Origin of the sequence: Hymenobacter psychrotolerans DSM 18569 (assembly GCF_900142395.1) — a bacterium.
Classification (GTDB): domain Bacteria; phylum Bacteroidota; class Bacteroidia; order Cytophagales; family Hymenobacteraceae; genus Hymenobacter; species Hymenobacter psychrotolerans.
Map to the genome: position 1 here is coordinate 1 of NZ_FRAS01000005.1, position 57,671 is coordinate 57,671.

Genomic DNA, 57,671 nt, shown 5'->3' on the forward strand with positions numbered 1-57,671 from the left:
CCCATTTCCGCCGGCAGCATCTCCCACGGAATACCGCTGCGCAACACGAACAGAATGCCCGTTAACGCGGCCCGGTCCTCCACACGCGACCGCCCTCCCTTGGGACGCGGGGGAACTGGCGGAAGAAGCGGCTCCACCATGTCCCATAGCTCATCCGATACCAGTTGCTTTGCCATACCACCAGCATACGAAAACCGGTTTTGTTAGGTGCTCTAAGCTGCCGCCGCCAGTTTGCGCTGCTTCTTTTTAGCCTTTTTCAGCCGGTTCAGCCACATAATAGTACCCGTGATGGGGAACGTGACGCCCAGCAGGCACACCACCAGGCTCACGATTTTGGACGGCCAGCCGAAGATGGAGCCGGTATGCACCGGCTTGAACAGGCCCCGCACACGCTGGCCTAGGTTGCGCTGCTCGTAGGTCTGCGACTTGAGTACGCTACCCGAATATTGGTCGAGGTATACTTCGTCGGTGGCATTCTCATATACGGCATCGGGGCGCAGCGTGGCTACCCGGATGCTGCTGGTAGCGTCTTTGGGGAGCTGCAGCGTGTAATAGACAGCCTGCGGAGCCAGCGTCCGGGCCTGGGCCAGCACCGCATCCGCCGACAAACCCGCAGCAGGAGCGGCCGTTGCTGAGCCTTCCGCTGCCGGAGCAGCTTCAGGGGCCACAGCTTCGGATGCGGCCACAGTAGCCAAGCTGGCCGGCACCACCGATACGGGAGGCTCGGGGCGCTCCATAGGCGAGTTAGTAACGGCGTAGATGCCTTTGTTGAACCACTCAAACGACCAGGCTAAGCCCGTGAAGCCGAAGACGAACAGCAGCAAAGCCGAGTAGAAGCCCAGCACGATGTGCAGGTCGTGGTTGAGCCGTTTCCAGCCGCCGCTCCACTTCACCTGCAGCCGCTGCTTCACGGCCTTGCGCGACGCCGGCCACCACAGCACAATGCCCGTACCGATAATAAACAGGAACATCACCGTGCTGATGCCCACCACCAGCTTGCCGATGGGGCCGCCCACCATGCCGCGGTGCAGCGCCATCATCGTGAAGAAAAACGTTTCGCGGTAGTTCAGCTCGCCCGTAACGGCTGCCGTGTAGGGGTTCACGAACACAACCGGGCCGCGGCCGCCTTCGCCACCACCCTGGCCGCCCTTGCCACCTTTCTCTCCTTTGCCTTCGCCCTTTTCACCCCGGCCATTTTCGCCGCCTTGCTCACCCTGGCGGCCTTCGGCAGTGCGGCCGGCCCCTTCCGGACGGGCTTCAGCACGACCTTCCCGGGCGCCTTCCCCCTTTCCCTCGCTCTTCTTTTCGCCGCTGGGCGCACCCGCCAGGCTGATTTCCACGGTGCGGGCCGGGTCGGCATAGACTTTTACGCTGGCAATAGCCGCTTTGGGCTTGTAGGCGCGCACCGCCTCCGTCAGCTGGGCCAGCGGCAGGCGCGGCGCCGCGGCCGGCGTTACGTAGTAGCGCTCCGGATGCCAGGCCTGCTCCAGCTCCTTCTCGAAGACCAGAACGCCGCCCGTGAAGCACACCACGGCAATAATGAGCCCTGAAACGAGGCTGAGGTAAAGGTGAATGTTGCGAAAAAAAACTTTCATGAGGGGTAGTATGACGCAGTCAGGCAGCTGCCAAAGCTCAAAAATAACAGACAAAACCAGGTGAAGCGGCGGCTTAGCCGAAAACCCGGACGGACTCCAGTTGCAGCTGGTTTTCGTCCGGGTTTCTCTTCACTCAAACACGCTTGCGGGGCAGCGCCGGGCCCTATAGTTTGTAGCTCACCGTAGCCGAGAAATTGCGCGGCGCAATGGGGTTCACACTGTTGTCGTCGTGCAGGTTGTAGCTCAGCTCATCCAGGATGTTGGCCAGCTTCACCCGCACTCCTACGCGGTTGTAGGTGTAGCCCAGCGAGGCGTCAAACTGCACGTAGTTCGGTACTTCTATGAGGCGGTACGTGTCGTTGGCTACGTTTACGCGGGTGCTGCGGCCCGCCACCCGGTCGCCTACGTAGTAGGTGGTCACGCCGGCATTCAGGCCGCGCAGGAACGTGTCGCCGAAGGCGCTGCCGAAGTTGTAGAACAAACTCAGGTTGGCGGTGTGGGCCGGGTTGTAGCGCAGGCGGCTACCGTTGATGTAGGTGTTGGTTTTGGTGTAGGACGTGTGGTTGTAGCTATAGCCCGTAATGAGGCTCCAGCCCATCATCGGCTTGCTCTGCACGTCTACTTCCACGCCTTTGCTGGTTACTTCGCCCGCCAGCTCCTGCGCCGAAGGACGGCTCTCGTTGAAGTTGGGAGCACCGGGCTGGATGGTCTGCGCCTGGTCGCTGTTCACAATCTGGTAGGCCGTCACGTTAGCCGACAGCGCCCCGTTGAACAGGTCGTTTTTGATGCCTGCTTCGTACTGCTGAATGATGGAAGGGCGCAGCGTGTTGCCATCGGTGTCGATGCCGCTGTTGGGCGAGAAGGAGTTTGAGTAAGACGCAAACACCGACGACGTTTTAATGGGCTGATATACGACGCCCAGGCGCGGCGAGAAGGCATTGTCGTAGCGGCGCGTCTCGACGTAGGTGTTGGCAATCTTGTTGTTGATGTTGGCGATGGTGTTGTAGTTGAACACGTCGCTGGGCGTTTCCTGGTAGCTCCAGCGCACGCCGGCCAGCACCTTCACTTTCTCACTCACGCTCATCAGGTCCTGCACGTAGAAGCCGGCCCGGCGCGTGTTGCCCTTCGTCAGGGAGTTGCGCACCAGCTGGTCGAAGCTGCTCAGGCGCTCAGCGGGCTGCGCCAGCTCCTTGTTGCGGTCCAGAATGTTGATGGCGTCATACACCGTCACAGCCGTGCCGGGCCGCAGCGCCGACTCCGGCGTGGTGAAGGCCACCGAGTTGGTCTGGTACTGGTCGGCATCGGCTCCCACCAGCAGCGTGTGGCCCAGGAAGCCCGTGTTGAACGTGCCCGTCAGGTCCAGCTGCGCGAGGTAGTAGTTCTCAGAAGTCTGGGAGCGTTGCAGGCCGCGGTTCCAGTTGCCGTAGGTGGCGCCGGGCGTGCTGACGATGTTGGTAGGCCGTGAGGCGCTGCGCAGTTCGTTGTCGTAGCGCTGGAAGCCCGCCACGCCGCGCAGGCTCCAGGTGTTGTTGAGGCGCGTGGTGAGCGTAGCGGTGGCGCTGGTTTGCGTGGTGGCGTTGTTGGCGCCGGCCAGGTTCAAAAAGCGCGTGCGCGAGGCCGGAATCTCATAGTTGATGGCCCCGATGCCGTAGTCCGGCGTGCGGTTGTCGCGCAGGTAGTCGCCTTCCAGCACCAGCGTGGTTTTGGGGCTGAGCTCGAAAAGCAGCGACGGATTGACGTACACCCGGTCCGACTTTACTACGTCGCGGAAGCTGTTGCCCTGCTCGTAGGTGCCATTCAGGCGAAACGCCGCCTTTTTGCTGTCCCCGATGGCACCATACACGTCCACCGTTGGCTTCCAGAAACCGAAGCTGCCCACGCGCAGGCCCACCGAGCCACCGCGCTCAAACTGCGGCTTCTTGGTCACGAGGTTCAGCACGCCGCCGGCCGCCACGTTGCCGTAGAGGATAGCCGCGCTGCCTTTCAGCACTTCCATGCGCTCCAGTGAGCTGGCTTCCGGCATGATGCCGTTGTTGAAGCGGACCCCGTTTTTGAAGGTGTTGTTGGAGCCGTACGCAAAGCCGCGGCTGCCCAGCTCTTCCTGCGTGCCGCCGGTGGTGCTGGTCACGTACAGGCCGCTCACGTTCACTAGCGCATCGGAGAGGCGCAGCACCTGCTGCTGCTCCAGCACTTCGCGCTCCACCGTCACGGCGCTTTGTGGCAGATCGAGCGTAGGCACGGGCAGCTTGCCCACCGTCATGGCGCGCTGGTTCAGCGACTTCTGGCCCGTTACGGTTACTTCCGTCAGCGCCTGGCTGCTAACCGCCAGCGCGAAGGCCGGCAGCGTAATGGTTTCGCCACCCGTTACCGTCACGGCTACTTCCTGCGTAGCGTAGCCGATGCTGCTCACTACCAGTTGGTAGGAGCCTGCCTGGGCTGCCAGCCGGAAATTGCCGTTTTCCTGGGTGCTGGCGCCATACGAAGTGCCTTTCAGCGCTACCGTAACGCCTTCCACTGCCTGTCCTTCTGTGTTGGTAACCCGGCCGGCAATCCAGCCGCGGCGGGCTGCATCATCCGCTCCGTGTGCAGGCACTGCCAGTCGTAGTTCTCCGGCGGTAGCGGCTAAGGAAGCGTGAGAAAAACCAGCGAGGGGCAAGGATAGCAGCAGCAGCAGAGGAAGAGGACGGGACATGGACGAAGCGCCAGAGCTTGTTTAGAATCGTTTAATATAATGCAAAGCACGCACCTATTTAGATAGATTCAAAACAGTTGGTTAGAAAAATTCTATATAAAGGCGCAGTTGGTTGGTTTACAGGTACTAGGAACGGGTATGCAAGCAGAAAGCCCGGCAGTGCCGGGCTTTCTGTAGAGAGCTAGTAAGCGAGAAGGAGGCGCCGCTAGAGGCTTGCTGCCAGCGCCGCCGACATTTTCTGTGGCACCTGGAACGCATCGGCCAGCAACTCATAGGAGCGCAGCCGGTCATCAAAATCATGCGTGATAGTCACGGCTACCACTTCGTCGACGTCGTAGCTGGCGGCCAGCTCTGTCAGCTCGGCTTTCACTTTGTCGGGCGTGCCGCTCACGATGCGCTGGTGGTGGTAGGCAAGGCGGTGCAGCAGGTCGGCCGATAGGGCAGAGGTATTCACTTTCTCCACCGCATCAATCGGCGAGTAGTTGCCGGTTTCCAGCTTCAGCATCTGCAGCGCCAGGTTATCGGCGAGGGCCTGCGCGTGGCTGGCCGTATCGGCGCACACCACAAACACCGCCACATTGGCCTGGGCGGCGGCCAGCTCCGGCGACGGCTGGAACCGCTCCTTATATAGCTGCACCATTTTGGGGCCGCTGGTGGGGTTGATGAAGTGCGCAAACGAGAAGGCCGCGCCTACGTGAGCCGCAAACAGGCCGCTTTGCCCGCTGCTGCTCAGCAGCCACATTTCCGGCGTGGTATCCGTAAACGGGGCCGCCTTCACCTGGGCATGAATGGTATCCGCCACCACTTCGTCGCGCAGGTACGCGCGCAGATCCATCAGCTGGTCGGCGAAGTCCTGGTCGCTGAAGGTGTTGTGCGGATTCAGCGCGTGCGCCGTGATACGGTCGGTACCGGGGGCGCGCCCGATGCCTAAGTCGATACGGCCGGGATAGAGCGTTTCGAGCAGGCGGAAGTTCTCGGCCACTTTCAGCGCCGAGTAGTGCGGCAGCATCACGCCGCCCGAGCCCAGGCGGATACGCGAGGTTTCGGCGCCGAGGCGGGCCAGCAGCACTTCCGGGGCCGAGCCGGCCAGCGTATTGGTGTTGTGGTGCTCCGAGACCCAGAAGCGGGTGAAGCCGAGCCGGTCGGTGAGGCGGGCCAGCTCAATGGTATGCTGCAGGGCTTCACGCGGCGTGCGCCCCACCGGTACTGGCGACTGGTCGAGCACGCTCAGGTGCAGGCTATTTTCTAAGGACATGACAGGAGGTTATAGACGGAAGAAAGGCCACGGCGGCGTTGTGGCGCGTGGCAGCTGCTATAACAGAGGCATGCGCCAAGTAGTTTGCCGAAGGACCTATATCCGCCGGCTAGGCCTCCGCGGGCGGCACCGCGCCCGGGCCGTTGGTTTTGCGCAGCGGCAGCTCCGGCACAAATAGCGTTATCACCAGCCCGCCCAGCACCAGCACAATATTCACCAGGTATACCCGCGAAATAGCTTTGGAAAAAGCCGCTTTGGAAGCCGGGGAGGCTGGCGCGGCCGTAGTAGCCGGTAGTGCCGGCCCTTCAGTTACTACCACCGGCGCGGGTGCGGCCGCACTGGCGGGCAGGCTTTGGGCCAGCGTGAGCGTGAGGATGGCCCCCAGCACCGAGGCCGTAATGGCGCCGCCAATCTGCCGGAAAAACTGGCTGGCCGAGGTGGCCTGGCCCAGCAGGTGCGGCTCGATGGCGTTCTGAATGGCCAGCGTGTACAGCGGCATGGTAGGGCCCAGCCCGATGCCGCACAGCAGCAGATACGCCAGCACCTGCCCGTAGCTAACGGTGGCGGGCATAGTCGCCAGCAACGACAGGCCGCCCAGCAGCACCACGATACCGCCCAGCATCCAGCGCTTATAGTGCCCGAAGCGCGACACCATCTGCCCGGCCAGCAGTGAACCGGCCACCACGCCCATCGACAGCGGAATCAGGCTCACGCCGGCTTTGGTGGCCGATACGCCCAGCACATTCACCATAAACAGCGGCTCGAAGATGATGATGCCCAGAAACGCGCCGCCCAGCAAAAATAGCGCCCCGTTGGCCGTGCGGAACACGTGGTTGCGAAACAGCCCGAAGTCCAGAATCGGATTCTCATGGCGCAGGCTGCGCACTACAAACAGCACCAGCGCAGCAACTGACACCGCCAGCAACCCCAGCGTGACCGGCGAGGTCCAGCCGTATTCAGCCTTGTTGAGCTGCAGCCCGATAACCAGCGGCACCAGTCCCACGAGCAGCAGCAGCCCCGACACATAATCGATGGGGCGGGGCTTGCCGGCGGGCCGCAGGGCCGGCATCTGCGTCACGATAAACCAGAGCGCCAGCAAGCCCAGCGGCAGGTTCACGTAGAACACCAGCCGCCAGCCCGCCACGCCCGGTATCCAGCCCGAGCCATTATCGGTCAGGAAACCGCCCAGAAACGGCCCCAGCACCGACGACGTGCCGAAAACCGCGCCCGTAAAGCCCTGGTAGCGGCCCCGCTCGGCGGGCGGAAACAGGTCGGCAATGACGATGAAAGCCATGGCAAACAGCCCCGCGCCGCCCAGCCCCTGAATGGCGCGGAATATCACCAGCTGGTTCATCCCGTCGCCGAGCAGCGGCAGCGGCCCAAACTCCCCGGCCAGGCCGCATAGCATGGAGCCCACCAGAAAAATACTGACGGCCCCGATTTCAATCTTGCGGCGCGAGTAGGTGTCGGCCAGCTTCCCATAGATGGGCACCAGCGCCGTGCTGGCCACCAGATAGGCCGTGGCCACCCACGTAAAACGGTCCAGCCCGTTCAAATCGGCCACGATACGGGGCAGCGCGGTGCTGACAATGGTTTGGTCGAGGGAGCCCAGGAACATGGCCAGCAGCACGCCGGCAAACGTGAGCATTTTCTGCCGCTGGGTGAGGTTTTCGGTCATAGAACCGGCTTTACGGCCAGCCGGGGCGGCGGTTGCTGCCGCCGGCCGGCTAGAAGGCGGGCCGTGTAGGGTTCCTGGCGGCGGCTCCTGTACCTTCGCGGCCTCATGATTTCTGCTGTTACTCTCGGCCTGCTGTGCCTGTTTGCCTTTCTGGCTGGTTTTATTGATGCCATAGTAGGCGGTGGCGGCCTGATTCAGCTGCCCGCCATGCTGATTTTGCTGAAAGGCACGCCGGTACCCACCATTTTCGGCACCGGCAAAGTGTCGTCGCTGATGGGCACGGCGGCGGCCCTGCGCAGCTACGCAGGCAAGGTGCCCATCCGGTGGCAGGCCGTGGGCGTGGCGGCCGGGGTAGCCGGCGTGTTTTCGTTTCTGGGGGCGCGCGTAGTGAGCCAGCTGCCGCAGGAGCTGCTGCCGCAACTGGTGCTGGGCCTGCTGGTGGTTATTGCCATCTACACCTTCTGGCGCAAAGATTTTGGCTCCATCCATGCCCCGCGACTGCCGGCCAGCCGGGAGCCACTGTACGGCGCATTGGTAGGCATGGTCATCGGGTTCTACGACGGGTTTTTCGGCCCCGGTACCGGCTCATTCCTGCTGTTCGCCTTCGTGGGCCTGTTCGGCTACGACTTTATAACTTCCTCAGCTTCAGCCAAACTGGTAAACGTGGCCACCAACCTGGCGGCACTGGCCTACTTCGCCTACACCGGCCAGATTCTGTGGGCCGTGGCCCTGCCGATGGCCGCCTGCAACATCATCGGCTCCGTGCTGGGCGCCAAGCTGGCCCTGCGCCACGGCACCGGCTTCGTGCGGGTGCTGTTTCTGGTGGTTGTCAGCGGCTTTATCGTGAAGCTAAGTATGCAGGTATTCGACGTGAGCTGGTGTGAGGTATAAAGGAGTGCCTAAGTGCCATCCTGGACCTGCAAAGGCCCTTTTCACGCTTGAGCGGGACATATCGACGGCTCATTCTGCCGTCAGAAGGCCCGGCACTGGGTTCAGGATAACAGCCGCAAATTCGGCCGCTTATTCACTCACTCACTACTCCTCGTAGCGGCTGCCGAGGCCGGGCGCGGCGTTGCCCTGGGCGGCCTGGCCGCTGGGCACCCCCATCTTCTCTTCGCGCTTGCGCTGGTACTTGTCGAACTGCGCGGGCGTCAGCACGTCTTTCAGCGCGCCCAGCCGCGACTGGCCGATGTCGTCCACGACGGAGGCCATCTTGCGCACGTCCTGGCGGTAGGTGAGGCGGGACGTTTCCACGCCCCGCACACTAATCAGATTGATCTGGCGCACTTTCTCTACCTGCTGCGGATTCAGCGCCAGTGCTTTCTGCATGTTGTCGGTGAGGGCCTTGGCGCGGGTTTCCACCTGAGCCTGCGCCTCCTCCGACAGCTCAACCGGTGCCGGCCGGGTGGCCGGGCGCGGCGTAGCGGCCGTGGTTTTGGATTTGCTGGCCGGCGCTCCGGTGGCTGGCTTGGTTTTCGTCTTGACGGTGGTCGTGGTGGTCTGGGCCAGGAGCAGGCTGGGGGCGCTCAGGAGCAGAAGCGTGGCGAAAAAGGTCGTTTTCATGGGCGTAAAAAGAAAAACCGGGCAGCGAAGTAGCGCTGGGTGGGCCGCTACGACTCTGTAAATATGATGCCAATTCGGGGATTCCGCCTGCCTAACGCCCGGCGGCGCATTTTGGTGCAGCGCCGGCCGCCCCAGGCAGAAGTATGGGCTATGCCCGGCAGCGGCTGTAACCTTTCCGCGCCCTTTCCATACAAGCCTGATATGAAGCAAGCAACCCGAAACAGCTGGCTGGCCGCGGCCGGGGCCGGCGCATTACTGGCCGCCGCCACGCTCTGGAGCAACCGCCGCGGCACGTATAACCTGCACGGCCGCGTCGTGCTTATCACGGGCGGCTCGCGCGGGCTGGGCCTGATTCTGGCCCGGCAGGCCGTGGCCGAAGGCGCGAAAGTCGCCATCTGTGCCCGCGACGCCGACGAGCTGGAGCGCGCCCGCCAGGAGCTCAGCCAGGACGGAGCCGAAGTGCTGACCCTGGTTCGGGACCTCACCAACGCCGACGACGTGCAAACCATGGTGGCCGAGGTGCAGCAGCAATTGGGTGCCATCGACGTGCTCATCAACAACGCCGGCATCATCACGGCGGGCCCTCTCGACAACATTGAGCTGCGCGACTACCACGACTCGATGGACACGCACTTTTGGGCGCCGCTACACGCCATGCAGGCCGTGCTGCCGGCCATGCGCCGCCGCGGCGAAGGGCGCATCGTCAATATTGCTTCGGTGGGGGGCAAGGTGGCCGTGCCGCACCTGGCGCCTTACTGCGCCAGCAAATTTGCGCTGGTGGGCCTCTCCGAAAGCTTCCGGTCCGAACTGCTGGAGCACGGCATTCAGGTCACGACGGTGTGCCCTGGCCTGATGCGCACGGGCAGCGCCCGCCATGCCATCGTGAAAGGCCAGCACAAAAAGGAGTATGCGGCCTTCATCATTGCCGACTCCTTGCCGATGCTTTCGATGGATGCCGATGCCGCCGGCCGCCAGATCTGGAATGCCTGCCGGCGCGGCGACGCCGAAGTAATTCTGAGCGTGCCGGCCAAGGCGCTATCGGCTTTTCACGGCTTGTTTCCGGGCACCACGGCCGATATCCTGAGCTGGGTGAACCGCAGCCTGCCCAACCCCGGTGGCCCGCTCGGCGACGAACGGCGCCGGGGGGCCGAAAGCGAATCGGAGCTCAGCAGGTCCTGGCTGACTACTCTCACGCGCAAAGCCGAAGTCCGGAACAACGAGCGGTAGCGCCGTGGCAACGCAGTACCGCTACTTACTGAACACAAAAACGCCCGACCTGCAGTGCAGGCCGGGCGTTTTGCTGATTGAACGGTGGTATAAAGCAAGGAGTACGGGCAGCGGAACAGCTACTTAGTGCGCGTAAACCGACTTGATGATGGTGGTTTTGCCTTCCGCATCGGTGTTGGTGCGGGTGAGCGTCAGCGACGAGGCGCTTACGTCGGCTATGTCATACTGCGTGGTGGTACCGGCATTGGTAACGCTGAGCTGGCTGCCATCGGTGCTGAAAGCCCAGACTCCTTCCGATTCCTGCGGCGTTTCCTCGGTGCGCTTGGCAGCGCCTTCATCCTGCACGAATTTACCGGCAGCCTGGAATTTCGACAGATTGTCGCGCTCATCCGCCTTGAGCATCACCAGCAGATTGGTTTCCGTCTGGCCCGAAGAGGCCGTCATGCTGGTCAGTTTCCAGTCGCCGGAGGTCAGCAGGCTGGTTTTCTCTTCAACGGTCAGGCGGCTGACAGCGGGGACTGCGGCTGCCTGGTCCGGGGTATTCACATTATCCAACTCTTTCTCACAGGAAGCCAGGCTCAGAACGGTGGCGGCGAGGCTCAGGAACAGGGTTACTTTCTTCATGAAATGGTTTTTGGGTGATTTTTGAGTTACTTCTTCAATACGCCTTTCTGCGGCTGGCTTTTAAGGGCCGTTTCTTCTTCACAATGCGTCCAACTTCACTTCTCAACGCCTCACCCAGGTGGGCTGCGTTAGTGCAAATCTAACTAACTGTTTATCAAGTTGGTTGCGTGTGTATAGGAAAAGGTAAATTTTTAACAATTTATACCGGAGAAATACAGTATCTACATGATTTTCTTTGTGTTGTGACTATTTTTTGCGGTAAAATGAAAAAAGCCCATTCAGCAAGGCTAAACGGGCTTTTTCATTTATAGAATAGGACTATTGGTGCCGCTAAGGCGCCGGCTGGCAGCGCGGACATACATAAGTAGCTCTGGCACCTACATAGCTTTTTTCTACTTTGGTTTTTGTATGAACCGGGCAGAAAATATGATTATCCGTGCCCGGAGTGGCCGAAGTATCCCATCCGCGCGCATGAATCAGGAAAGAGGCGGGAAAGCGGCTATAGGTAGCTTCGTGCCGGATGGCGGTATTAAGTACCAGCTGAACAGCCGTGTGCAGCGCCTCAAACTCTGAGTCGGTCAGGGTATCGGCGCGCCGCTCCGGATGCACCCTGGCCTGAAACAGCACTTCGTCTACAATCCAATTTCCCAGCCCCGCAGTAATGCTCTGGTCCAGCAGCAGCGGCTTGATCAGGGACTTGCGGTGGCCGAGGGCTGCCTGCAACTGCTGCGCCGTAATATCCAGCGCATCGGGGCCCAGCTTTTTGTCTTTCTGATACCGCGCCACACTATCCACAAGCCGGATACGGCCGAACTTGCGCGGATCAATGAAAGCCACGCGCAGGCCATCGGCGAGGTGCAGCGCTACGCGGGTGAAGCGGGGCGCGTCGGGCTCGTCGCGGTAGGCCCCTACGTCGCCGGTCATCCCGAAGTGCAGGGCCAGCAGCTGCCCGCTGTCCAGCTTCAGAAAGCAGTTTTTGCCGAGCCGATGGGTGGCCGTCACAGAGTGCCCATTCAGGGCGTTGCGCAATGTGTCTTCATCGGTAGCCAGCACGTGGGCGTCCTTCACTTCCAGAGCCACAATGGTTTGGCCAACTAGCAGGTCGTCCAGAAAACGACGGTAGGTTTCAACTTCGGGTAATTCGGGCATCAGAACAGAAAAGTCAGGAACAAGGATGAAAGGGGACGTGTACCGGCCAGGGCATTTCGGCAGGCCGCCAGCACCCCAAGCCTACTGCAACAGGAGCCGCACGGATCAGGTTACCTGGAGCACAAGAATATGTGCTGCCAGAACCTGCCGCTTGCTGTAGCGAGGGCCGCACAGCAAAAAGCCGGCCCCCTGAGGAGCCGGCTTGCTTTACATGGGGCCAGTCAGAAGGTCTACGACGGGTCGGAGAGCATAGCTACCTGCTGGCCGTTCTTATCGAAAACCGCACCTGCCGCACTCACGAACAGGCGGCGCTGCTGGCCATCCACCAGCACGTATGGGAAGGCGGCCGAGTCGGAGCGGGTGAGGCGGCCCACCACCTGCGCCGTGCGCTGCTGCTGGTCGAGGCGCACGATGTTGAGGTGGCTGGTCAGGTAGTAGAGCTCGTCCGGGTTGCTACGGAACGTGATGCGCCCAATCATGTTGGCGGGCTGGCTCACGCGGTTGGTGGTTGCCACCACGGGAGCCGGGGCCGGGCGGTTGTAAATCACGGCCGGAGCAGCCGAGGGCGCCGTGTTGCGGCTGCTGGCCACAATCTGCTGGCTGGCGCGCTGCCAGCCCTCATTTATGGCCTTGAGGCGCGTGCTGCGGCCGGGGTGCGTGGGCGAGGCCTGCTCATCCGAAACCACCGCCATACCGGCCTGGGCCTGCGAAAGGCTGGCGCCCATCTTGCGCAGTACAAAGCCCGAGAATTCGTCGGCTTCCAGCTCGTCGGCGGGGTTGGAGCCGCCCTGGCGCAGGGTGTGGCCGTTGAGATGGTGACCCATTTCGTGCGCCAGGATGCTGATGCCCGCCCAGTCGGTACGGCCAGCCTGATTCACGGCTGACACAAATTTAGGGTTATACAGCAGGTAGCGTTTGCCGCTGTAGACTACGGCGGCGGCGTTCTGCACCTGCGAAGTAGCCAGCAGCTCGAAGCGGGGCTTGAGGCCGACTACATCGGTGATTTCACGAAGTACGTCGCGCTGGGCAGTAGCGGACTGAGCGCCGGCCGGGCCGGCAAGCAAGAGCCACCCTGCCAGCAGCGAGCCGGCAAAGCGACGAAGAAGGCGGGGGTAGAGCGTCATTGAAAAGTCCTTTTGAGGCGAAACTAACAGGAAGGAGAATGTCAGGAATCGTGCCGAACTGGCTACTAACGAAACGATATCCAAACGATTTTCGTGCGTTTAAGTCCATTTTCCAGAAGGATGATTCCGGGCGCCGTAAAGTTGCAGGCCTCTCCCAACTGTCTTGCGCTCAGGACAGCTACAGCGTCTGGTTTGCTGTGCTGCAATGCGGTTTCGCTGGGTTGAAAGCCGCTCAGCAGCAGGCGCTACGCCGGCAGTGGCTGCGGAGCAATCTGAGCCTGAGGCCGCTCCCCAATCTGCTGGCGCCACATGGCGTAGTAGAGGCCGCGCTGGGCCAGCAGCTCCTCGTGGCGGCCGGCTTCGGCCACGTGGCCGCGCTCCAGCACGAAGATGCGGTCGGCGTGAAGGATGGTGCTGAGCCGGTGCGCAATCAGGATGGTGATGTGCTGGCGCGAGCCGGACAGATCCCGCACCGTCTGGCTGATTTCTTCCTCCGTCAGCGAGTCCAGGGCCGAGGTGGCTTCGTCGAAGACGAGCAGAGTGGGGTGGCGCAGCAGGGCCCGCGCAATGCTGAGGCGCTGCTTTTCGCCCCCTGATACCTTCACGCCGCCCTCGCCAATCACCGTATCGAGGCCGAGTGGGGCGCGGGCCAGCAGCGTATCGGCGGCGGCTTGGTGCAGGGCGCGCAGGCACTGGGCGTCGGTGGCCTGGGGCGCCACGAACAGCAGGTTTTCGCGGATGGTGCCGGCAAAAAGCTGGGTGTCCTGGGTCACGAAGCCGATTTGCTCGCGCAGCGTGTCGAGGTCCAGGTCGGTGCCGGGAATGCCGTTGTAGAGGATGCGGCCGGCCGCCGGCGGATACAGGCCCACCAGCAGCTTCACGAGCGTGGTTTTGCCCGAGCCCGAAGGACCGACAAAGGCAATGGTTTCGCCGAGCCTGGTCTGGAACGAAATGCCCGCGAGGGCCGGGGCATTGGCCGTTAGGTGCTGGAAGTGCACGTCATCGAAGGCCAGCGTTTCAATCTTCTCAATTACCTGCGGATGGGCGGGTTTCACTTCCTTGGGCGTATCAAGAATCTGCTGGAAATTGGCCAGCGAGGCTTCCGTTTCGCGGTAGATGTTGATGATGGTGCCCATTTCCTGCAGCGGCCCGAAAATGGCAAACGAGTAGATAAAGAACGAGAAGAACTCGCCCACCGTGATAATCTGCTGCACCACCAGAAACAGCAGCATCAGCAGAATTACGTTGCGCATCAGGTTCACGAAGGTGCCCTGCACGAAGGACAAGGAGCGCAGGTAGCGTACTTTCTTCAGCTCCAGCTTCAGGATTTTTTCGGTGGTGGCGTTCAGGCGCAGGGTTTCCTGCTGGGCCAGCCCGAGGCTCTTAATCAGTTCGATATTGCGCAGGCTTTCGGTGGTGGAGCCGGCCAGGGCCGTGGTTTCGGCCACGATGGTCTTCTGAATCACCTTGATGCGGCGGCTCAGAAACAAGCTCAGGGAGCCCAAAATAGGGATGGTGAGAAAGTACACCGCCGCAATGGGCCAGTACACGCTGATGGCGTACCAGACCACGAAAATGATGCCCACCAGCGAGATGAACAGGATGTTGACAAAGCTCTGAATCAGCTTTTCTACGTCGGTGCGCACCTTCTGCAGCTTGCCCAGGGTTTCGCCGGAGCGCTGGTCCTCAAACACCTGATAGGGCAGCTCCAGCGAGTGGCGCAGGCCATCGGAATAGAGCTGCGCCCCGAGCCGCTGCGTGATGACGTTGACGTAGTAGTCCTGGAAGTTTTTGGCGATGCGCGACACCATGGCCACGCCCATGGCCTGCAGAATCAGCAGGCCCGCGCCCCCAGTCAGAAACGTCCAGAATCCGTCATGAAACACCGTTTCGCCGGCTTTCACCACGTGCCGGTCGATGATCTGGCGGAAGATATACGGGTCGAGTAAGGAAAAGACCTGATTGATGGCGGCCAGCAGCAAGGCCAGTCCCAGCAGGCCCCAATAGTGGCGCAGGTAGCTGTACAGTAACTTCATGATAGAGGAGAGGTTCGTACAGAAAGCGCTGAGCGGGCCGTAAAGTTTTCACCGCTGAGCCCGCCGAAACGTACCGATGCCGAGCAACACCTGCCGGAAGCGCCCCGCTACGCAGTGCCGCTGTGGTAGTGCGCCGTGTGCGTCGCCCGCCCGTCAGTTGGCCGGCGCCTGGTTCCAATGCTGCACAATCTGCGGCACGCTGCCTTCAATCCAGTCTGCAAGGTCGCGCACTTTGGCGGCGGCTTGCTGGCCCAGGGGCGTCAGGCTGTACTCTACGTGCGGGGGCACCACCTCATAGGCCACGCGGCGCACGAGGCCGTCGGCTTCCAGCCACTGTAGGGTTTGGGCCAGCATCCGCTCACTCACGCCCCCAATCAGGCGGCGCAACTCACTGAAGCGGCGGGTTTCGCCGGCCAGCACCAGCAGTACCAGCACGCCCCAGCGGCTCGTAATGTGCTTCATGACGGTGCGCGATGGGCAGGCTGCCGACAGCAAATCACCGCGCCGCAGCTTTTCTGAGAGAGTTTCTGCGTCCGGTGCAGAAGATACTTTCACTTTTTTCATACTTACCTTTTTGTACGTACTTACTTTATGTAAGTATACCACATACTTTTGTGCCGTTCCTCATTTAACACCTGAAATCATGAAAATTGCCATTACCGGAGCCACCGGCCAGCTAGGCCGCCTGGTTATCGAAAAACTGAAAGCCCGGACTTCCGCCGACCAACTAGTGGCCCTAGTACGCAACCCTGCCAAAGCCGCCGACCTGGGCGTGGAAGTTCGGGAAGCTGATTACAACCAACCGGCTACGCTCAGCGCGGCGCTGGCCGGAGTGGAAAAGCTGCTGCTGATTTCTTCCAGTGAAGTAGGGCAGCGCGCCACGCAGCACCACAATGTATTGGAGGCCGCCAGGCAGGCAGGAGTCCGGCACATCATCTATACCAGCGTGCTGCACGCCGATACGTCGCCGCTAAGTCTGGCGGAGGAGCACCGCGCCACCGAGGCGGAGTTGAAGGCGTCGGGTGTGGCGTACACGTTGCTGCGCAACGGCTGGTATACTGAGAACTATACAGGCTCGGTGCCCGGCGCCGTAGCAGGCGGCGCCTTCATCGGCAGCGCCCGAAATGGCAGAATATCATCCGCTACCCGGTCCGATTTTGCCGATGCCGCCGTCACGGTGCTTACTACCCCGGGCCACGAAGGCAAGGCCTACGAGCTGGCGGGCGACGATTCGTACACCTTGTCTGAGCTGGCCGCTGAAATTTCACGCCAGACCGGCAAAAACATTCCCTACCGCGACTTGCCCGTGGCCGACTACGCCGCTGCGCTGGCTGGTTTCGGGATTCCCGAAGGCTTCGCGCACAGCCTGGCCAGTTTGGATGCCGATGCCGCCGGGGGGGCACTTTATGACGACAGCCGCCAGCTCTCCCGGCTGATTGGCCGGCCCACTACGCCTCTGTCCGAGGCGGTGGCGGCGGCGCTCCGCTAACGCAGACACTTCCTGCGCAGCCACGGGAGGCTGCTACGAGGCCCGCTGTCAACGTCTGAAGTTGGCAGCGGGCTTTGTGTTTACGGGCTGAGTGCGAGGCTAAAGCCTGTGCGCGGGCGTCGGCAATCTGGTTAAGCTGTGGCTTCGCCGGCGGTGCTGGCTACCAGGCGCGTGCTGCCGGGCACCATAACGGGCGGCGCGGCGGTATGGCTGTAGCTCTGGGCCAGCAGATGCGACACTGCCGGCGGCTCCGGGCCCTGGTGCAGCTGCCGGATCTGTAGTTTCAGCTCTTCTTCCTCGCGGCTCACGCCCCGCTCGTGCTGCTGCGCATGCTCGCCCCACGACTCGGTCATGAAATACTCCAGCATTTTGGTGGGGTCAGCCAAGTCGGCGTAGAGGCCCCAGCCAATGGCGCCTTCGCGCCGCCGGATGTGGGCCAGCTTTTCCATGAGATAAGTAAAGGCCGGCCGGTTTTCGGGGGCAATGCGGTAGGTTGTCGTGATAATGACCGGGCCCTCGTCGGAGGCCGGCTCTTCGGCCAGCACGGGCTCCAGGCGCGGCCGGGCCGGCGTGAAATCCAGCGCTTCAGGCGACGTATACAGCGAAAACCGCAGCACCAGCAGCGTGCTCAGGCCCAGCCAGCCGGCGGCCCCGGTGAGAGCCAGCGGCAGGCCCCAGCGGGTAGCCACCGAACCCCATACCACGCTGCCCAGCGCCATGCCGCCCTGTATAGTAAGCAGGTAGAGGCTGATAGTACGGGCCTGCACCCAACGGGGCACCACCGTCTGCACGCCTACGCTGAACGAGTTGAGCACCAGCATCCAGGCCAGGCCCACCAGTACCAGCAAAGCCATCAGTAGCGGCTTGCTCCCCGAATAGGCCAGGCCCAGCAGCCCGATGGCAAAGGCGCTGGTGGCCAGTGTTACGCGCCAGTCGATGGAAAGGCGGCGGTTGAGGCGCGGCAGCACCACGGCCCCCAGCACCGCCCCGGCCCCCATGCACGAAAGCAGTATAGAGTAGAAGGAGGTCGGCAGCTGCAGATGGCGAACCACCACGGCCGGCATCAGGGCAAACAAGGCGCTGGCCCCGAACGTGAAGCACACGCCCCGCACCAGAATATGCTGCACCGGCGGCGCAAACCGCGCGTAGCGGATACCGCCCCGGATGGCCGCCAGTACCCGCTCACCGGCCAGCGTGGCGGTAGCCTGCGGCTCGCGCTTCCAGCTGTATACCATATAGATGGTGGCCAGGAACGATATGCCGTTGAGCAGAAACGCCGCGCCCGCCGAAAAATACCCGATGACGAGGCCGCCCAGCGCCGGCCCGAAGGCGCGCGCCAGATTGAAGCTGACGCTGTTGAGCGCAATAGCCTGGGGTAGCTCGGCGCGCGGCACCACTTCCGGCGTCACGGTTTGCCACACGGGGTTGTTGAGGGCGCCGCCCAGGCCCAGCAGAAACGTGAGTGTGAGCAGCAGCCACGGCGTATTGAACCCCAACAAAGTAACGCTGGCCAGTACCAGCGCCGTCACGGCCATCCAGGTTTGGGTGGCCAGCAGCATGCGGCGGCGGTCTACCAGGTCGGCGAGGGCGCCGGCGGGCAGGCTCAGCAGAAACACGGGCAGCGCCGAGGCCGTCTGCAGCAGTGCCACCAGGACTGATGAGGTAGTCAGCTCCGTCATCAGCCCCACCGCGCCCACGTTCTGCATCCAGGTACCAATGTTCGATACGAACGAGGCAATCCAGAGCATCCGGAAAATAGGAATGCGCAACGGCGCAAACGCGGAGGTGGGGGCAGCAGGAAGCGGGGTAGTGGGGGTGGGCATAAGCAGACAGCGTGATACCTCTACGTACGCAGCGGCTGCCTGCCAGGTCGTGAAAACGCATGTAGCGGCCGTGCTGCAGGCCGCAGCAGGCGCACAAAAAAGCCCCGAAGAAATTCTCCGGGGCTTTTTTGTGCACAGCAGTGTCCGAAATGCTGTGCTGGTTTGTAGCTGATTATGGCGCGTACTAAGCCATAGGAGTGGGGCGGCGGCTCTGGCCCCCTTTGCGGCCGGCCTGGCGGGCCTCCTCCGAGGTCCAGCGGTGGCCGCGGCCACTTTCGTGGGAGGCTTTGCCACCTTCGCTGGCAATGCGGCGCTGGGTTTCGGGGTCCATGGAGGCGAAGCCGCGGCGGCTGGTCGGACGAGCAGGAGTGTTAGCGGCAGCCGTGCCGCGCGATGATTGAGAAGTAGCCATCAGAAAAAAGAAAAAGTGGAAAGGAATCAAAGAATAGAAGTGGGCCAGGTCATGCCGTGCCCACCCGGTTACTTGTGGAGCCCAGCGCCGCCGGCCACAGCTGAAACAGCTGGTCGAGGTGGAGCAGGCGCAGGGCGCGTTCCAGCACGGGGCCTACATGGTAGAGGAGTACATCGGCGCCGGCGGCACGGGTCAGCAGCAGCTGCGACACCAGAAAGCTGACGCCCCGCGTGCGCAGGCAGCCCAGCCGCTGGCAGTCGATGAGCAGGCAGGGCCGCCCGTTGTCGTCGGTAGCCGCGCTGCTTAGGCGGCGGGCCAGCTGCACTGGGTCTGTCAGGTTCACATCTACCGTGTAGATGCGGCCCGCCTGATCAGGAAGAGAATTGGAAGGGTACATGGCTAGAGAAACGAGTGTCAGAAGTGGGGTAGTATGGCCACTGATGTGGTCTTGTCTGGCGTAACTCCTTCAAAGCTAGTGCACAATGTTAAGGTCCAGCTCCGTGTTAGTACCTGTTTTTTGCCTCCGTATAAGTACTGAGTGCCGCTCTATATTCCGCCTGCCGGAGCACCGTAGCTCACGCGGGCTTGCGGCAGCTGGTCGGGGATGAACTGGATGGGGCCGAACAGCCAGCTGGCCCCGCCTGGCCGCAGCCGTTGCAGCGAAAAGTGCCCGCACAGATAGGTCCCGCGCAGCGTCAGGCGCAGGCGGTTGAGGCAGGCTGCTACCGGCAGCGTGGAAGTAGGCAGAGTGCCGGTGCCGGCATCCAGCAGCGTGTCGGGCAACGCTACTGCCGCCGATGCCTCGGTCATGAGCAGGGTAGTGCGCGAGTTGATGGTGCGGCGCGACTCATAGGGCAGCACCCAGTGCGCGAGCGGCACACTGCCTGCGGGGGCAGCGACTCAAAGAGGGCCAGGTGCTGGTAGGCCCCGGCTCCGGCCGATTGGCGAAGCTCGAAACGAATCGTTGGCATACGAGAAAGGTGAAAATGGAAAGGGCAGGCTCTGGTGAAGTAGCGGAGCAACAGCCGTATCACATGGTGCTTCGCCGCTTTGGCAGCTGCACCCCGCTTGGCGGCAGGGTGCGGCAGAATGCGTGGCCAATGGGGCAGCAGGTGTCCTGACAAGGCAGGCGCTTGGCTGCAGCTGGCTGCCCGTGTGCTACGGGCGGGTTCCCATCGGCCGGCCCCGTAACCGGGCAGCCAACTCCCTCCTTAAACGTATTGCCCAGCCCCTACAGACGAGGTATAACTACTGAAAAGCTCGGCGAGAAGCACTGATTTACTCGTCCGTATATTTCGGCAACCCGACGAAAAAATGCCTCCAAAGCCTGTGAAAAGCTGGCCCGCATCCATGCCCTCCTGAGTGGATGAACGATGGCGGCCCGCTGCAACAGGCGTGAGTAGCGGCTAGTGGCCCAGCATGCACAGTCATTGAGGCAGTGAAGGCCAGGATTGCACCTGCGCGCCCCAGCTAGACAACTGTTGCGGCATTTTACTGCTCCGCGTTAGGGCGGATAGCAAAGCGCCACACCACAACGGGCAACCGGCCAGCGGGCTGGTTGCCCGTTGTGGCTCGTGCCCGGTACGAGTCTGCTCTTCGGCGGCCTGTGGCACTGGCTCCGCTCACGCCCGCCAGCACGGCGTGCTGCCGGGGGGCAGGTTGCGGAGGTGGCACGCAGCTGAGCCATAACATCGGCCGGGGGCGCGCGTAAGCCGGAGCTTATGTACTATAGTTCGGGTTTTCACGAAGCAGTAGCCAGCCAACAGCCATGAGTACTTTCCCTTCTGCCTCTTCCCGGGATGTAGCGCAGCTGCGGCTGCAGGAATGGCGGGCCCGGGCCGAGGAGCGCCACCGGCTGGTGGCGCAGACGATCGGGGAGAAAAGCCCGGAGGAAGTGCTGCGCCTGGTGCAGGACCTGCAGGTGCGCCAGATGGAGCTGGAAATGCAGTATGAGCAGCTGCTGCTGGCCCAGCAGGAAGCCGAAACCCTGCGGACCCAGTACGTAGACCTGTACGAGTTTGCCCCGGTAGGCTACTGCACACTCCTGCCCGACGGCACCATCACGCAGCTAAACCTGCACTGCAGCCAGCTGCTGGGCAGCCCGCGCCAGCAGCTGCTGGGGCGGCGGTTCGGGGTGTTTGTGCCGTTGCAGGAGCGTCACCGCTTCGCCGATTTTCTGGCGCAGGCGTTCCAAACGGGCACGCAGGAAACCTGTGAGCTGACTATGAACCGCAGTGACGGCAGCTGCTTCTATGCGCAGTTTATTGCGCTGGCCATCGCCGGCTCCACCGGCCAGCCCGCTACCCACTGCCGCCTGGCCCTGCTGGATACCACCACGCGCCACCATGCCGTAGCGGGCCTGGCGGCCAGCGAAGCCCGCTTCCGCACCCTGTTTGAGCAAAGCGCTGATGCCGCGCTGCTGGTCCGCAACCACCACATTCTGGACTGCAACGAGGCGGCCATGCGGATGATAGGAGCCCGGGAAAAATCTGAGCTGTTAAACAAGCCCCTGAACTTTAAGGTACCCGACAGGCAGACCAACGGCCGCAGCAGCCTGCTCCTGATTCAGGAGCATGAGGCTGCCGTGCAGGCCAAGGGAGCACACCGGTTCGAGTGGTTTCGCTACAACCTGCAGGGGGAGCCTATGTGGCTTGAAATCACGCTCACTAACATTGCCGTGGGCGGCGAGCAGCTGATTCATGCCGTGTGGCGCGACATTACCGCGCAACGGGCCGCCCGCGAGCAGCTGCGGGCCGAAAAGGAATTCTCGGAAAGCCTGCTCGCCAACAGTATCGACTGCATTGTGGCCCTGGACCGGCAGGGCTGCGTGACGGCCTGGAACCGCCAAGCCGAGCACTACTCCGGCCTGGCCGAAACAGCGGTGCTCGGCAAAAGCATCTACACCGTTTTTCCGCACCTCGACACGGCGCAGGTGCATGCCGTGTTGCAGCGCGTACTGGCCGGGGAACAAATCCTGAAGAGCAGCCCGAGCTTCGTGGATCTGCCGGGCCAGTTCGATGCGCATCTGGTGCCCTTGCGCAACACCGACAACCAGCAGGTAACCGGGGTGCTGGCCATTATCCGCGACATGACCGAGCGCACCCGCCTGCTCGAAGAAGCCACCCGCCTCAAACTCAGCCAGCAGCAGGAAGTGTTATCGGCCATTCTCAACACCCAGGAAGCGGAGCGCAAGCGTATCGCGGAGGCGCTGCACAACGGGCTGGGGCAGGTGCTCTATGCCACCAAGCTGCACCTGGAGCGGGCCGCCGCCACGGCCAAGCGTGACAAGGGCCTGTCTCTGCTCGATGAAGCCATCAAGATGACGCGCAGCATCTCCTTCGAGCTGACTCCCGGTATTCTGGAAGATTTTGGGCTCGAATATGCCCTGAAAGAGTTGGTGCGCCGCATTCCGCGCTCCAGCATAAAAATGCACCTGCACGTGGCTGGCCTGCGGGAGTCGCTGCCAGCGCTGCTGGAGCTGGCCGTGTACCGGATGGTGCAGGAGCTGCTCAACAACATCATCAAGCATTCGGAGGCGCAGGAAGCCTTTGTGCATGTGGTGCGCGAGGGAGAGGTTCTCGCCATTTCGGCCGAGGACAACGGCCAGGGCTTCGACCTGCTCAGCAAGGAAAAAGCCGGTATCGGCATCGGGCTGCCCGGCATCCGCAACCGGGTGGGGCTGCTGGGCGGTAAGCTCACCATCGACTCGCGCCCCGGCCAGGGCACCATCGTAAGCGTAGAGCTGCCGGTGAAGTAGGTTATGAGGTGAAAGGTGAAAAGTGAAAGGTGATGAGGTGATGAGGTGAAAGGTAAAAAGAACGTCATTCCGAGCGAAGCCGAAGAATCTCGCGTGCTGAGGTTGTGGTAGTAATCCAACATCAGTACGCGAGATTCCTCGGCAAGCTCGGAATGACGAGCCGGCTTTTACTTGTGGCGTATCACTTCATCACCCCATCACTTCATCACAACCGAATACCGATGCCGGGGCCGAACAGGAAGAACAAGGACTTTTTGTTCATGAGGTAGCCGCCGCCGAGGTAGAGCGGGAAGGTGAGCTTGGCGTCGGAGCGGGTGGGATACACCGAGCCCAGCACCACAATGCCCAGGTCGCGCTTGATATCGGGGTTTTCGCTCAGGTTGAAGGCGTTCAGCGCCACGAAGCCCGCCCCAATCTTGTAGGGCCGCAGCTTGTTGATTTTGGTGGGGTGGTAGAAGCTGAACTGCGCCAGCGTGGCCAGCGAAATACCCCCAAACGAGGTGAAGCTCGACTCGCCTTTGTATTTGGTGAGCAAACCGCCCGGAAAGCTGATATCGATATCGAACTTCACGCGGCGCTGCAGCACCAGCTCCAGCTTCTGCGTAAAGCCGGCCTCCTGATACTGCGCCTGGTTGTGCCGCACCGTAATGATAATCGTGCTCCAGTCGTCGAGGGCGTAGGTTTTGCGGGCGGAGAGCAGGTTGTTGAGGCTGATATTGCCCACCTGGCACTGCTTGTCCTGATAGAAAGCCGCCCGCACCGAGTTTTCGCCGGGGCACACCACAATATTGTCCACGGTGCGCATCTCAATCAGCTCGCCCTTGGCATTCTGGGTCCGGATATCGAAAATCAGGTACTGCTTGCCGTAGAGCTGCTTGTCGGAGTCGATGCCGGCGGTATTGAAGCTGAACACCACGTCGCTCACTGTCCGGTCGTAGAGCACCGGGCCGTTCAGGCGCGTCACGGGCCGCGGCGACTCCCCGAACGTCACGTTCACGAAGTCGAGCGGGCGCGGCCGCTGAAACTCCCGCACCGCCAGACTCTGGCCCGTGGGCACCCCGGCATTGAAGATGGTGATGCGCCGCTTGTCGATGGTGACGGGCACCTGCACGCGGTACACTACGGCCGCATCGGTCCGGATGCTGGAGTCGGAGGGAATCACCTGCACGTCCTCGAAGTGGAAGCGCGCCCGGGCCAGCGACTCGCCCTCCAGCCGCACATCCAAGGTTTCGCCGGGATTCACGTTGGGGCTGCTGGTCCAGTCGCCGCCGCGGTGCCGCACGCTCACGGCGTTGACGGTGGTTTTGGGCGAGATGTTGAAGTTGGTGATGTACTTGGCCTGGTCGTTCTCCTTGATGTAGAGGTAGCTGTCGGTCTGGCGGTGCGTGTTGTAGACGCGCAGCCAGCACAGCACCCGGTCGTTGGTCAGGTACTGGCGCGTAAACACTTCCGCAATCAGGGCGCCGCCGGCTTCTTCCTGCTCTTCCACCCGGTACGTGCGCTTCAGGTCGAAGGTGCGGCCGTTGTCGAGAATCAGCTCCACACCCCTGCGCCGCGACACCTCATCCAGCGTAATTTCCTTCTTATCGACGCTCAGAAAGCGCAGCCGCGAGGCCTTCACCGTGAATTCCTGCCGGATGGGCGGCAGCGCGTAGCTGATGCGGCGGTTGTTGTCGGTGAGGAACGGCCGCTCGGTCTGGGGCTGCACCGTGAGCAGTCGGTTGCCCAGTGCATTAGGCAGCACATGCAGCCGCAGCCCGCCCTTTTCCTGCGTAATGCGGTAGTCGATGTCGCGGCCCTTGGTCCAGTCGGCGCTGGTGCGGATGTTTTTGGGGTTGTTGCTACTCAGCTCAAACACCTTTTCCTCGCCCACAAACAGCTCCGTGTCGGCGGGGCGCAGCTCCAGGGTGGTGCGCGTCACGGGCAGCAGGTTCACGGTCTGCGTGAGGGCCGCGCCCCCGGCCGAGTCGTTGGCCTGCGTGAAGGTGAGGCGCAGAAACCGCGCCGCCGTCAGCTCCTTGAACTTGATTTTGGCGCGGTAGAACTGCCCGCCCGGCGCGGGCGTCAGCGAGTCGAGCAGCAGGAAGTCGGCGGAGCGTACGAGGCGCAGCGGCCGGCCCGTCCGCCCGTTTCCGGGGTACACTTCCAGCTCGGCGGTTTCGTCTTCCTGGCTGTAGTAGAAATACAGGTTGGGCTCGTTCTGCACCAGCACCGTGTGGCGGCTCAGCTGGTAGCGCATCGTGTCGGTGCGCAGCACCAGCTCACGCAGCAGCGGCCCCTGGCTGCTGTACGACTGAGCCGTGGCGGTAAGTGAAGTCAGCAGAAGCAAGCCCAGCACCACGAGCAGGCTGGGCATGGGCAGGCGAAATCCCGGGTGAAGGCGCACGGGGCAGGCAACGTCAGAAGATGAAACGGCAGAAACCGGCCGCAGCCACAGTTTCCCTAAGCACGCAAAGGTAGGGCGCGCGGCACGGAACCGGGTAAGAAAACTGGTATTTCTGCGGCTGCAAGGCCTGCCGGGCGCGGCAAGCGGCGGCACTCGCTGCTACGTGGCCAGCAGCTCGGCGCACTGGCCGGCAATTTCCAGCTCCTCGTTGGTGGGCACCACCAGCACCTTCACGCGGCTGCCCGCCCGGCTGATTTCGCGGAGGCCGGGCCGACGCTGCTGGTTCTCTGCCTCATCCAGCTCCAGGCCCAGAAACGCCAGGCCCTGGCAGGCTTTCTGGCGCACCAGCGCGTCGTTTTCGCCCACGCCGGCCGTGAAAACCACCGCATCGAGTCCCCCCAGCACGGCCGCATAGGCTCCGATGTATTTGCGGATGCGGTAGGCGTAGAGGTCGTAGGCCAGGCGGGCGCGGGCGTCGCCCTGCTCCAGGGCCTTCGTGATGTCGCGCATATCACTAAGGCCGGTGAGGCCCAGCATGCCGCTTTCCTTGTTGACGAGGTTGCTGATCTGCTCCGTGCTGTAGCCGAGCTGGCCCATCAGGTGAAGCACAACGGACGGGTCCAGGTCGCCGGTGCGGGTGCCCATCACCAGCCCACTCAGCGGCCCGAAGCCCATGCTGGTATCGAGGCAGCGGCCCGCGTGCACGGCGGCGGCGCTGCAGCCGTTGCCCAGGTGCAGAGTAATGAGGCGCGCTTCGGGCCGGCCCAGGTAGGCGGCCGCCTGCCGGGCCACGTACTGGTGGCTGGTGCCATGGAAGCCGTAGACACGCACCCGGTCTTCGGTATACAGCCGCTCGGGCAGGGCGTAGCGGAAGGCAGGCTCGGGCAGCGTCTGGTGGAAGGCCGTGTCGAAAACGGCTACCTGCCGGGCCTGCGGGAAGATGCGCTCCGCCACTTCTATGCCCAGCAGGTTGGCCGGATTGTGCAGCGGCGCCAGGGCAAACAGCCGCCGGATTTCGGCTTTTACTTCGGCGTTTATTTCGGTGGTTGCCGCAAAGGTTTCGCCGCCGTGCACCACGCGGTGCCCCACCACCTCCACCTCGCCCGGGTCGCGCAGCACACCTTGTTCGGCATCGGTCAGCAGGGCCACTACTTCGCGCAGGCCGGCTTCGTGGTCGGGGAGGGCGAGGGTGCGGCGGGTTTCCCGCGGCGCTTCCGCCGCAAACACCTTATGGGTGATGGTGGCGTTGGGGTAGCCGATGCGCTCTACCAGCCCGCTGCACAGCGGCTGCCGGGCCGGCCACCGAAACAGCTGGTACTTGATGGAAGAACTGCCGGAGTTAACAACGAATATGTTCATACCTGCGCCTGCTGGCCTGGAAAAGCCGATGATGGGGTTTCTCGCTGCGGGGGCTGTGCCCTAGGCTTTGCTCGGCAGCATGTTCTTGACCAGGTGCACTACTTTCTCAATCAGGAAGCCCAGAATAAGCCCAAAAATTCCGCAGGCAACGGCCTTCGCCAGCCAGGCCAGGGCGGGCACACTGGCCAGCGCCAGCTCCAAATCGTGCAGCAGGTGGGCCGTGAACGGAATGCCGTGCGCAATAATTTCGGCACCGACCCACAGCATGGCGGCGGTGCCCACGTAGCTCAGAATGTTGAGGAAGTGAGGCATAAACTTCACGATGCCGCGCCCGAATTTCTGGGTAGCCGGACCGTACTTGTCTTTGGCCAGGTGCATGCCAATGTCATCGGCCTTCACAATCAGGCCCACAAAGCCGTACACGGCCACCGTAATAAACACGGCTACGGCCAGCATCACCAGAATCTGGTTTACTATCGGCTGGCCGGTCACCTGACTGTAAGCAATGGCCATGATTTCGGCCGACAGGATGATGTCGGTTCTGACAGCCCCGGCTACGCGCTGCTGCTCCAGCTCCTCGGGTGTAATGGACTGTATTTCCGCGCTTTCAGCTTGCACCTCGGGGTGCTTGCTGAACATGGAGTGCACCTTTTCATACCCTTCAAAGCACAGATAGGCGCCGCCCAGCATTAGAATCGGGGTGATGGCCCACGGCGCGAAATACCCCAGAATCAGGGCCGCCGGACTCAGGATGAGAATCTTGTTGAACAGGGACTTTTTGGCAATCTGGTAGATGATGGACAACTCGCGGGAGGGGTCCAGGCCCACCACGTATTTGGGCGTAACCGCCGTGTCGTCTATCACAATGCCCGACACTTTGCCGGTGGTTTTGGCTACCTGCGCCGGCACGTCGTCCAGGCTGGCCGCGCTGACTTTAACCAAAGCCGAAACGTCATCTAATAAAGCAAAAAGTCCTGATGGCATAGGGTGGGGTGGCTGCTCTGTGTAGTGGTCGGGAAATGGGAAAGGCTTCTCGCTAAATGAGGCCGCAAGCTACAGGAAAGTGCGCCCGCGAGCAGCATTGGCCGGAAGTGGTCGTTTCGGGTGCGGCCCGGCGCTATCCTTGCTGGCTTTGGATGGCCGTGATAATGACGGTGTTGAACACGTCATCCACGGTGCAGCCGCGGCTCAGGTCGTTGACGGGCTTGTTGAGGCCCTGCAGCACCGGCCCGATGGCGAGGGCCCCGGTTTCGCGCTGCACGGCTTTGTAGGTGTTGTTGCCGGTATTGAGGTCGGGGAAAATAAAAACGCTGGCCTGGCCCGCTACTTCCGAGTCAGGCAGCTTCTGGCGGCCCACCAGCGGGTCTACGGCCGCATCATACTGAATCGGGCCTTCCACTTTCAGGTCGGGCCGCAGCTGGCGCACCCGCTCGGTGGCTTGGCGCACCTTTTCCACGTCGGCGCCCGCCCCGGAGGTGCCCGACGAGTAGGACAGCATAGCCACGCGCGGCTCAATGCCGAACGCCTGGCTGGTATCTGCCGAGGAAATGGCTATTTCGGCCAGCTGCTCGGCGGTGGGGTTGGGGTTCACGGCGCAGTCGCCGAACACGGCCACCCGGTCGGGCAGGCACATGAAAAACACCGACGACACCACCGACACGCCGGGCTTGGTTTTGATGAACTGCAGGGCCGGCCGGATGGTGTGCTGGGTGGTGTGCACCGCCCCGGACACCATGCCGTCGGCGTGGCCCTGGTGCACCATCATCGAGCCGAAGTACGACACGTCGCGTAGCAGGTCGCGGGCCATGTCGTGGTTGACGCCCTTGTCTTTGCGCAGCTCATAAAAGGCCTCCACGTAGGCGTCGTAGTGTTCCGAGGCTACCGGATCGATGATGCGCAGGTGGGCAGCCGGCAGGTTGATGCCCAGACGCTTGGCGGCGGCCGCCACGTCGTCGGGGTTGCCCAGGATGGTCAGATCCACAATGTCCTGGTGGAGCAGCAGCGCGGCGGCGCGCAGAATCCGGTCGTCGTTGCCTTCGGGCAGCACAATGTGCCGGCGGGTCTGCCGGGCCCACTGCAGCAGCCGGTACTGAAACATGTGCGGCGTAAGGCCTTCGGGCTGGAAGCTGACCAGCTTTTCCTGCAGCGCCGCCACGTCCACGTAGCGGGTGAAGGTGCTGATAGCCAGCTGGATTTTCTTCGGATTGCCGGGCGTGATGCGCGACCTGATGGCGCCCACGCGGGTGGTGGTTTCAAATGTGCCCGTAGGTACGGCCAGAATAGGCACCACGCCCGGCAGGCCGGCCAGCAGGCGCAGCACGGGCGCTTCGGGCTCCGAACCAGCCGTGAGCACAATGCCCGCCACCCGCGGAAACGTCGCCGACTGATTGGCCTGGAGCGCGCATACGATAATGTCGCCCCGGTCGCCGGGCGTTACAATGAGGACGTTGTCTTTGAGGTAGTTCAGGAAGTTGGGTACCTGCATGGCCCCAATGACGTAGTTATCGACCTGGTTGCTGAGGGCTTCTTCGCCGAACAGCAGCTTGCCACCCAGCTCATCCTGGATTTCCTGCATGGTGGGGTGCAGCAGGTTGGGGTCTTCGGGCACCACGGCCAGCAGCACCTCGGCGGGGAGCTGGGCGCGCAGCAATTCCTGCACGTCGTCGGCCTGGGCGGGCGCTACCCGGTTGGCCACTACCAGCAGCACCGGCACCTCGCGGGCCTCGAAGCTGCGCAGCAGCGTAAGAACCGCGCTGATAAGCTGGGCTGTGCTCTTGCCCTCGCCCGACACGACCAGCAGCACCGGCACGCCCAGGTTCTTGGCCACCGACACATTGGCATCAAACTCCACCGCCGTGCCCGGCCCTACAAAGTCGGTGCCTTCCACCACCGTAAAGTCGTGGGCTTCTTCCAGCGCCTTGAACTTCTGGATGATGACGTCAATCATTTCGCCCTGCCTGCCGGCTTCCAGCAGCCGCAGCGCCTCGGGCCGGGTGTAGGCGTAGGTATCGGCCGGGGCCAGCGGCAGCCCGAAGTGCCGGACCACCGTGTCGAGGTGCGGGTCGGGCTGCTGCTGCGGGTCGGCGGCAATGATGGGCTTGAAGTAGGCGACTTTCCGGGCCTGCCCCAGCAGCAGGTTCACCAGGCCCAGCGAGACTAACGACTTGCCGCTGTAGGGCTCGGCGGTGGCGATGAATACGGCTTTGGTCATGGCCGAAGGTACGTAGGCCTCCGTTGCTACGTTGGCCAGCGCCACCCAACCGGGCCGCAGCAGCCGGCCTGCTTCGGCCCGGTTTTCTGGTTTTTAGCAAGGCTGTGTGCTTAAAGTCAGGGCGTTGTGTGTGTGTGGCAATAGGCCATAAAACGCAAAAAAGCCCACCCGGCAACCGGGTGGGCTTTTCTGGTAGGAGGCAGCGGTTAGTTGCCCAGCTTGGCCTTCAGGTTGGTGTCCAGCGCTTCCAGGAACTCCTCGGTGTAGAGGTAGTCGCGGCCGTGCTCCACTTTGTTGCCGTGGATGCAAACGGCCAGGTCCTTGGTCATTTTGCCGCTTTCCACGGTTTCAATGCACACCTGCTCCAGCTTGTGGCAGAAGTCAATCAGCTCCTGGTTGCCGTCGAGCTTGCCACGGAACTCCAGCCCGCGCGTCCAGGCGAAGATGCTGGCAATGGGGTTAGTGGAGGTCGGCTTGCCTTTCTGATGGTCGCGGTAGTGGCGCGTTACGGTGCCGTGGGCCGCTTCGGCTTCCATGGTGCCGCCGTCGGGCGTTACCAGCGTGGAAGTCATCAGACCCAGCGAGCCGAAGCCCTGGGCCACGGTGTCGCTCTGCACGTCGCCGTCGTAGTTTTTGCAGGCCCACACGAAGTTGCCGTTCCATTTCAGCGCCGAGGCCACCATGTCGTCGATCAGACGGTGCTCGTAGGTGATGCCGGCCGCCTGGAACTTGGCCAGGTAGTCCTGCTCGTAAATCTCCTGGAAGATGTCCTTGAAGCGGCCATCGTACTTTTTCAGGATGGTGTTTTTGGTGCTCAGGTACAGCGGCCAGCCTTTCATCAGGGCCTGGTTGAAACAGGCATGCGCAAACCCGCGAATCGACTCGTCGGTGTTGTACATGGCCAGCGCTACCCCGTCGCTCTTGAAGTTGTAGACCTCAAACGACTGCTCTTCGCCGCCGTCTTCGGGCGTGAAGGTGATGGTGAGCTTGCCTTTGCCTTTGGTCACGAAGTCGGTGGCGCGGTACTGGTCGCCGAAGGCGTGGCGGCCGATGCAGATCGGGGCCGTCCAGTTCGGTACGAGACGCGGCACGTTGCTCATCACGATAGGCTCGCGGAATACGGTGCCGTCCAGAATGTTGCGGATAGTGCCGTTCGGCGACTTCCACATCTGCTTCAGGTTGAACTCTTTCACGCGCTCCTCGTCGGGCGTGATGGTGGCGCACTTGATGCCCACGCCGTACTGCTTGATGGCGTTGGCGGCATCAATGGTTACCTGGTCGTTGGTTTCGTCGCGGTACTCGATGCCCAGGTCGTAGTACTTGATATCCAGCTCCAGATAGGGCGTAATCAGCTTGTCCTTGATGAATTTCCAGATGATGCGCGTCATTTCGTCGCCATCGAGTTCTACTACCGGGTTTGCTACTTTAATCTTGGTCATTGCTTCCGAGACAGGTGGTAAATGGGTCAAGCGCAGTGGCTGCGTGCCCCAATATTACGAGTTCCGGCGCGTCTTGCCTGAAAGAAGGCGGCAGTTGGCCGCGAAAAGAAGCTACGGCGGAGCTGGAATTCTGCCCGAAACAAAGCAGCTTCCCGCTGAAGCAGAAGCCATTCCGCCCGCATGTGCTCGTGCTTTCGATTGCCGGCGGCAGTTTTGCAGCGGTTGCCAGCCTGCCCGGTGCGGGGCAAGGCACCGCGGCTCCCGGCCGGCTCGGGCACTGGCAGATTCAATGAGTATTTACTGCTGCTTCCTGGGGCAGAGCCGGAAAACAAAACACCCGCTCTGAGCTGAATCAGAGCGGGTGCTGTTGTAGTCCGTAGGGGAATCGAACCCCTGTTGGTAGAATGAAAATCTACTGTCCTAACCCCTAGACGAACGGACCATGATAAACGGCGTTTTCCGTTTTGGTGATGCAAAGATAAGCCGCTAAAAAGTTACCCTGCAAGTCCCAGGCAATGATTTAGTGGTTTTTTTGCCGATGCTGGTCCCACCACACGTAGCCCCCGAACAGCAGCAGGCTGCCGCCCGTCACCCATAGCAGGCCGGTTTTCAGGCGGTTGCTTTCCTCGCCCAGGTAGGCCAGCAGCGCAATCAGGGGCACGACGCCGGCCACGGTGGCCGCCATAAATTTCCAGTAGCCCATGCGCGCCACCCCAGCCACAAAGCTGATGGCGTCGTCGGAGAGGGCCGGGGAGAGGCGCGCAATAACCACGGCCCACACGCCGTAGCGCTCCACGATGCCGAGCACTTTCTGCTCGGTTTTCTTGCCCAGCAGGCGCTCCACAAACGAATCGTCCAGGAGCCGGCCCAGGCCATAGCCCACCGACGACGCCAGCACGATGCCGCCCAGCGCCAGCAATGAGCCCCACCACGGCCCATAGGCCAGAATAGCCACCAGAATCAGGGCCACCACGTTCACCACGAACAAGAACATCTGCACCACCATCAGCAGCACCAGCACCACCGGGCCCCAGTTGCCGAACTGCGCCATCCAGGCCGAAATGCGGGCCTGCTCGCCGCTTTTCAGGGCCGTAAAGGCCTCCTGCACCTGCTGCTGAAACGCGGGCCAGAGGAAATAAGCGGCTACCAGCGCCGCCACAAACGTGAGCGACAGGTACAGCGGCAGGCGAGAAGAACGGCGGGGCGAAGCGGTGGCAGTAGCGGGCATAGGGGGTGGTAAAGGAACAGCGAGGCGCCCGGGGCGCCTCCTTCCTACGAAGCCCGGCCGGTGAAGGCTGCGGCAACCCCGGCCGCGCTGTTGGGGTACTAGGGGAGGGCCGGCGGATTTCTGCCCGCTCCTTCATCATTCTTCCTCCCTCGCATGATCAAGCATACCTACGACATGGGCCTGATTGGCAACTGCGCCTATCTGGCCCTTATTCGCAAGGATACCTCCGTGGCCTGGCTCTGCTGGCCCCGCTTCGACAGCAGCTTCGTATTCGGCGACCTGCTCGATGAGCAGAAGGGCGGCGAGTTCAGCATCCGGCCCGCCGCGCCCACGCCCTTTCACAGCCACCAGTACTACCAGCAGAACACCAACGTGCTCTGCACCGAAATCGAGAACGAGGACGGCCGCTACCGCGTCACGGACTTTGCGCCGCGCTTCCCGCAGTATGAGCGCTACTACAAGCCCCTGATGCTGATCCGGAAGCTGGAACCGCTGGCCGGCACGCCGCGCGTGCGGGTGGCCTGCAACCCTGTGGGTGACTACGGCCAGACCCGCCTGAGCCGCCGCCGCAGCTCCAACCACATTGCCTACCTCGGCCTCGATGAGGAAATCCGCCTCACCACCGACATCCCGCTGACCTACGTGCTGGAAGGCGAAGACTTCGTGCTCAACGAAACCAAATACCTCGTGCTCACCTACGGCGCCCCCCTGGAAGCGGCCCTGGCCAGCACCGCCGAACGGTTTCTGCTCGGTACCGTAGACTACTGGCGCCAGTGGGTGAAGAGCACCAGCATCAGCAACTTCCATCAGGAGGCCGTTATCCGGTCGGCGCTGGCCCTAAAGATGCACCAGTACGAAGACACCGGGGCCATTATTGCGGCCAGCACCACCAGCCTGCCCGAAGCCCCCGGCAGCACCCGCAACTGGGACTACCGCTACTGCTGGATGCGCGACACGTTCTACACGCTCACGGCCTTCAACAACATCGGGCACTTCGAGGAGATGGAGCGGTACTTCCACTACATCGCCAACATCTCCACCAAGGTCAAGGACAAGTACCAGCCGCTCTACGGCATCAGCGGGGCCTCGGAGCTGACGGAGCGCGAGCTGCCGCTGGCCGGCTACCTCGGCAACCAGCCCGTGCGCATCGGCAACGACGCCTACACCCACATCCAGAACGACGTGTACGGCCAGATTCTGGTAGCCCTGCTGCCGCTCTACGTCGATTGCCGCTTCGTGAACCCCGAGCGCGCCAGCCCCGAAAAGCTGGTGTACGAAACGCTGCACATGATTGAGAAAACCATGGACCAGCCCGACGCCGGCCTCTGGGAGTTCCGCCACATTGCGCAGTACCACTGCTACACCTACCTGTTTCACTGGGCCGGCAGCCACGCCGCCCGCAAGGTGGCGCACTCGCTCGGCGACACCGACATGGAAGCCCTGGCCACCCGCCTCATGCAGGAAGCCGAGCACCGGATTGAGCAGTGCTTCAGCGAAGAGCACCAGGCCTACGCCAACGCCATCGGCTCGCCCCACCTCGATGCCAGCACCCTGCAGCTCATCATGATGGGCTACCTCGACCCCAACTCCGCGCGGGCGCACCGCCACCTGGAGGCCCTGGAAAAGGAGCTGATGACGCCCGAAGGCCTGTTTTACCGCTACCGCCACCCCGACGACTTCGGCACGCCCGAAACCACCTTCCTCATCTGCTCCTTCTGGTACGTCGAGACGCTGGCCTGCGTCGGGCGGCTCGAAGATGCCGTGCGGGAGTTCGAGAAGCTGCTTTCCTATACCAACCACCTGGGCCTGCTTTCCGAGGACGTGGACGCCCGCACCGGCTCGCAGTGGGGCAACTTCCCGCAGGCCTACAGCCACGTGGGCCTCGTCAACGCGGCCTACCGCATCGCCAAGAAGCTCGACCGCCCCACCTTCGTGTAGCTGCGGGAAAAGCCCGGGTCTTGTTTTTGTCTTAAAAAATTCTGACTGAACCTGGTAAAGTCCTATCCATGTCCCAAAAATGGACGCGCTGACGTAGCAAAAGCCCGCGCCGACGTGGCAAACCCTCGCGCCAGGCTGGCAAAAGCAACTGCTGGCCTGGCAAGAGCCCGCGCTGACGTGGCAAGGGCACCTGCCAGGCTGGCAAGAGCCCGCGCCGTGGTGGCAACTGCTCGCGCCAGGGTTTGGAACGGGCGCGCTGGCCCGGAGAAGTGGGGCTTAGTCGGCGTCGGCGGCGCGCAGGTGCACGCGGTTCAGCTCGGCTTTGTGCTGGCGCCAGTCAGGCATAAACTGGTCCATCAGGCCCCAGAACCGTGCGTTGTGGTACCGCTCGTGCAGGTGGGTCAGCTCGTGCACCACCACATATTCGAGGCAGGGCAGGGGGCGCTTGATGAGTTCCAGGTTCAGCCAGATGCGGCGCGCCTGAATGTTGCAGGTGCCCCAGCGGGTTTTCATCTGCCGTATGGCCCAGGTGCGGGCCTGCGCGCCCACCACCGGCTCCCAGCGGGCGGCCAGCCGGGGCAGCTGCTCGCGCAGGCGCTGCCGGTACCAGGCCGCCAGCGCCTGCTCCCGTTGGGCCGGCGTGCTGTCCTCGCGGATATAGAGGTGGAGGTGCGGCTCCTGCAGCGCCACCCGCGCCGGGCCGGCCGTGGCGTGCACCTGCAGCTCGTAGGTCTGGCCCTGATAGGGGTGCAGCTCGCCCGACTCGTACTGCAGCCGGGCCGGCAGCTCGCGGGCCGCAAACGTGGCCTGGTGTTTCCGGATCCAGGCGCGGCGGGCCGTCACCAGCTCCCGCACCGTTTCATCCGGAGTGCGCAGCGGCACCGACACGCGCACCCGGCCATCGGGCATGTGCACGCTCAGGCGCAGCGTGCGGATGTTCTTGCGCACGACTTCCACCAGCAGGTCGTCGATGAGAAGGTGGGGCATGTGGTGGATGAGTGAATGAGTGGATGAGTGGGGTGCGCAAAGGTACTGTCATCCTGAACGCAGTGAAGGACCTTATCCCGCATGAACAGAATCGTTCTGGCGTAATAAGGTCCTTCACTGCGTTCAGGATGACAGACGAAATTCACTCACCCACTCATCCACTCATTCACTCATCCACTCCGGCTACAGCAGCTGCCGCAGCAGGTGGCGCACGTCGGTGGTGGAGGCCACGTGGAAGCGGGCCAGCGAGCGGGAATCGGTGCCGACTTTGATGGTATAGGCCTCGGGCGGCATGGCCCGGAAGGTATCCTCGTCGGTGCGGTCGTCGCCGATGGCCAGCGTGAACTGCGGCTGGTAGGTGGCCAGCCAGCGGGCCGCGGCCGTGCCCTTGTTGATGCCCGCCGTCTTGATTTCGATGACCTTGTTGCCTTCCATCACCTGCAAATCGGAATTGGAGGTCATGAAGGTGAGGTGGTTGAGCAGGTCGCGGGCCCGCACGGCGCCCAGCTCCACGTCGGCGCGGCGGTAGTGCCACACCAGCGAGTACTCCTTGTCTTCAATGAACGAACCCGCCGTGCGCGCCACGTACAGCTCCAGAATCGGGCGGATTTCGCGTTTCCACTCGTTGTTGAGGGTCTGGAACATCTGCCATTCCTCACCGGCGGCCCGCAGCCATACGCCGTGCTCGGCAATAAAATCGACGGGCAGATGGCCCAGCCAGGCTTCCAGCGTCGTCCGGTCGCGGCCACTGATAATGACCACGCGGTTTTTGGGGTTGTCGGTGAGGGCGCGCAGCAGCAGCAGCAGCTCCTGGTCGGGCTGGGCGCGCTGCGGGTCGGCATGGAACGGCGCCAGCGTACCGTCATAATCGAGCAGCAGCAGGCGCTGGTCGGCCGCGTGATATTCGCCGAGCAGGGCTGCCGTGGTGCCGGGCGTGAGCTTTTCGGTGGCCATCGTATGCTGCTTCATCTTGCTGTACTCGAGGCGCGCCATAAACAGCTTGGTCCAGGCAAACACGTTGTACTGGCGCACCAGCGTCTGCATGGAGCCCATGCGCTGCACCTGTTCTTCCTCGGGCATTACCAGGGCGTCGTGCATGGCTTCGGCCAGCTGCCCGGTGTCGGTGGGGTTGATGATGAGGGCATCGGACAGCTCCCGGGCCGCGCCGGCCCGCTCGCTCAGAATCAGCACGCCCTTTTTGTCGGCCTTGCTGGCAATAAATTCCTTGGCTACCAGGTTCATGCCGTCGCGCATGGGCGTCACGAGGGCTACTTCGGCCAGGCGGTAGAGCGAGGCCAACTCTTCCAGCGGGAACGAGCGGTAGAAATAGTGAATGGGGTTCCAGGTGATGGTGCGGTACTGCGCGTTGATGCGGCCCACCAGCTCGTCAATTTCCTCTTTCAGGGAAGCGTACTGGGCCACCTGGTCGCGGGAGGGCACCACCACCATAATCAGGCTCACCTGCTCGCGCCACTCGGGGTAGCGCTGCAGCAGCACCTCGAAGGCCCGCAGCCGCTGGGCAATGCCCTTGGAGTAGTCGAGCCGGTCGATGGACAGAATCACGCGCACGTCGCGCAGGGCCTCGCGGTAGGTGGCCTCGTGCATCTTGGCTTCGTTGGAGGCGGCAGCCCGCACGTAGTGCTTGTAGTCGATGCCCATCGGGAAGGCATCGACCAGCACCATACGGTCGGGCACTTCAATCTGCCCGTTCTGCGACGACAATCCCAGCAGCTGCTGCACCGCGCTCAGGAAGTGCCGCATGTAGCCGAAGGTGTGGAAGCCAATCAGGTCGGCGCCGAGCATGCCGCGCAGCAGCTCCGCGCGCCACGGCAGCACCCGGATCAGCTCGTAGGAAGGGAAGGGGATATGCAGGAAGAAGCCGATGGTGGCATCGGGCCGCTCACGCCGCAGCATCTCGGGCAGCAGCAGCAGCTGGTAGTCGTGCACCCAGATGGTGTCTTCGGGGCCGGCCTGGGCCAGCACGGCCCGGCAGAATTTCTCGTTCACGGCCACGTAGGCATCCCAGTGCTCCTGCTCGTAGGTGGCGTACTGCGTGAAGTAGTGAAAAGTAGGCCACAGCGTGGAGTTGCTGAAGCCCTCATAAAAGTCGCGGATTTCGGCCTCGGTCAGAAACACGGGCACCATGCTGTCGTGGCGCAGCTGCCCGCGCACGTATTCCTCTTCGGCCGCGTCTTCCACAAACAGTCCCGGCCAGCCCACCCACACGTTGCCATCCTGCTGATAGATAGAGCCCAGCCCGGTAGCCAGCCCGCCTTCGCTGGGCTGAAACGTGAGGCTTTCTTCTGTGCGCTGGATTTTGGTAGGGAGGCGGTTCGAGACGATAATGGTTCGGGACATGCGTAGGATCGGATGGTGAATCCTATGCTCTTACGGGAGAAAGCAGCCCACAGGCATTATTTTGTTCCGTCTCTTTTTGCTAACGCGCTGCCGGGGGCGGGCCGGATAGGGCCGCCATCGGGCAGGCACATGCAGGTTTTAAGCCGCCGGCCGGCCTCAGAGGGCCGGAAAACAAAACACCCGCTCTGAGTTGAATCAGAGCGGGTGCTGTTGTAGTCCGTAGGGGAATCGAACCCCTGTTGGTAGAATGAAAATCTACTGTCCTAACCCCTAGACGAACGGACCATGACAAACGGCGTTTTCCGTTTTGGTGGTGCAAAGATAGAAGCCGCTGCGCAACGGGCAAGTGCTGTTGTGTAAAATTTTCACTTCGGCTACGGAAATAGCCTGATTGTCAGGCTGAAATTTTTTCAAATCGGCTGGCACCGCCGCTACATGGGTCCCGATTTGGCGAAGTACCCGGAGCCCGCTACCTTCGTTGCGCGTTTCCACCCGGCCTCTCGGGGCCGATACACTCCCCATTCCCATACAACTATGGCTAAAATCAAAGTTGCCATTAACGGTTTCGGCCGGATTGGTCGCCTGACGTTCAAGGCGCTGCTCCAGCGCGACAACGTAGAAGTCGTGGCCATCAACGACCTGACCGACAACAAAACGCTGGCTCACCTGCTCAAATTTGACTCGGTGCACGGCCGCTTCAACGGCACGGTGGCCTACGACGAAGAAAGCCTGACTGTAAACGGCCAGCGCATTCATGCTCTGGCTGAGCGCGACCCCAAGCTGCTCCCCTGGGGCGAAATGGGCGTAGACGTAGTACTGGAATCGACGGGCCGCTTCGTAGATGAAGCCGGCGCGGGCCAGCACCTCACCGCTGGCGCCAAGAAAGTGGTGATTTCGGCTCCGGCTACCGGCAACATCCCGACGGTAGTACTGGGCGTGAACGAAGACATTCTGACCGGCGAGGAAACCATCCTCTCCAACGCCTCGTGCACCACCAACTGTCTGGCCCCGATGGCCAAGGTACTGGATGACGTGTTCGGCATCGAGAAAGGCTACATCACCACGGTGCACGCCTACACCTCCGACCAGAACCTGCAGGATGCTCCCCACAAGGACCTGCGCCGCGCCCGCGCCGCTGCCTACAGCATCATCCCTACCAGCACGGGTGCTGCCAAGGCCGTTGGCCTGGTGCTCCCGCAGCTGAAAGGCAAGCTGGACGGTATTGCCATGCGCGTGCCTATTCCAGACGGCTCGACCACGGACCTGACCGTGATTCTGAAGAAGGAAGCCACCAAAGAGGAAATCAACGCGGCCCTGAAAGCTGCCGCCGATGGCCCGCTGAAAGGCATCCTGGAGTACAGCACCGATCCGCTGGTGAGCATCGACATCGTGGGCAACCCGCACTCGTGCATCTTCGACTCGGAGCTGACTTCGGCCAATGGCACGCTGGTGAAAGTGGTAGGCTGGTACGACAACGAAACCGGCTACTCCACCCGCACCGCCGACCTCATTCAGAAGCTGGGCGAGAAAATGAACGGCTAAGCCGTTTGGTTTATCCGCAAACAAAAAGGGCTGCCCGATCGGGCAGCCCTTTTTGTTTGCGGATAAACCAAACGAGTAACGGAATAGGTGAGTAACTGAGTACAGGAGCGGGAAGGCGGCGCAGCGTCCGCAGGGGCCGGAAACAGCAAAGCTGCCGGCTCCTTACATTTACTTTTCTTCGCCCCACTCCTTCGTGCCGCCCGGCTACGTATTGCCCTCACGGTAGGCCAGTCAGGGTCTTGGCTACTCTCTTGTACTCCGCTACTCAGTTACTCTCCCCGTGCGTATCTGCTTTATCCTGAATCCGACTTCCGGCACCAACCGCAGCCAGGATGTGCCGGCGCTGCTGACGCGCTACGCCACCACAGCCGGCGCCGAATTCGCCATCTGGCCCACTCAATATGCCGGCCACGCCGAAGAACTGGCCCGGCAGGCCGCCGCCGAAGGCTATCGGGTGGTGGCGGCCGTGGGCGGCGACGGCACCGTGAACGAAGTAGGGCGGGGGCTGCTGGGCACGCAGGCGGCGCTGGGCATTGTGCCGCGCGGCTCCGGCAACGGCCTGGCGCGCCACCTGCACATTCCGCTGGACTTGCCGGGGGCCGTGCGCCGCGTCTGCCAGCCCACTTTCCAGCGCATCGATACCGGCGAAATCAACGGGCGGCCTTTCTTCTGCACGGCTGGGCTGGGGTTTGATGCTCACGTAAGCAAGCTATTTGCGCGGGCCGGCACGCGCGGGCTCAGCACCTACGTGAAAGTGGCTTTGCGCGAGTACCGCCGCTTCCGGCCCACGCCCGTGCAGGTAACGCTGCAGGGCCAGGAGCTTTTCGATACGCATTGCTACGTGCTGGCCTTCGCCAATGCCGCGCAGTACGGCAACAACGCCTACATCGCGCCCCGCGCCGACATTCAGGATGGGCTGCTCGATGTGTGCCTGATTGATGGGCTGTCGTTGCCGCGGGCAGTGCGTGTGGGGCTGGGGCTGGCGTTGGGCACGCTGGCCGTGTCGGGCGGCGCCGTGTACCATACTTCGCGGCACGTGCTGGTGCGTGCGGCCACGCCGCTGGGCTTCCACGTCGATGGCGACTACGTGGAAGATGCTACCGATTTCGAAGTGGCGCTGCATCCATTGGCGCTGGAAGTAGCGGTGTAGAGTACCGGAGTAGCGGAGTAACTGAGTAAATTTGCGGGCGCTGTCTGGTAGAAGCGGCCGGCAAAAGTCTTGCTTTGCTATCTGGCTGCTTTCGCGGAACAGACACCGGCAGCCTACTCAGTTACTCCGCTACTCTTCAGATACTCTTTCATGAAAGCTGATAAAAACCGCCGTCAGGGCGTGGTATATTCCACTAATCCCGATTTTGAGTACCAGGAAACCGGCGACGAAACCGCCGCTACGCTGCCGCCCCAGCAGCAAAACCTGCGCGTGCAGCTCGACAAAAAGTCGCGTGGCGGCAAGCAGGTCACGCTCATCACCGGCTTCGTGGGCCAGGACGCCGATTTGCAGACGCTGGGCAAGCTGCTGAAAACCAAGTGCGCCGTGGGAGGCAACGCCAAAGACGGCGAAATCATCATCCAGGGCGACTTCCGCGACAAGGTGATGGCCGTGCTGCTCGAAAAAGGCTACAAAGCCAAGAAAGCCGGCGGGTAGAAAAGAGCCGAGTGGTTCCCGCCTGCTTTAACCTGGAACGTCATGCTGAGCTTGTCGAAGCATGACGTTCTGTTTTATAGGCTACTTGACCTCCCGGCTTACTTCCAGCCCCCGCCCAATGCCCGGTATACATTTACGGTAGCATTGAACTGCTGCAGCCGGGTTTCAATCAGTTCGAATCTGGATTCCAGGGCGTCGCGCTGCGTGAACAGGACTTCCGTGTAGTCGGCGCGCGCCGAGCGGAACAGGCTGCTGGAAATGGCACTGGACTGGTTGAGCGCCTGCACCGCCTGCGCTTTCTCCTCATACACCTGCTGCAGATTGCGGATGCTGGCCAGCTGGTTGGCTACCTCCACGTAGGCGTTCAGGATGGTGCGCTCATACTGGTAGGCCGCCTGAATCTGCACGGCATTGGCGCTGCCGTACACCGCTTTGATACCGTTGCGGTTCACCAGCGGCGCTACCAGGTCGCCGGCCAGTGAATACAGCATAGACTCGGGCGTCGACAGCAGCAGCCCGGGCTTGAAGGCGCCGAAGCCGGCTCCGCCCGTAATGCGCAGTGCCGGGTAGAAGTTGGCCCGCGCTACCTGTACGTCCAGCTTCGTGGCCGCTAGGGTCTGCTCGGCCTGCCGGATGTCGGGGCGGTTTTGCAGCAGTTGGGTCGGAATGCCCGCCTGAATGGTTGTGGCCGGCAAGGCGTTGAAGGCGGCGGCAGTGCGGGTGATGGGCTGCGGATACCGGCCGACCAGAAAGTTGAGGCGGTTCTCTGTTTCGATGATGCGCTGCTGAATGGTGTACTGCAGGCTGCGCGTGGTATGCACCTGCGCCTCAAACCGCTGTACGGCCAGCTCCGTAGTGCGCGCCGCGTCCTTCTGCAGCTTCACCAGCTCCAGCGCATTGGTTTGCAGCTCAATGTTCTGGCGCACAATAGCCAATTGGTTGTCAAGGGCCAGCAGCTCGTAGTAGGAGGTGGCAATTTCGGCAATCAGGTTCGTGACCGTGAAGTTGCGGCCCTCCACCGTGGCCAGATAGCGCAGCGCCGCCGACTTGCGGGCGTTGCGCAGCTTGTGCCACACGTCTACTTCCCAGCTGGCAAACGTCCCAATCTGGTAGTTCTGGAGCGGTTCGGGGTTGCGGTGTTCGGGCTGGATGCGGATAGCTTCCTCGGTAGCGCCCGGCAGCGTGTTGCGGCTGGGGCGTTCGGCTTCGGCCTTGGCGCCCAGGCCCACAAAGGGCAGGTATTCGCCCTTGCGGATCTGCACCTCGTTGCGGGCAATCTGGATTTCCTGCAGCGAGATATTCAGCTCCTGGTTGTGCTGCAGGGCCGTATCGATGAGGCCGATGAGGTGAGGGTCAGTGAAGAACTGCCGCCACTGCGTGCGGGCGGTGTTGGTGCTGTCCGTGGTAGTGGTGGCGTAGCTGGCGGGTACCGGGCGGCCGGCGGCTTTGGTAGCCAGCTCGGGCGTTTTGCACGCGGCCACCGAAAGGGCCAGCAGAGTGGCGCTCAGGCCTTGGTAGATGCGTTTCTTAAGCATGAGCATGGCTCGGAACTTCCTCTTCAACAATAACATGGGGTTCGAATTCCGACAGCGGATTCTCATTCTCATCCTGAATCAGCTTGCGGCCGGCGGCCAGCGTGCCAAACACGTAGTACAGGCCCGGCACGAGAATTACCCCGAACACGGTGCCGAACAGCATGCCGCCCAGCGCCGCCGTGCCAATGGTGCGGTTGCCGATGGCACCTGCGCCGTGGGCTAATACCAGCGGAATCAGGCCGGCAATGAAGGCGAAGGAGGTCATCAGAATCGGGCGGAAACGCACTTTGGCGCCTTCAATGGCCGCTTCGCGTACCGTCATGCCTTCCTCGTGCTTCTGCACCGCGAATTCCACAATCAGCACGGCGTTCTTGCCCAGCAAGCCCACCAGCATCACGAGGCCCACCTGAGCGTAGATATTGTTGGCCAGCCCCATGGTTTTGATGAGCAGGAAGGAGCCGAAAATGCCGGCCGGCAAGCTCAGAATTACGGACAGCGGCAGCAGAAAACTCTCGTACTGCGCGGCCAGCACCAGGTACACGAACACAATCACGACCAGGAAGATGTAGATGGCCTCGTTGCCGCGGCTCACTTCGTCCTTCGATAAGCCGCCCCAGTCGATGTCGTAGCCGCGGGGCAGGGTTTTGGCCGCCACTTCCTGCACCGCCTTGATGGCCTCGCCGGAGCTGTAGCCCTGGGCGGCGTCGCCACGGATGGAGGCCGTGGGATACATGTTGTAGCGGTTGATTTCGTTGGCGCCCTGGCCCTTCACAATCTTCATAAAGGCCGAAAACGGCACCATTTCGCCCTTGTCGTTCTTCACCCACATGTCTAGAATGTCCTTGGGCAGGCGGCGGTACTCGGGCGAAGCCTGCACGAATACCTTAAAGAAGCGCTGGTACTTGATGAAGCCCAGCTCGTAGGTGGAGCCCACCATGATGCTCAGCGTGTTCATGGCGTTGCCGATGCTCACGCCCTTCTGCATGGCCAGCTGGTTGTCAATCTGCAGCTCGTATTGGGGGTAGTTGGCCGAGAAGAACGTAAATAAACCGGCCAGCTCCTTGCGCTTCTGCAGGGCCGCCATAAACTCCTCGTTCACCTTTTCCAGTGCCTTATAGTCGCCGGTGCTGGTTTTGTCGAGCAGCTGCAGCTGGAAGCCGCCCGCCGCGCCGTAGCCCGGTACCGCCGGCGGCTCGAAGAACTCAATGGTGGCGCCCGGAATGTCCTTGGCCTTCTCTTCCAGGGCCAGTATCACGTCGTGCACTGATTCCTTGCGCTCGTTCCAGGGCTTGAGGCTGATGATGCAGGTACCGGCGTTGGAGCCGCGGCCTTCAGTCAGGATTTCGTAGCCGGCCAGCGTGGAAATGCTTTCGATACCGGGTACTTTCTCAGCCAGCTTTTGGAGGCGCTGCGAGAGGTCGTTGGTGCGCTCCAGGGTGGAGCCGGGCGGCGTCTGGAGCACGGCGTAAATCATGCCCTGGTCTTCGGCCGGAATGAAGCCCGAGGGCAGGGTAGTGGAGATGCCGAAGATGCCCAGCCCGAAGGCAATCAGCACCGCGAAGGTGAGCACGCGGCGGTCTACCAGGCGTTCCAGCAGGTTGGTGTAGCGGCCGGTCAGGCGCTCGAATCCGCGGTTAAACCAGTCGATGAACCGGTTGATAGGCGTTTTCGGGCGGGGCTGGCCGTGGTTGTTCTTCAGAATCATGGCGCACAGCACCGGCGTCAGCGTCAGGGCCACAATGCCCGAAATGACGATGCTGGCGGCCATCGTAATGGAGAACTGGCGGTAGAAAATGCCCACCGGCCCGCTCATGAAGGCCACCGGCACGAACACGGCCGTCATCAGGATGGTAATGGCAATGATGGCCCCGCTGATTTCGCCGATAACCTCGCGCACCGCGCCGTAGGGCGAGAGGTGCTTTTCCTCCATCTTGGCGTGCACGGCTTCCACCACCACAATGGCGTCATCCACCACAATCCCGATGGCCAGCACCAGCGCAAACAGGGTAATCATGTTGATGGTGAGCCCGAACGCCTGCATGGCCATGAACGCGCCCACCAACGACACCGGCACGGCAAGTATCGGAATCAGCGTGCTGCGCCAGTCGCCGAGGAACAGGAACACCACCAGGGCCACCAGAATAAAGGCGTCGCGCAGGGTGTGAATCACGTTTTCGGTGGAGGCGTCGAGGAAGTTCGACACGTCGTAACTGATCTTGTAGTCCATGCCGGGGGGCATGGTTTTCTTCAGCTCCTCCAGCTTGGCCTTCACGCTCTTGATTACATCGAGGGCGTTGGAGCCGTAGGTTTGCTTGAGTATGATGGCCGCCGAGGGGTAGCCGTCGAGGTTGGAGTAGATGTCGTAGAATTCCGAGCCCAGCTCCACGTTGGCCACATCCTTGAGGCGCAGCGTTTCGCCGTTGGAATTAGCCTTGATGATGACGTTCTTGTACTCCTCCACGTCGTTGAAGCGGCCCTTGTAGGTCAGCACGTACTCCAGCGCCGAGGCCTCCTTACCGTCGGAACGACCGATGCGGCCCGGCGAGCCAATCACGCTCTGGTCGTTGAGGGCTTCCATCACATCATCCACCGACAGGTTGTAGGCCCGCATACGGTCCGGCTTCAGCCACACGCGCATGGCGTACTGGCGGGAGCCCAGAATACTGGCCCGGCCCACGCCATCAATGCGCTGGATTTCGGGCAGCATGTTCACCCCGGCAAAGTTGAAGAGGTACCGCATGTCGGTATTCTTGTCTTTGCTGTAGAGGTTGACGTACATGAGCATGTTGGGCACCACGCGGTTCACCACCACCCCCTCCCGCTGCACCAGCACCGGCAGGCGGTTGAGCACCTGCGCAATACGCGTATTGACGTTTACTACGGCCTGCTCGGGGTCGGTGCCCAGGTTGAACACAATCTGGATGTTGGCCTCGCCGGCCGATACGGCGTCGGAGGTCATGTACTTCATGCCCGGCACGCCATTAATGGCCTGCTCCAGCGGAATCAGCACCGATTCGGTGAGCACCTTGGCGCTGGCGCCCGGGTACGCCGTGCTCACCATCACCATGGGCGGCGAGATTTCAGGAAACTGGGACGTTGGCAACGTGTTGATTGCCAGAACCCCCAGGAACATGATAACCACCGAAATAACGATGGCAAACACGGGGCGGCGAATGAATTTACTGAACATGAAATAGGGAGCTATTCGTGACTATTGGGGCGTCATGCTTGATCTGGCGTCCGCTTGTCGAAGCATCTCTACCGCTTCGTGGCACGGTTCACTAGCCCAGGGTTTAAACCCTGGGCTATGGAGCGGAAATCGTGCAATAAAGAGGGGTTAGTTTGGCGGTAGAGATGCTTCGACTGCGGCTGCGCCTTCGCTCAGCATGACGTTCTTCTTCCGGGAAATGCCCGCCTTATTCCGAATACACTTTCAGGTGCGCAATCACCGACTTGGGCTCCTGGTAGGTGAAGTGGATTTTGTCGCCGTCCTTCACTTTCCGGATGCCTTCCAGCAGAAGCTTATCACCGGCTTTCAGGCCGCCCGTCACGATGTAGAGGTCCGGTATTTCGGCCCCTATGGTCACTTCTTTCTGGTGCACCCGGTTTTTGGCGTCCACCACGTACACAAACTTCTTTTCGAGCACCTCGAACGTGACCTTCTGCGGGATAATGAGGGCGTTTTTCAGGGGCACGGTCATCAGCACAGAACCGGTTTCGCCGTTGCGCAGCAGGCCCTCGGGGTTAGGAAAAGTAGCCCGGAAGGCAATGTTGCCGGTTTCGTTGTTGAAATCGGCCTCAATGGTCTGCACGACGCCGGGATGGTTGAACACCTCATTATTGGCCATTCGCAGCGTTACCCGCGTTTCGTCTTTGGTGCGGGCACGAGTCGTGTAAGCCAGGTACTCGGCCTCGGGCACGTTGAAATAAACCCACATCTTGCTGTTGTCGGAAAGCGTGGTCAGCAGGTCGCCCTCATCCACCAGGCTGCCCAGCCGGGCCTGGAAATGGTCCATCATGCCGCTGAACGGCGCCCGGATGGTGGTGAAGTCGAGGTGGGTTTTGGCCAGGCCGACTTCGGCGTTGGCCTTGTCCAGCTTGGCCTGGGCCAGCGCCAGCTCATTTTTCGATACCACGTTCTTGTCGGCCAGCTGCTTGGTGTTCTGGTACTCCAGGCTCACGTAGTTGGCTTCGGCTTTCGATTTCTGCAGCTCGGCCTTGTACACCATCGGCATAATCTGAAACATCAGCTGCCCCTGCTGCACGTGCTGGCCCTCGTCCACGTAAATCTTCTGCAGATAGCCTTTTTCCAGGGCGCGCACCTCGATGTGCTGAAAGGCCCGAATCTGCGACACGTACTCTTTGGTAATCGTGGTGTCTTTCTGCAGGGCACTGGTAACCAGAAACTTGACGTGGCCTTCTTTTTCCTGGTGTTTTTTGGAGCAGCTAGCCGTGCCGCACAGCACGCCCGCGCCAACCAGCGCGAGCAGGAACCTTCTTTTCATACAAGTGGGATAGTGAGCCTTGGGGAGAGTGGCCGGCCGATTAGGCAGGCCGGGGTGCCGGGCCGGGAAGTGGCGCGGCCGTGAGGTTGCCGGGGCGGCGTCAGGGGCTGAAGCGGACCGTTGGACGCTGCTTCCGGGCAAGGCCCCGCCGGAAAGCCAGGGAGAATTTCTGTTGGTGCATAGCCACGCTGAGGTACTTTCGGGCACAAAGCACGGCGCACATATATGAAGAGGATATGAAGGTGCGCCGCACTTACCGGCAGGGCCGCGCGGCGCGTACAGGGCCCCAGGGCCAGCTGCATCGGCCCGTTCCGGCGCGTTTCCGCTGAAGGTCAGTGGATAAGGCGGCGCCGCTGTTTGCCCGAACGAGGCCGCGGCCGCGTAGGGTAGAATATCGGCTGTTGAAAAGCAGGAGCGGGGCTAAAAATCAATAGCGCAGGCAAACCGGGTAACGCACTGGTAGCAGGCCCGCCGCCAAAGCCGGAACTTGCAGCACCGTACCGATATTTTGTTTCCCTTCATTCCCATCTTTCCCGAATGAATATTTCCCGACTTTCCCTGCTGTTGCTGTGCTGCCTGGTGTGGCGCACGGCCCGCGCCGAGGACATCCAGTCGCCGAACAAGCAGCTGACGCTGAGCGTGAACCTGCAGGCCGACGGCGTGCCCACCTACAGCCTGCGCTACAAAGGCCGCCCGGTGCTGAAAACCAGCAAGCTGGGCCTCGACCTGAAAGGCACCACCAGCCTGACCAGCGGCTTCACGCAAACCGCCGCCGAGCGCCGCACCGCCGACGAAAGCTGGCAGCCGGTGTGGGGCGAGGTGAAAACCATCCGCAACCACTACAACGAGCTGGCCGTGACGCTCACCCAAACCGCCACCAAGCGCGTAATGCGGGTGCGGTTCCGGCTGTTTGATGATGGCCTGGGGTTCCGCTACGAGTTTCCGCGCCAGCCGGAGCTGGCCTATTTCGTGGTGAAGGAGGAGCGGACACAGTTTGCCCTCAACGGCGACCAGAAAGCCTTCTGGCTGCCCGGCGACTACGACACGCAGGAGTACAGCACTGTCACCTCGAACCTCTCCGAAGTGCGGGGCAAGATGAAGGCGGCCACCACGCCCAACGCCTCCCAGACGCCTTTCTCGGCCACGGGCCTGCAAACGCCGCTCATGCTCAAGAGCAAAGACGGCCTCTACATCAACATCCACGAAGCGGCTCTCATCGACTACTCGGCCATGCACCTGGAGCTCGATGACCAGAACTTCGTGCTGGAAAGCCACCTGACGCCCGACGCGGCCGGCGACAAAGGCCTGCTGCAGACGCCCTGCCAGTCGCCGTGGCGCACGGTGATTGTGAGCGACAAAGCCGCCGATATTCTGACCTCGAAGCTGGTGCTCAACCTCAACGAGCCCCCCAAGTTCAAGGACACCAGCTGGATCAAGCCCGTGAAGTACGTGGGCGTGTGGTGGGAGATGATTACGGGCAAGAGCACCTGGTCGTACACCAACCAGGAGAACATCAAGCTCGATTCCATCGACTATACCAAGGTGAAGCCCAACGGCACGCACGCCGCCAACACGGCCCACGTGAAGGAGTACATCGACTTTGCCTCGCAGCACGGGTTTGATGCGGTGCTGGTCGAAGGCTGGAACACCGGCTGGGAAGACTGGTTCGGCAAGCACAAGGACTACGTGTTCGACTTCGTGACGCCGTACCCCGATTTCGATGTGCAGGAGCTGCAGCGCTATGCCGCCGCCAAAAACGTGCGCATGATGATGCACCACGAAACCAGCGGCTCGGTGCGCAACTACGAGCGGCACCTGGACACGGCCTTCCAGTTCATGAATAAGTACGGCTACACCTCCGTGAAAACCGGCTACGTCGGCGACATTGTGCCGCTGGGCCACAAGCACTACGACCAGTGGATGATCAACCACTACAACTACGTGCTGGAAAAAGCCGCCAAGTACAAAATCATGGTGAACGGGCACGAGGCCGTGCGTCCCACCGGCCTGAGCCGGACGTATCCGAACCTGATTGGCAACGAAGCCGCCCGCGGCACCGAGTACGAGTCGTTTGGCGGCAACAACGCCGACCACACCACTATTCTGCCCTTTACGCGCCTGATTGGCGGCCCGATGGACTACACGCCGGGCATCTTCCAGACCAAGGTCAGTGCCTACAATCCGCAGAACAACTCCTTCGTGCACAGCACCCTGGCCCGGCAGCTGGCCCTCTACGTGACCATGTACAGCCCGCTGCAGATGGCCGCCGACCTGCCCGAAACCTACAACAAGCACCTCGACGCCTTCCAGTTCATCAAGGACGTGGCCGTGGACTGGGACGACACGAAAGTGCTGGAAGCCGAGCCCGGCGACTACGTGACCATTGCGCGCAAAGCCAAGGGCAAGAGCAGCTGGTTTATCGGCAGCTCCTGCGACGAGCAGGGCCGCACCAGCACCATCAAGTTCGATTTCCTGGAGCCCGGCAAGAAGTACGTAGCCACCATCTACGCCGACGGCAAGGACGCGCACTACGAGAAAAATCCGCAGGCCTATGCCATCCGCAAGCTCAACGTAACGCGCAAATCCAAGCTGGCGCAATACTGCGCGCCGGGCGGCGGCTACGCCATCAGCGTGATGGAAGTTAAGTAGATAAGCTAGAAAAATCGTTTGTCATCCTGAGCAGAGCGAAGGACCTCCCCACGTTGAACAAAATCGTTCTGGCGTGGGAAGGTCCTTCGCTCTGCTCAGGATGACAGGTTGTTTGTATACCTACTGCCCGCGCAGATGCTGCAACGCCCGCTCCACGTCCTCGGGCGTGTCGATGCCGATGGTTTCCAGCTCGGTTTCGGCGGTCTGGATGCGGTAGCCGGCTTCCAGCCAGCGCAGCTGCTCCAGGCTTTCGGCCAGCTCCAGCGGCGAGGGCGGCAGCTGCGTAATGGCCGTCAGCACGTCGGGGCGGTAGGCGTAGAGGCCGATGTGGCGCAGGTAGCGGTGCTGCTGCAGCCACTCGGTCTCGGGGTGCTGGCGCTGGTAGGGCAGGGGGTGGCGGCTGAAATACAGTGCGTTGCCCTGCGCATCGAGCACTACTTTGGGCAGGTGCGGGCTAAACAGCTCCTCGCTGCTGACGACCGGCTTCACCAGCGTGGCCAGCGGCGGCGGCGGCGGCACGGCAAACAGTTGCACCAGCGCATCAATCTGGGCCGGATGAATGAACGGCTCGTCGCCCTGAATATTGATGATGCAGTCGGCGGCTACGCCCAGCTGCTCATAGGCGTCGCGCACCCGGTCGGTGCCGCTGGGGTGGTCGGGGTTGGTCAGCACGGCCTCGCCGCCGAAGCCCTGCACATGCTCCAGAATCCGCGCATCGTCGGTGGCTACTACCACCCGGCTCAGGCTGGACTGGCGGGCCTGCGCCACCACCCGCTGAATCATGGACTGGCCGCCGAGGTCCACGAGGGGCTTGCCGGGCAGGCGGGTGGAGGCGTAGCGGGCGGGAATGATGCCGATGGCGAGCATAGAAAGCAGCAGGTGGTGAAAACACAAACAACGGGAAAAACTGCCGGGCCGGCTAATGTGGGGCAAGAAGCCGGAGCTAGCCACCCAGACCCGCGCCGGCGGCGCGTTTTCGTAGGCCTGGGTAAAACCCTGGATTTTCCCGAAAACGAGCAATAAAAAACCGATGTCGTGCTATCAGGCTGGGCTACTGCGCGCGAATCCCTAACTTTCGGCAGAATTTATGCACGGCAGCGGTTTTTTGCCGTTTAGTGTCCGTTGCTGCCCTTGCCTGTTGATTGTATGTCCCGATTTTCGTTGCTGTCCGCCGCGTTTGTTCTCTCTGGTTTTTCGGCGCTGGCCGCTCCCGGCCTGGTCACCCCTCCCGACTCCATCGGGGTGGAGTACCGCAATGGCAAAATGCTGATCAAGCACCGTGTGGCGCCCGGCGAAACCCTCTACGGCCTCGCACGCCGCTATAAAGTGCCCGTAGATCAGATTGTGGAGGCCAACGCGGGCCAGAACGGTGCCCTGGTGACCGGCCAGATTGTGCTGGTGCCACGCCAGCGGGCGGTAATGAACGCGCCGGCCGCGCCCAAAGCCACGGCTGCCGCTGCTCCTGCCGGCGGCACTCCGGCTACCTCGGCGGCGGCCCGTGTCCTGCCCACCGATGCCCGCGGCAACCACGTGTATAAGGTAGAAGCCGGCCAGACGCTCTACGCCATTGCCCGCCGCTTCCAGACCACGCCCGCTGAGCTGGCCCGTCTCAATGGCTTCACCACTGCCTACAATGTGCGCGTGGGCGAAACGCTGATTGTGGCTGCTGGCAGCCGCACCACCCCGCCCCGCCGCGAAACTCCGGCGGCTCCGGCCACGCGCGAGCCTGCCGTAGCCGCTACGCCTGCTCCGGCCCGCCCAACTCCCGCGCCCGCCCGCCCTGAGGAAAGCAGCAAGCAGCCCGACACGGCCGCTGCTACTCCTGCCGCGCCCAAGCAGAAGGAGGAAGACCGCACGCCTACCCGCGCCAGCGAAATCGTGCACCGCGTGACGGAAAGCGGCTTGGCCACCAGCATCCCCAACAGCACCACCGACAAGTACCTGGCCCTGCACAAAACGGCCGCCGTGGGCACTATCATGCAGGTGCGCAACATCATGAACGGGCAGTCGGTGTACGTGCGCGTGATTGGCCCGCTGCCCGAAACCGGCGAAAACAGCAACATCCTGGTGCGCCTCTCGCCCCGCGCCGTGCAGCGCCTCGCCACCCCCGACGCCCGCTTCCGCGTGGAAACCAGCTACGTGCCGTAAGTCGAGGAAAGAATCTAAAAATCAGGTCGTCATGCGGAGCGGAGCCGAAGCATCTTGGTAATGTGGTAAATGATTCTACTACACTAGCGAGATGCCTCGGCTCCGCTCCGCATGACGTTCTTTTATTGTCGCAAGTATGAATCACGCCCAGGTCCGCACTATACTGGAGGAAAACTACGCCCGTTACAACCAGCCGGCGTTTATTCTCAACGACCCTATTCAGATTCCGCACCGCTTCACGCAGCGGCAGGACGTGGAAATCAGCGGCTTGTTTGCGGCGCTACTGGCCTGGGGGCGGCGGCCTACCATCATCAGCAAGGTAACTGAGCTGCTGCGTCGCATGGACAACGCGCCTTACCAGTTCATCACTCAGCACTCCGACGACGACCTGAAGGGTCTGTTGGGCTTCTGCCACCGTACTTTCTGCGACACCGACCTGTTGTATTTCGTGCACTGGCTGCGCTGGTTTTACGCCGGCCATGACACGCTCGAAGACGGGTTTCTGCACGGCCGCACGCAGAAAGAGCGGATCGAGAACTTCCACAACCTGTTCTTTAGCCTCGACGACGCGCCCCAGCGTACCCGCAAGCACGTGGCTACACCGGCCCGCGGCTCGGCCTGCAAGCGCGTGAACATGTATCTGCGCTGGATGGTCCGCCAGGACGACCAGGGCGTGGACTTCGGCCTATGGACGCGCCTGCCCATGGCTGACCTCGTCTGCCCCTGCGACGTGCACGTGGAGCGGGTAGCGCGCCGCCTGGGCCTGCTGGACCGCAAGCAGATGGACTGGCTGGCTGCCGAAGACCTTACCGCCCACTTGCGCACCTTCGACCCGAAGGACCCCGTGAAGTACGATTTTGCCTTATTCGGACTGGGCGTGGAAGGGGAGATGTAGCGCTCCACAGCCGCCCATAGTGCGCCAAAAACGAGTAAGCAGCCATGCTTGGTTTCGGCGCGCAGCAAAACGCCTAGATTACATTACGGTTAATGAATCTTTCCCCTCGCTGCGGATGTTTACCTTCGCATTCTCATTCGATTACCGCCTACTTATTACCGACTACCTGATTTGATTCTTCCTCAGAACTTCGAGCAGAAAATAGGATTTGCGCAGCTGCGCGACATGCTGGAAGGCCTGTGCCTGAGCCCGCTAGGCCGCCAGTTTGTGGCCAAGATGAGCTTCCAGACCAAGCACGACCAGCTCCAGAAGCTCCTGCTCCAGACCGACGAGTTCCGCTTCCTGCTGCATAGCGGGGCCGACTTTCCTTCCCAGCACTACCACGACGTAAATCCGCATCTGGTGCGGGCCAGCCTGCCCGGCGCCTACCTCGACGTAGCGGCCTTCTTCGCCGTGAAAATGAGCTTGCGCACCATCCGGCAGGCCCTCACCTTCTTCACGCAGGCCCCCGAAGACCTGTACCCGACCCTACGCCTGCTCGGCATTGGGGTGCAGGTGGACCGCAACCTGCTGGCCGCCCTCGACAAAGTGGTGGACGACGAAGGCCTCGTGCGCGACGACGCCTCGCCACTGCTGCGCCAGCTCCGCCAGGAGCTGATTACACGCCAGGGTCTGCTGCGCAAGCAGATTGCCGGTATTCTGCGCCACGCCAAAAACGAAGGCTGGATTCCGGGCGATGCCGAGCCCACCATCCGGGGTGGCCGCCTGGTGCTGCCCGTTATTGCCGAGCACAAGCGCCGCGTGAAAGGCCTGATTCACGACGAGTCGGCCTCGGGGCAGACGGTGTTCATTGAGCCGGAAGCCGTGTTCGAACTCAACAACGATATCAAGGACCTCGAAAACGCCTACCAGCGGGAGCTGATCCGGATTCTGACGGCCCTGACGGACCAGCTGCGCCCCCACATTCCGGACCTGCGCAAAGCCTACCAGTACCTCGGCCTGCTCGATTTCGTGCGCGCCAAGGCCATCCTGGCGCTGCGGCTGGAAGCTACGCTGCCCGCGCTGCACCCGCGCCCCCAGATGCTCTGGAAAAAGGTGCGCCACCCGCTGCTCTACCTCACCTTCCAGAACCACGCCAAGGACGACCCGCGCGAAGTCGTGCCGCTCGATATTGAGCTCACGCCGGAGCAGCGCATCCTGCTGATTTCGGGGCCGAATGCCGGGGGTAAATCCGTGAGCATGAAGACGGTGGGGCTGGTGCAGTATATGCTGCAGTGCGGCCTGCTGATTCCGGCCGGTGAAGGGTCGGAAGCCGGCATGTTCGATGATATTTTCCTGGACATCGGCGACGAGCAGAGTCTGGAAAACGATTTGAGCACGTACTCGTCGCACTTGCTGAGCATGAAGCAGTTCGTGACGCTGGCCGGCAAGCGCAGCCTGATTCTGATTGACGAATTCGGGACAGGTACCGAGCCGGTGCTGGGCGGCGCCATTGCCGAGTCGGTGCTGGAGCAGCTGAACCGGGCCCGCAGCTTTGGCGTCATCACCACGCACTACACCAACCTCAAGAACTACGCCGAGCGCACGCCGGGCATCGTGAACGGGGCCATGCGCTACGACCCCGAGCAACTGCAGCCGCTCTACCGCCTCGAAATCGGGAAGCCGGGCTCGTCGTTTGCCATCGAAATTGCCCGCAAAATCGGGTTGCCGAAGCAGCTTGTGGAGCGCGCCACGCAGCTGGTGGGCAAGGATAAAATCCGCTACGACCGGCTGCTGGAAGGCCTCGAAAAGGAAAAGGCCGACCTCGAAGCCCGCACCGCCGAAGCCGCCAAGCAGGAGCGCCGCCTCAAAAAAGCTGCCCAGGAATACCAGGACCTGAAAAAGTACCTCGACGACACCACGCTCGACGTGCTGCGCAAGGCCAAGCAGGAAGCCAAACTGCTCCTGAAGGATACCAACCAGCAGATCGAAGCCACCATCCAGGAAATCCGCCTCGGCCAGGCCGACAAGGAGAAAACCAAGGAGGCCCGTGGCAAGCTCGATACGTTTGTGCGCGAGAAGCTGCAGATTGAGCCGCCCAAGCCCAAAGCCACCCGCGAGCTGGCCGAAGCCGGTACGCTTAAAGCCGGCGACAAAGTGGCCCTTATCGGGCAGGAAGGCTACGGCGAGCTGATGAGCGTGAAGGGCAAAACCGCCGAGGTGAGCTTCGGCGGCATGAAAACCATCGTGAAAGTCAGCCAGCTGGAGAAGCTGACGCGCGCCGAAATCCGGGAGCGGGAGAAGGATGCCGCCCGCCGCGCCCCGGCCCAGTATTCCGGCTTCGACACCACGGGCAAGATGTCCGGTTTCAGCCCCACGCTGGATCTGCGCGGCGAGCGGGCCGAAGACGCCCTCAACAAAATCATGTCCTACGTGGACGATGCCGTGATGCTGGGCGTGCCGGAAATCAAGATTCTGCACGGCCGCGGCAACGGCGTGCTGCGCCAGGTGGTGCGCGACTATCTGCACCGCACCCGCCAGGTGGCCAGCGTCGCCGACGAGCACGCCGACCGGGGCGGCGACGGTGCCACGGTGGCCGTGCTGAAGTAGCGCCCAGTCACATAATTTCCCTAAAGAACCCGCTAGGCAACGCGTAGCGGGTTCTTGCTTTTCGAACAAACCCATGCACCCCCGCAACCGCCACTCCGCCCGCTACGATTTTCCGCAGCTTATTGCCGCCAGTCCGGCCCTCGCGCCCTTCGTGGCCCCCAACAAATACGGCGACGAAAGCATTGATTTCTCTGATTACGCTGCCGTGAAGGCCCTGAACCAGGCCCTGCTCAAGCAGTTCTACGGCGTGGCCAGCTGGGACATTCCGGCCGGCTACCTGTGCCCGCCCATTCCCGGCCGCGCCGACTACCTGCACCACGCCGCCGACCTGCTGGCCGCCGCCAACGGCGGTACGGTGCCGCAGGGCAAGGCCGTGCATGTGCTGGACGTGGGCGTGGGCGCCAACTGCGTGTATCCCATCGTCGGGACGCGGGAGTACAACTGGCACTTCGTGGGCTCCGATATTGATGGGGTGGCCCTAAAGGCAGCCAAGCACATGGTAGCTGCCAATCCGGTGCTGACCGGCCGCATCGAGCTGCGCCAGCAGTACCATGCTACTGATATTTTCGACGGCATCGTGAAGCCCCGCGAGGAGTTTGACCTGACGGTGTGCAACCCGCCGTTCCATTCGTCGGCTGAGGAAGCGGCGGCCGGTAGCCAGCGCAAAGGCCGCAACCTGGGCTACGCCAAAACGCCCGAACCCACGCTCAACTTCGGGGGGCGCAACACGGAGTTGTGGTACGAAGGCGGGGAGGAGCAATTTGTGCGCCGCATGGTGGAGCAGAGCGTGCCGCTGGCCTCGCGGGTGCTGTGGTTCACGTCGCTCATCTCCAAAAAGGAAACCCTGCGCAGCATCCACTACTTCCTCTCCAAAACCGCCGCCCTCGACGTGAAAACCATCGAGCTGGTGCACGGCCAGAAAGCCAGCCGCCTCGTGGCCTGGACGTTTCAGGACGCCGAGCAGCAGCACGCCTGGGCCGCCCGCCGCTGGAAGTAAGACAGCAACCGGCTAACAACAAAAAGGCCGCTCCCGAACGGGGGCGGCCTTTTTGTTGTGCTACTTCTATCTGACTATTCCACTACCACGCGGCTAACCTGCGTGGACTCGGGCGTCACAATCTGTACCAGGTAGAGGCCGGCTTTCAGCTGCGAGCCGTCGATGGCGACGTCCTGGCCGTTGAGGGCGCGGGTCTGCTCCAGCACGACGCGGCCCGTTACGTCGCGCAGCGTGATGGTGGCGGTGCGGGCTTTGGTGGCTTCCAGACGTAGCGAGAACTGGCCGCGCGTGGGGTTGGGGTATACCTGCACGCTGCTTTGCTGCACCGTGGCGGTTTTGTTCGACAGAATCAGGTTGCAGACCTGCACGCCCCGGTTCTGCTCGGCAATGCGGGCCGCAAACTCCTGGTAGTACTGGTTCGTGATGCGGGCATCGTGCACGATGAGCGTGTTTTCGTCGTTCTCGGTGTTGGCCGAGAGGCTCCAGTTGTGCGAGCCCACAAACACCTGCGGGTCCGACTGTGAGGCGCCGGCATCAATGATGGCGTATTTGTGGTGCATGATGCCAGGCGTATTTTTCACCATGGCGCGGGTGCCCATGGCCTGGCGCACGAGGCGAAACACGCTGCCGGCATTGGTAGAGCTGGTGTCGTTATTGAGCATCTCGGAGCAGGCTGCAAGGTTGCGCAGCAGCACCTGGTCGCGGATGGCACGCCCGATGTCGGTCTGCGTGTTGAGCATTGTGGCAATGTGCAGGTCGTTGTCGGCGGTGCGGATGGCGTCGATGAGGCGCCCGTTCACGTTGTCGGTCGGCGAGAACCACGACTCTACCAGCTTGCCCCCGATGTTGAGGTAGTGCGGCGTGTTGTCGGTTTTGCGCGAGCCAAACTTCACGGCGCCGGTGGTGGCGCCGCTGCCGCCCCACATTTCCTCAAACTCCATCTTGTACACGCGGGCCAGGGCCTGGTCCTGAATCACGATGACGTTGTTGCGGTCCGTGGAAAGCTGCGCCTGCGTCCAGTTGGTGGAGCCGGTCCACACCCACGGCACGTTGGGGTTCGTGTCTTCGGCATCAATGATGACGAATTTGTTGTGCATGATGCCCTGAATCGTGCCCGAGCCAGTCTGGGTGCGGCCCGTTCTGGCAATAGCCGCGGTCAGGCCCGGTACGCTCACGTTGTTGTTGTCGTCCTCATAAATCACGCGCACCCGCACGCCGCGGGCGTGAGCGGCATTCACGGCCGCCAGAATCGTGGGGCTGTTCCAGTTGTAGATGGCAATGTCGAGGGTGGTGGTGGCGCGGCCGATGTAGCGGGCCAGCGTATCGGCTACGGCGCCGCTGGGCAGAAACAGGGCGTTGTTGCCGGGCAGCGCGTAGGTGTTGTTCACCGGGTTGGTGAAGTAAGTGCGCATCTTGCCCGACGACAGCGAAGCCGTAATCATGGGCACCACCCGCGACTCGGAAAGGCCGGTGGCGTTGGTGGAGCTGGCTTTCACGTAGTACACCGTGGCCGGCGAGAGTCCCGAAATAGCCAGGCTGTGGTCGGTGGTGTTGGTGGTGCTGCTCACGGCCGTGAACGGGCCGGCTGCCGTAGTGGCGTACTCCAGTCGGGTGTTGCCGGGGTTCTGCGTGGTGAAGTGCACCGTGAAACCCGACGTGGTGATGTTCGTCGGGAAAGGCGTGTTCAGCACGTTAGGCGTGTTGCCCTGCAGGAAATCGGCGTAGAGTCGGGGCAGCAGCTGGTAGCCCGGGCCGGTAGGGCCGGGCGCCGTAGTCGTAAACTGGCTCATGATGCCTACCGCATCGAAAGTGCCGGTAGGCGAGGGTTTGCCAATC

The 57,671-nt window shown here is 62.2% G+C and carries 41 protein-coding genes and 2 tRNA genes (1 of these 43 running past the window's edge); 13 read left to right on the forward strand and 30 right to left on the reverse strand.

Annotated elements, in window-relative coordinates:
• The 5 genes from BUE15_RS06430 to BUE15_RS06450 form a co-directional block, all read right to left on the reverse strand.
• Positions 1-176: transposase (locus BUE15_RS06430; protein WP_139252159.1), on the reverse strand; the 176-nt coding region annotated here is incomplete at its 3' end.
• Positions 177-212: 36 nt separating this feature from the next.
• Positions 213-1,595: a PepSY-associated TM helix domain-containing protein gene (locus BUE15_RS06435; protein WP_073282303.1), complete on the reverse strand. Its 1,383-nt coding sequence runs from the start codon at positions 1,593-1,595 to the stop codon at positions 213-215.
• Between the two features lie 163 nt (positions 1,596-1,758).
• Positions 1,759-4,188 carry a TonB-dependent receptor gene (locus BUE15_RS06440; RefSeq protein ID WP_244535895.1) on the reverse strand — a complete coding sequence of 810 codons (2,430 nt, stop codon included), beginning with the start codon at positions 4,186-4,188 and terminating at the stop codon, positions 1,759-1,761.
• 304 nt (positions 4,189-4,492) lie between these two features.
• The gene (locus BUE15_RS06445; RefSeq protein ID WP_073282306.1) at positions 4,493-5,542 is read right to left on the reverse strand and encodes an LLM class flavin-dependent oxidoreductase; all 1,050 of its coding nucleotides are present in this window, start codon (positions 5,540-5,542) and stop codon (positions 4,493-4,495) included.
• Between the two features lie 109 nt (positions 5,543-5,651).
• Positions 5,652-7,220 (reverse strand): MDR family MFS transporter, encoded by a 1,569-nt coding sequence (locus BUE15_RS06450; RefSeq protein ID WP_244535896.1) that lies wholly within the window; start codon positions 7,218-7,220, stop codon positions 5,652-5,654.
• Between the two features lie 105 nt (positions 7,221-7,325).
• Between BUE15_RS06450 and BUE15_RS06455 the strand changes: the two genes are divergently transcribed.
• The gene (locus BUE15_RS06455) at positions 7,326-8,111 is read left to right on the forward strand and encodes a sulfite exporter TauE/SafE family protein (protein ID WP_073282308.1); all 786 of its coding nucleotides are present in this window, start codon (positions 7,326-7,328) and stop codon (positions 8,109-8,111) included.
• Between the two features lie 144 nt (positions 8,112-8,255).
• Here the strand turns inward: BUE15_RS06455 and BUE15_RS06460 are convergent, their stop codons facing one another.
• Positions 8,256-8,783, reverse strand: a complete 528-nt coding sequence (locus BUE15_RS06460; RefSeq protein ID WP_084548870.1) for a hypothetical protein — start codon at positions 8,781-8,783, stop codon at positions 8,256-8,258.
• Positions 8,784-8,984: 201 nt separating this feature from the next.
• On the opposite strand from BUE15_RS06460, the gene BUE15_RS06465 reads away from it, so the two are divergent.
• Positions 8,985-10,010, forward strand: coding sequence for an SDR family NAD(P)-dependent oxidoreductase (locus BUE15_RS06465; protein WP_073282310.1), 1,026 nt, complete (start codon positions 8,985-8,987; stop codon positions 10,008-10,010).
• Positions 10,011-10,133: 123 nt separating this feature from the next.
• Here BUE15_RS06465 and BUE15_RS06470 read toward each other — a convergent pair whose 3' ends face one another.
• From BUE15_RS06470 to BUE15_RS06490, 5 genes are all read right to left on the reverse strand, one after another.
• Positions 10,134-10,634 carry a hypothetical protein gene (locus tag BUE15_RS06470; RefSeq protein ID WP_073282312.1) on the reverse strand — a complete coding sequence of 167 codons (501 nt, stop codon included), beginning with the start codon at positions 10,632-10,634 and terminating at the stop codon, positions 10,134-10,136.
• A 330-nt stretch (positions 10,635-10,964) separates the two neighbouring features.
• Positions 10,965-11,783 (reverse strand): DNA-formamidopyrimidine glycosylase, encoded by an 819-nt coding sequence (mutM, locus tag BUE15_RS06475; RefSeq protein WP_073282314.1) that lies wholly within the window; start codon positions 11,781-11,783, stop codon positions 10,965-10,967.
• 230 nt (positions 11,784-12,013) lie between these two features.
• A complete protein-coding gene (locus BUE15_RS06480; protein WP_073282316.1) occupies positions 12,014-12,907 on the reverse strand; it encodes a M48 family metalloprotease in 894 nt (297 codons plus the stop codon).
• Positions 12,908-13,152: 245 nt separating this feature from the next.
• Positions 13,153-14,943 (reverse strand): ABC transporter ATP-binding protein, encoded by a 1,791-nt coding sequence (locus BUE15_RS06485; RefSeq protein WP_073282317.1) that lies wholly within the window; start codon positions 14,941-14,943, stop codon positions 13,153-13,155.
• Between the two features lie 153 nt (positions 14,944-15,096).
• Positions 15,097-15,405 carry a winged helix-turn-helix transcriptional regulator gene (locus BUE15_RS06490; protein WP_244535897.1) on the reverse strand — a complete coding sequence of 103 codons (309 nt, stop codon included), beginning with the start codon at positions 15,403-15,405 and terminating at the stop codon, positions 15,097-15,099.
• Between the two features lie 181 nt (positions 15,406-15,586).
• Between BUE15_RS06490 and BUE15_RS06495 the strand changes: the two genes are divergently transcribed.
• On the forward strand, positions 15,587-16,432 hold the full coding sequence (locus BUE15_RS06495; protein ID WP_073282321.1) for an SDR family oxidoreductase: 846 nt from the start codon (positions 15,587-15,589) through the stop codon (positions 16,430-16,432).
• Positions 16,433-16,563: 131 nt separating this feature from the next.
• Here BUE15_RS06495 and BUE15_RS06500 read toward each other — a convergent pair whose 3' ends face one another.
• The 4 genes from BUE15_RS06500 to BUE15_RS06515 all read right to left on the reverse strand — a co-directional run bounded on the left by BUE15_RS06500 (position 16,564) and on the right by BUE15_RS06515 (position 19,546).
• Positions 16,564-18,255 (reverse strand): MFS transporter, encoded by a 1,692-nt coding sequence (locus tag BUE15_RS06500; protein WP_073282323.1) that lies wholly within the window; start codon positions 18,253-18,255, stop codon positions 16,564-16,566.
• A gap of 184 nt (positions 18,256-18,439) precedes the next feature.
• Entirely contained in the window at positions 18,440-18,667 is a 228-nt protein-coding gene (locus BUE15_RS06505; RefSeq protein WP_073282612.1) for a KGG domain-containing protein, read from the reverse strand.
• A gap of 49 nt (positions 18,668-18,716) precedes the next feature.
• Positions 18,717-19,064 (reverse strand): STAS domain-containing protein, encoded by a 348-nt coding sequence (locus BUE15_RS06510; RefSeq protein WP_073282325.1) that lies wholly within the window; start codon positions 19,062-19,064, stop codon positions 18,717-18,719.
• Positions 19,065-19,213: 149 nt separating this feature from the next.
• Positions 19,214-19,546 (reverse strand): hypothetical protein, encoded by a 333-nt coding sequence (locus BUE15_RS06515; protein WP_073282327.1) that lies wholly within the window; start codon positions 19,544-19,546, stop codon positions 19,214-19,216.
• An 889-nt stretch (positions 19,547-20,435) separates the two neighbouring features.
• On the opposite strand from BUE15_RS06515, the gene BUE15_RS06520 reads away from it, so the two are divergent.
• Positions 20,436-22,424, forward strand: coding sequence for a sensor histidine kinase (locus tag BUE15_RS06520; protein ID WP_073282328.1), 1,989 nt, complete (start codon positions 20,436-20,438; stop codon positions 22,422-22,424).
• A gap of 205 nt (positions 22,425-22,629) precedes the next feature.
• Here the strand turns inward: BUE15_RS06520 and BUE15_RS06525 are convergent, their stop codons facing one another.
• The 7 genes from BUE15_RS06525 to BUE15_RS06560 form a co-directional block, all read right to left on the reverse strand.
• Positions 22,630-24,780, reverse strand: a complete 2,151-nt coding sequence (locus BUE15_RS06525) for a hypothetical protein (RefSeq protein WP_073282330.1) — start codon at positions 24,778-24,780, stop codon at positions 22,630-22,632.
• 189 nt (positions 24,781-24,969) lie between these two features.
• Positions 24,970-26,169, reverse strand: a complete 1,200-nt coding sequence (locus BUE15_RS06530) for an acetate/propionate family kinase (RefSeq protein WP_073282332.1) — start codon at positions 26,167-26,169, stop codon at positions 24,970-24,972.
• A gap of 60 nt (positions 26,170-26,229) precedes the next feature.
• Entirely contained in the window at positions 26,230-27,153 is a 924-nt protein-coding gene (locus BUE15_RS06535) for a DUF808 domain-containing protein (RefSeq protein ID WP_073282334.1), read from the reverse strand.
• Between the two features lie 133 nt (positions 27,154-27,286).
• On the reverse strand, positions 27,287-29,380 hold the full coding sequence (pta, locus tag BUE15_RS06540; RefSeq protein ID WP_073282613.1) for a phosphate acetyltransferase: 2,094 nt from the start codon (positions 29,378-29,380) through the stop codon (positions 27,287-27,289).
• A gap of 206 nt (positions 29,381-29,586) precedes the next feature.
• Positions 29,587-30,819 (reverse strand): NADP-dependent isocitrate dehydrogenase, encoded by a 1,233-nt coding sequence (locus tag BUE15_RS06545; RefSeq protein WP_073282336.1) that lies wholly within the window; start codon positions 30,817-30,819, stop codon positions 29,587-29,589.
• A 370-nt stretch (positions 30,820-31,189) separates the two neighbouring features.
• Positions 31,190-31,261: transfer RNA gene (locus tag BUE15_RS06555), tRNA-Glu, on the reverse strand.
• 78 nt (positions 31,262-31,339) lie between these two features.
• The gene (locus BUE15_RS06560) at positions 31,340-32,047 is read right to left on the reverse strand and encodes a TVP38/TMEM64 family protein (protein WP_073282340.1); all 708 of its coding nucleotides are present in this window, start codon (positions 32,045-32,047) and stop codon (positions 31,340-31,342) included.
• 153 nt (positions 32,048-32,200) lie between these two features.
• On the opposite strand from BUE15_RS06560, the gene BUE15_RS06565 reads away from it, so the two are divergent.
• Positions 32,201-33,985 carry a glycoside hydrolase family 15 protein gene (locus BUE15_RS06565; RefSeq protein WP_073282342.1) on the forward strand — a complete coding sequence of 595 codons (1,785 nt, stop codon included), beginning with the start codon at positions 32,201-32,203 and terminating at the stop codon, positions 33,983-33,985.
• A gap of 276 nt (positions 33,986-34,261) precedes the next feature.
• Here BUE15_RS06565 and BUE15_RS06570 read toward each other — a convergent pair whose 3' ends face one another.
• From BUE15_RS06570 to BUE15_RS06580, 3 genes are all read right to left on the reverse strand, one after another.
• Positions 34,262-34,972, reverse strand: coding sequence for a M48 family metallopeptidase (locus BUE15_RS06570; protein WP_073282344.1), 711 nt, complete (start codon positions 34,970-34,972; stop codon positions 34,262-34,264).
• Positions 34,973-35,155: 183 nt separating this feature from the next.
• Positions 35,156-37,330 carry a bifunctional alpha,alpha-trehalose-phosphate synthase (UDP-forming)/trehalose-phosphatase gene (locus BUE15_RS06575; RefSeq protein WP_073282346.1) on the reverse strand — a complete coding sequence of 725 codons (2,175 nt, stop codon included), beginning with the start codon at positions 37,328-37,330 and terminating at the stop codon, positions 35,156-35,158.
• A 213-nt stretch (positions 37,331-37,543) separates the two neighbouring features.
• Positions 37,544-37,615, reverse strand: a tRNA-Glu gene (locus tag BUE15_RS06580).
• 249 nt (positions 37,616-37,864) lie between these two features.
• Here BUE15_RS06580 and gap point away from each other — a divergent pair.
• The 3 genes from gap to BUE15_RS06595 all read left to right on the forward strand — a co-directional run bounded on the left by gap (position 37,865) and on the right by BUE15_RS06595 (position 40,517).
• Positions 37,865-38,872, forward strand: coding sequence for a type I glyceraldehyde-3-phosphate dehydrogenase (gap, locus tag BUE15_RS06585; RefSeq protein WP_073282348.1), 1,008 nt, complete (start codon positions 37,865-37,867; stop codon positions 38,870-38,872).
• Between the two features lie 280 nt (positions 38,873-39,152).
• On the forward strand, positions 39,153-40,022 hold the full coding sequence (locus BUE15_RS06590; protein ID WP_073282350.1) for a diacylglycerol/lipid kinase family protein: 870 nt from the start codon (positions 39,153-39,155) through the stop codon (positions 40,020-40,022).
• Between the two features lie 150 nt (positions 40,023-40,172).
• Entirely contained in the window at positions 40,173-40,517 is a 345-nt protein-coding gene (locus BUE15_RS06595; protein ID WP_073282352.1) for a translation initiation factor, read from the forward strand.
• A 98-nt stretch (positions 40,518-40,615) separates the two neighbouring features.
• Here BUE15_RS06595 and BUE15_RS06600 read toward each other — a convergent pair whose 3' ends face one another.
• From BUE15_RS06600 to BUE15_RS06610, 3 genes are all read right to left on the reverse strand, one after another.
• A complete protein-coding gene (locus BUE15_RS06600) occupies positions 40,616-42,052 on the reverse strand; it encodes a TolC family protein (protein ID WP_073282614.1) in 1,437 nt (478 codons plus the stop codon).
• Positions 42,045-45,242, reverse strand: coding sequence for an efflux RND transporter permease subunit (locus BUE15_RS06605; RefSeq protein WP_073282354.1), 3,198 nt, complete (start codon positions 45,240-45,242; stop codon positions 42,045-42,047). The genes BUE15_RS06600 and BUE15_RS06605 overlap by 8 nt, the downstream gene beginning before the upstream one ends.
• Before the next feature lie 226 nt (positions 45,243-45,468).
• Complete coding sequence (locus tag BUE15_RS06610) at positions 45,469-46,557, reverse strand: efflux RND transporter periplasmic adaptor subunit (protein WP_073282356.1); 1,089 nt, start codon at positions 46,555-46,557, stop codon at positions 45,469-45,471.
• Between the two features lie 537 nt (positions 46,558-47,094).
• On the opposite strand from BUE15_RS06610, the gene BUE15_RS06615 reads away from it, so the two are divergent.
• Positions 47,095-49,206, forward strand: a complete 2,112-nt coding sequence (locus BUE15_RS06615; RefSeq protein ID WP_073282358.1) for a glycoside hydrolase family 97 protein — start codon at positions 47,095-47,097, stop codon at positions 49,204-49,206.
• 120 nt (positions 49,207-49,326) lie between these two features.
• On the opposite strand, the gene kdsB is transcribed toward BUE15_RS06615, so the two are convergent.
• On the reverse strand, positions 49,327-50,073 hold the full coding sequence (kdsB, locus tag BUE15_RS06620) for a 3-deoxy-manno-octulosonate cytidylyltransferase (protein WP_073282360.1): 747 nt from the start codon (positions 50,071-50,073) through the stop codon (positions 49,327-49,329).
• 279 nt (positions 50,074-50,352) lie between these two features.
• Here kdsB and BUE15_RS06625 point away from each other — a divergent pair, with 279 nt between their 5' ends.
• From BUE15_RS06625 to rlmF, 4 genes are all read left to right on the forward strand, one after another.
• Entirely contained in the window at positions 50,353-51,354 is a 1,002-nt protein-coding gene (locus BUE15_RS06625) for a LysM peptidoglycan-binding domain-containing protein (RefSeq protein WP_084548871.1), read from the forward strand.
• 136 nt (positions 51,355-51,490) lie between these two features.
• Positions 51,491-52,249, forward strand: a complete 759-nt coding sequence (locus BUE15_RS06630) for a TIGR02757 family protein (RefSeq protein ID WP_073282362.1) — start codon at positions 51,491-51,493, stop codon at positions 52,247-52,249.
• Between the two features lie 171 nt (positions 52,250-52,420).
• On the forward strand, positions 52,421-54,838 hold the full coding sequence (locus BUE15_RS06635) for an endonuclease MutS2 (RefSeq protein ID WP_073282364.1): 2,418 nt from the start codon (positions 52,421-52,423) through the stop codon (positions 54,836-54,838).
• Between the two features lie 73 nt (positions 54,839-54,911).
• The gene (rlmF, locus tag BUE15_RS06640) at positions 54,912-55,835 is read left to right on the forward strand and encodes a 23S rRNA (adenine(1618)-N(6))-methyltransferase RlmF (RefSeq protein ID WP_073282366.1); all 924 of its coding nucleotides are present in this window, start codon (positions 54,912-54,914) and stop codon (positions 55,833-55,835) included.
• 74 nt (positions 55,836-55,909) lie between these two features.
• Here the strand turns inward: rlmF and BUE15_RS06645 are convergent, their stop codons facing one another.
• Positions 55,910-57,671: the 3' portion of a phospholipase D-like domain-containing protein gene (locus tag BUE15_RS06645; RefSeq protein ID WP_073282368.1), read on the reverse strand. 557 nt of this gene lie beyond the right edge of the window; 1,762 of the gene's 2,319 nt are visible here — the last part of the coding sequence; its start codon lies off the right edge, out of view; the stop codon is at positions 55,910-55,912.

Coding starts and splice junctions, on each gene's coding strand:
- BUE15_RS06450 (WP_244535896.1), bottom strand. CDS start 7,220: ATGACCGAAAACCTCACCCAGCGGCAGAAAATGCTCACGTTTGCCGGC.
- BUE15_RS06470 (WP_073282312.1), bottom strand. CDS start 10,634: ATGAAGAAAGTAACCCTGTTCCTGAGCCTCGCCGCCACCGTTCTGAGC.
- BUE15_RS06605 (WP_073282354.1), bottom strand. CDS start 45,242: ATGTTCAGTAAATTCATTCGCCGCCCCGTGTTTGCCATCGTTATTTCG.
- BUE15_RS06600 (WP_073282614.1), bottom strand. CDS start 42,052: ATGCTTAAGAAACGCATCTACCAAGGCCTGAGCGCCACTCTGCTGGCC.
- BUE15_RS06545 (WP_073282336.1), bottom strand. CDS start 30,819: ATGACCAAGATTAAAGTAGCAAACCCGGTAGTAGAACTCGATGGCGAC.
- BUE15_RS06510 (WP_073282325.1), bottom strand. CDS start 19,064: ATGTACCCTTCCAATTCTCTTCCTGATCAGGCGGGCCGCATCTACACG.
- rlmF (WP_073282366.1), top strand. CDS start 54,912: ATGCACCCCCGCAACCGCCACTCCGCCCGCTACGATTTTCCGCAGCTT.
- BUE15_RS06445 (WP_073282306.1), bottom strand. CDS start 5,542: ATGTCCTTAGAAAATAGCCTGCACCTGAGCGTGCTCGACCAGTCGCCA.
- BUE15_RS06520 (WP_073282328.1), top strand. CDS start 20,436: ATGAGTACTTTCCCTTCTGCCTCTTCCCGGGATGTAGCGCAGCTGCGG.
- BUE15_RS06500 (WP_073282323.1), bottom strand. CDS start 18,255: ATGCCCACCCCCACTACCCCGCTTCCTGCTGCCCCCACCTCCGCGTTT.
- BUE15_RS06615 (WP_073282358.1), top strand. CDS start 47,095: ATGAATATTTCCCGACTTTCCCTGCTGTTGCTGTGCTGCCTGGTGTGG.
- BUE15_RS06535 (WP_073282334.1), bottom strand. CDS start 27,153: ATGCCATCAGGACTTTTTGCTTTATTAGATGACGTTTCGGCTTTGGTT.
- BUE15_RS06630 (WP_073282362.1), top strand. CDS start 51,491: ATGAATCACGCCCAGGTCCGCACTATACTGGAGGAAAACTACGCCCGT.
- BUE15_RS06625 (WP_084548871.1), top strand. CDS start 50,353: ATGTCCCGATTTTCGTTGCTGTCCGCCGCGTTTGTTCTCTCTGGTTTT.
- BUE15_RS06455 (WP_073282308.1), top strand. CDS start 7,326: ATGATTTCTGCTGTTACTCTCGGCCTGCTGTGCCTGTTTGCCTTTCTG.
- BUE15_RS06490 (WP_244535897.1), bottom strand. CDS start 15,405: ATGAAGCACATTACGAGCCGCTGGGGCGTGCTGGTACTGCTGGTGCTG.
- BUE15_RS06560 (WP_073282340.1), bottom strand. CDS start 32,047: ATGCCCGCTACTGCCACCGCTTCGCCCCGCCGTTCTTCTCGCCTGCCG.
- gap (WP_073282348.1), top strand. CDS start 37,865: ATGGCTAAAATCAAAGTTGCCATTAACGGTTTCGGCCGGATTGGTCGC.
- BUE15_RS06570 (WP_073282344.1), bottom strand. CDS start 34,972: ATGCCCCACCTTCTCATCGACGACCTGCTGGTGGAAGTCGTGCGCAAG.
- BUE15_RS06495 (WP_073282321.1), top strand. CDS start 15,587: ATGAAAATTGCCATTACCGGAGCCACCGGCCAGCTAGGCCGCCTGGTT.
- BUE15_RS06505 (WP_073282612.1), bottom strand. CDS start 18,667: ATGGCTACTTCTCAATCATCGCGCGGCACGGCTGCCGCTAACACTCCT.
- BUE15_RS06595 (WP_073282352.1), top strand. CDS start 40,173: ATGAAAGCTGATAAAAACCGCCGTCAGGGCGTGGTATATTCCACTAAT.
- BUE15_RS06480 (WP_073282316.1), bottom strand. CDS start 12,907: ATGACGCTCTACCCCCGCCTTCTTCGTCGCTTTGCCGGCTCGCTGCTG.
- kdsB (WP_073282360.1), bottom strand. CDS start 50,073: ATGCTCGCCATCGGCATCATTCCCGCCCGCTACGCCTCCACCCGCCTG.
- BUE15_RS06525 (WP_073282330.1), bottom strand. CDS start 24,780: ATGCCCAGCCTGCTCGTGGTGCTGGGCTTGCTTCTGCTGACTTCACTT.
- BUE15_RS06610 (WP_073282356.1), bottom strand. CDS start 46,557: ATGAAAAGAAGGTTCCTGCTCGCGCTGGTTGGCGCGGGCGTGCTGTGC.
- BUE15_RS06530 (WP_073282332.1), bottom strand. CDS start 26,169: ATGAACATATTCGTTGTTAACTCCGGCAGTTCTTCCATCAAGTACCAG.
- BUE15_RS06435 (WP_073282303.1), bottom strand. CDS start 1,595: ATGAAAGTTTTTTTTCGCAACATTCACCTTTACCTCAGCCTCGTTTCA.
- mutM (WP_073282314.1), bottom strand. CDS start 11,783: ATGCCCGAATTACCCGAAGTTGAAACCTACCGTCGTTTTCTGGACGAC.
- pta (WP_073282613.1), bottom strand. CDS start 29,380: ATGACCAAAGCCGTATTCATCGCCACCGCCGAGCCCTACAGCGGCAAG.
- BUE15_RS06485 (WP_073282317.1), bottom strand. CDS start 14,943: ATGAAGTTACTGTACAGCTACCTGCGCCACTATTGGGGCCTGCTGGGA.
- BUE15_RS06575 (WP_073282346.1), bottom strand. CDS start 37,330: ATGTCCCGAACCATTATCGTCTCGAACCGCCTCCCTACCAAAATCCAG.
- BUE15_RS06460 (WP_084548870.1), bottom strand. CDS start 8,783: ATGAAAACGACCTTTTTCGCCACGCTTCTGCTCCTGAGCGCCCCCAGC.
- BUE15_RS06565 (WP_073282342.1), top strand. CDS start 32,201: ATGATCAAGCATACCTACGACATGGGCCTGATTGGCAACTGCGCCTAT.
- BUE15_RS06465 (WP_073282310.1), top strand. CDS start 8,985: ATGAAGCAAGCAACCCGAAACAGCTGGCTGGCCGCGGCCGGGGCCGGC.